Below are 57671 nucleotides of genomic sequence, written 5' to 3' on the forward strand. Positions count from 1 at the left end.
AGCCCCATACAGTAACGCGCGTCGGTGGCGCTCGCCGAATAGGTCAGCAACAGGCGTCGGTTGCGCGCGAGGAGCGCCGGCGCTTCGTTGACCTTGAACCCGCGCGTCTCCCAATCGAGCGTGGGAACGGACAGACGGACAGGCGCGCACGCGAGGGTGAGCGGCGTGGCCAGCGGCGCCAGATAGAGATTGCTGTTGGTGTCGATGCCCGGCTCACGCTGTGCCCAGCAGAGGTAGCGGGTGCCGCGGTGGACGAACGACGTCGAATCCAGCGTGAAACTGTCCCATGGCGTCTGCAGCTGTCCGAGCACTGACCATGTCCCGCGCATCGGGTCGGCACCCGAGCAGACGATCGCGTAGGTCCGGATGCGGAACACATCCTCGCCGCCACCGCTCGGCCCGGCGGCGAAATACATGGTCCAGCGGCCGTCGACCAGATGAAGCTCGGGCGCCCAGATGAACCCCGACAGCGGGCCGGACGGCTGGTGCCGCCAGAGCACGACCTCCTCGGCCGTGCTCAGGCCGGCGAGCGTGCGCGCGCGCCGCAGGACGAGCCGGTCATATTCGGGCACCGACCCGGTCATGTAGTAAAGGCCGTCGGAGTGCCGGAAGATCTGCGCATCGGCGCGCCGGCGGACGAGCGGATTCGAGAGCGTCGGCGAAGGCTGCGGCGCGGTCGCCACCGCAGCGTCCGTGCGAAGCGGCGTCATTGTCAGGGGGGCCGCGGCGAGGCCGGCCACGATCGCCCTGCGGGTCGGTTCGAGAGTCATGGCATCGCTCCTGTATGAATGGGTCATCGTGCAACCGGCCAGCCGTCCGTGGTCCATTCGATCGGTTGAATGCGCAGGGTTGGCATGCCTTTGTTCTTCGCATCATAGGCATGGTAGGCGATGAAGTCCCGACCGCCATCGCGCAGCAGGCCGACGTGTCCGGGGCCGCGCCAGCGGCCGCTCGGATCGAGCTTGGCGTGCAGCACGACCTGGCCGAACCCCTTCATCAGGGGCTTGCCGTCGGCATCGAGATAGGGGCCCTCGACGTCGCGGGATCGGCCGACGATCGTGTAATAGCTGCTCTCCGCCCCCCGGCAGCAGAAGTCGTACGATACGAACAGGTAATGATAGCCGCCGTGGTCGATGAGGAACGGCGCCTCGACGGCATCGGGGGTGGGGCGGCGCACCAGCGAACGCACCTCATGATCCTCGGCGAAAGCCTTGCCCGTCTCGGGATCGAGACGGATCATCTTGATACCCGTCCAGAAACTGCCGAACGTCAGCCACTGGCGACCATCGGCATCGGTATAGGCGTTGGGATCGATCGCGTTGTAATCATTCGCCCGCGAAGATGCGATCACCAGCCCCTGATCCGTCCAGCGATAGTCCGGCGCCGTCGGGTCGAGGGTGGGGTTCGTCGCGAGCCCGATCGCGGAGATGTTGCTGCCGAAAGACGATATTGCGTAATACAGCCGGTATTGCCCGTGCGAGAAGGATACGTCCGGCGCCCAGAGCCCCTTGGCGTTCGGAATCCGTCGTTTCGCCCACTCGGGCAACGCGGCGAAGACGGTGCCTGCCTTCGACCAGGTCAGCAGGTCTTTCGACGTTCGGATCGGGATCTGTCCGCCGTCGTCGGGGCGGGTCGTGCTGAAGACGTAATAGGTGTCTGCGGCCTTGATGATAGCGGGATCGTGGACGCCGGTGATCTCACCCGACACCCGGTCCGCGTAGCCGGATGCGGAGGCGCCTGCGCCGGACTGAGCGCTCCCCGCGGAGCCCGCCACGCCGCCAAACAGCAGCGTCGTGGCGAGAACGATACAGACCCCGCCCCGCCGAAAAACCGACGACGGTGCGCTCGCCGCACTTTGGTAGGACATCGGACGATCTCCCGGTATCTGCCTCATCGGAAGGACGCGCGTCAGAACTTGAAACGGACGCCACCGCCGAACGTACGATCATATTGCCGGGTATCGCGCGGCTCGAACCCCGTCGTTCCGAAATTATCGTGATACGTCTCGTTGAGCAGGTTCGTCGCGTCGACGGTCAGCGTGATGACGTTGTTGACCGCGTAACTTGCCGAGAAATCGAGGAATTTGACCGGTGAGACGACGATCTTGCCGCCGGCAAGAGCCTGCGAATAGCTGTCGATATATTTGCTGCGCCAATTGTACGCGAGGCGTGCGGAAAAGCCGTATTTTTCGTAGATCGCAACGAGGTTGTACGAATATTTCGATACGGGGGTGATTTCCTGCCGCTTGCCGATGTTCAGCGGGTCGTCGACCTGGCCATCTGAATAAGTGAAACTCGCCTGCGCGCCCAAGCCGCCAAGCGGTCCGGGTAGGAAGTCATAGAATTGGGTGTAGGAGACTTCGACACCTTTCAGCCGGCCGTTCTGGGTATTGCGCGGACGCGTGATGAGGAACTGCTGGACCGTCCCGTTGGAGGCGATCGTCGGCTCGAGCGCGGCATACGACTGGATATAGCCGTCGAGCTCCTTGTAGAAACCGGCGATGGTGAAAGACCCCGTGTTGGAGAAATACCATTCGGCGGTGAGGTCGAGGTTCTTGGACTCGACGTTGCGAAGATCGGCGTTGCCCCCGCCGCCCGTTCCGAAGAAGCCCTGATTGCCGGTCTGGCCGTTCTGCGTCAGGCTGATCGCAGGATTGAGCTGCGCGAACTGCGGCCGCAAGATCGCCTTGCCGGCGACGGCCCGCAGGACGATCTGATCCGTCGGCCGGATCTTGAGCGTCAGCGTCGGCAGCAGATCGAGCTGATTGCGCTTGCCGGTGATCGGCGACAGGGTCGTGCCGGTCGCGGAGTTGGTGACCTGGATCGCGTTGAGGTCCGTCGCGGTGTTCACCGCACGCACGCCGATCGTACCTTCGACGGGCATGCTGCCGGCGTCGAAGCCGAACGCCGCCTGCCCGTAATAGGCGAACACCCGCTCGCGCAGCGAGAAGGTTTGCGCCGGATCGAACGGCGGGTCGCCGGCGGGACGGTTCGCGAGCCCGCGCACCGTACCGATGTTCGCCCGGATCCAGTCGCTGGACGCCAGGGCGAAGCGATCGACGCCGAGTCGGCCGCCTAGGATATCATCGGGCGCGTTGGTCGTGGCGCCCGGGTATCCGTTGGCCGAGACGAACGGGATCGGATAACCGCTGGGGTTCGTTCCCGCTGAACTTCCCGTCCGCCGAGCATAGCGCGCGCCGATCGCGAAGTTCTTCAGAAACCCGCCGTCGACGTTGTACAGAAGGTCGCCGTGCCAGGCATATTGTTCGCTTGCGGCGAGGTTGCGGTTGTCGAACAGCGTCAGGAAGTTGAGCTTCGTCCGGTCGGTGACGTCGTAACCGTTGAAATTGACGCGCGGCGTCCGGCCGGCATCGAAATCATAGTCGATGCGTGGCACGACGAAGGCGGTGTCGACGACATATTGCCGGCTGGTGACGTCGCTTTTGTTGTAGGTGAATTCGCCCGACAGCACGGCCGGGCCCGTCGTCCACTTGCCACCCAGGTTCGCCTGATAGCCGTCGGTCGTCTGGTGGAACGTCTGCTTGCTGGTGATGGTGAAATTGTTGCGGGTCGTGATGGTTCGCGCGACCGGCCGGTTGCCGGTTTCCGCCGATGCGGCCGATCCGTCCTGCACCGTATTGACGGTGACATCGCCGGCCTTGGGAAGCCCCACGAAGAAGTCGACGTCATAATCCTGGCGATACCCCGTGTAGAGTCCGTCCGCGTAGAATTCGAGGTTGGGGGAGGGGCGCCACTGCAGCGCGACGTTGACGGACTGGCGGGTGCGGTCGCCATCTGTCACCAGGCCGCCGACCGTGTCCGGGATCAGGGTCGGGTTCGCGGCCGACAGCGGATTGAAGCCGAAGTTGAAGGCCGTCTGATCCTGGTAGCGGCGCTTGTTGTATGATCCGGCGATCAGGATGCCGATCTCGCCGATGCCCGTCTGCCAGCGGTCGCTGACCAAGCCGCTGCCGATGTAGCTCCATTTGTCGCGCTTGTCGGAATATATGCCCCGCGCGCCGCCGGCGATCTGAAGGCCGTCAAAATCGAACGGGCGGCGCAGCCGGATGTCGATGGTTCCGGAAACGCTGCCCTCGATCTGGCTGGGAAGGTTTGTCTTGTAGACGTCGACACCGGCGACGAGTTCGGCGGGAATATCCTGGAGGGCTACGCCGCGCCCGGTTCCCGTGAAGATCTCGCGACCGTTTATGAGCGTTTCGATGTCCGGAAGGCCGCGGACAAGCACCGTGCCCACTTCGCCCGCGGCGCGCGACACCTGAATACCGGTCACGCGTTGCAGGGCGTCCGACACGGTATTGTCCGGCAGCTTGCCGATATCCTCGGCGACGATCGAGTCGACTACCTGGGCGGCGTTGCGCTTGATCTGCTGCGCACCCTTCAGACTCGCACGTACGCCCGTAACGACGATATCCTCCGGTTGCGGTTGGGCATCCTGGGCCGATTGCGGCGCGTCGGACGGATCGTTTGCCGTCGACACCGCCGCGGGCGTTCCGCGGTCCGATGGCTGCACGTTCTGCGCATGTGCAGGCAACGCGATCGCCAAGCCGAGTGCCGTGATCGACGCACCGCCGCGAAATACAGGTCTATTCATCATCCTCCCCTTCGATCCTCGAATGATCCGCCGCCGATTGCGTTCGCATCGGCGGTCTGTGAAACGATAATAACTCAGACTAATGGTCTTGAACATAGGGTGGCGTACTTGGCGAAGAAATTTCTGTCGGGTCGCCGCGTGCGTCGCGGGACAGACTACTGCCGGCCTCCGAATACCGGCATGACCCGTAATCCCGGCGTTCCGCGCCGGAGTGGGCATCGATATTCGGGATGCCGATACGGCGTGTTTAGTACGACTAGAGATGGTGAGTTGCGTTTCCACCGTTCGCAGACCAATAAAACGACGGGAACGGTGAGGAGAGGCGGCAGATGACCGATGGGGCCGGGGATCACGCCGATGCAGCGGTCCGTCGCGGGCGACCCACGGCCGAAGCGCAGGACAAGCGCGGCGGTGCCATGCCTTCGACGAGCAGGCCCGCGACGCGCCGGGACACTGGCCGTCGGCTGCGAGGATCGATCGCCCAGCAACTGGGCGTCGATATCCTTTCGGGCTATTACAAACCGGGCGACATACTCTCCACCGAAATCGCTTTCTCCGAAGCGCTCGACGTATCGCGCACGGCCTATCGGGAGGCCGTGCAGACGCTCATCGCCAAGGGGCTCGTCGAGAGCCGGCCGAAGGTGGGAACGCGGGTCCTTCCCCGTATCCGCTGGAACCTCCTCGATCCGGACGTGCTGGCATGGGCCTTTACCGGCGAACCGGACATGGTTCTGATACGCAGCCTGTTCGAACTGCGTCGGATCATGGAACCTGCCGCCGCCGAAATGTCTGCCCGGCGCCGGACGCAGGCGGATCTGAAACGCATGCGCGAAGCGTTGGCGGCCATGGGGCGCTACACGCTGGCCAGCGAGGCGGGACGCGCGGCGGATCGCGATTTCCATGATGCCATCCTGCAATCGACCGGTAACGATGCCCTGATCGTCCTCAGCGCCAGCATCTGCTCGGCGGTGAACTGGACGACTCTCTACAAGCAGAGGGCGCGCGCCTTGCCCCGCGACCCCATTCCCGACCATCGGCGGGTGCTTAACGCGATTGCCGCGGGCGACGGTGCGATGGCGAACGCCGCGATGCGCGATCTCGTCGATCTCGCTCTGGATGACACGCAGGGCGCCATTGAGAGCACGGTCGCCTCCCGAGAACCGGATGAATGAGGGGGCCGCAGCATTGCCGGGGGGCGTTGCCAAGATGAAGGTTGTCTCGCAGTATCGCTGCGATCGCAGACATTCCTCCGGCGGGAGGACGTCTGTTCGGAAATCCCCACGCGCCGGATCACTTCGGCCACCCAATTGCCTGTCTCCGCCCGCTCCAGCGCAAAACGCGATCCGATCTTGGGGTTTGCTTCGTCTTCCTCATGCCCCGGCTTTCGGCCAGCGGGCTTTGAAGGGTGACGCCCCCCCCTGTTTTTTCATCCCAGCTGAGTGAGAGTTTTCCGGCCCTTTGAAGCCTGTGGGCAAGGAGCTGGGACATGAAGAAGTCGAGGTACACGGAAGAGCAGATCGCCTTTGCGCTGAAGCAGGCGGAGACGGGCACGCCGGTGGCCGAGGCCATCCGCCGTATGGGCATATCGGAGCAGACCTTCTATCGATGGAAGAAGGTGTATGGCGGGCTGGGTGTCGGCGAGCAGCGGCGGGTCAAGCAACAGATGAGGCCGGCTTGGGGCACGCTCAAGTCCGCTCTTGGGTCAACACAGCATTAGCAGCGACGCGGCCTCGCGGCGGGGCTTTAGTTTCGCCGCGCAACCGGGCCAACCATGGGCCGATTAGAGCGTTCGATGCGATGGTCACGCGTGTTCCCGCACGATGGGGCTGGGACATCGACAGCGGGGGCGCGCTCGCGGAACAGGATGGCGTCGACGACATGTTCGATCCCCGTGAGCAAATCTCCAGTACAATCCGCCGTTCGCCATGCGACGAATCCGTCGGGTCGGACAAGGATCGCGCCTTCCGGCCCAATCCCCCGCGCCTTGGCCCAGGCGAGACGCGGGTCGAACCAGTCGCCGTCCAGGTGGCCGATGCGCACAGCATCGATCGCAACGCCCATGGCCTCGCTCGCTCGCTGTGCCGCCTCGACCCACTCCTGGCCAAGCTCACCCGCGATGAGCAGGAAGCGGCCGTGTCCGATCAATGATCTGATCGGGCGGCGACGACCGGCATCATCGTCGATCCAGGCATGTGGCAGTGGTGCGCCCGGCCGCGTCATCGGGACGTAATCGCGCACCGAGTCGGCGAGTGTCGGTTCCGGGGATCCGTCGTCGATGACGGCCCCCGAGGCGTAGCGATAGCCGTATTCAATTGCGAGCTCCGACGCCTCCATGGAGAGTTCCCGGATCGCCCGGCGCGCTGCCTTCTTGTACGGGGCGTCGGCGGGATCGTCCGAGAAGAGGCGGTCGAGCTGGCCCCGGTTCGCGGCCTCGCCCGCCTCAAGCGACAGACCGAACGTCTCCGCCATGGCCAAGTGGGCCGCCGAATTCTGGAGACTGCGTTCGATATTGCGCGCGTCGACGGGCTTACGTTCCGCCTCGTAGCTGTCGAGCAGCTGGTCGCCGGCCTGCCCGTTCAGTACCGCGGCAAGCTTCCAGCACAAGTTGTGCGCGTCTTGGATCGCGCTGTTGAGGCCGAGCCCGCCGGTCGGCGGATGCCGGTGTGCGGCGTCGCCGACGAGGAACACCCGGCCGTCACGGAACCGTTCGGCGAGCACCCCCTCCACCTTCCAACGGGACAATTTGTGGATGTGCATAGGATGGTCGCCGATACCCAGCGCACCGCGCATCTGCGCCTCGACCTCGGCATCGCTCATCGACCACAGCATGTCGCCGGGGTAGCTCAGGTGATAGACCCACTCCTCGCTGTCGGGTCCCCAGCGCGTCGGCCCCATCGGCACCATTGCTGACAGCGTTGCGTGCGCGGGTGACCAGATCCAGCGGATCAGCACCTCGGGATCGCGCGCCCAGTTGGAGAAATCGGCGCTGACATGCACGGTCGCCGTCGTCGCGAGCACGCCCAGCCCCTGCATCGCGATGCCGAGCAGCCGCGAGACCGTCCGACCGCCGTCGGCGGCGATGACATAGCGCGCACGGATGCGATAATCGGTTTCGCTGTCGTGATCGCGAACACTGACTGTGACGCCGTCCGCGTCCTGCTCGATCGCCGTGACTTCGTGATGGAAGCGGATCGCGCCCGGCGCCAGCGCCTCGGCCCGCGCCTTCAGGATCGGCTCCAACCGGATTTGCGGCAGGTTCATCGATCGAAAGGCACTCGCCGCTGCCCAGAGCGGGTTCTCGCCGCCGCAGCCCCAGCTCTCGACCTTGGCGATGCAGCGCCCGTCACGCCCGTCGCCGCCGGCAAATCCCGCATACCAGCCCATCGCCTTCATATTGGCCGCGGGCGTGCTCACCGCCGCGATCGCATCGGCGACGCCCAGCTCATCAAGGATCTCCATCGTCCGCTGGTTGAGCACATGCGCCTTGGGCAGGACTGAGGTAGTCGGATAGGCACTGACGAGACGATGATCGACGCCGAGCGTTGAGAGCAGCATCGTCGCGGCAAGTCCTGCGCCGCCGCCGCCAATGACGAGGACGTCGGTGTGTTGGACATCGGTCACGATTTTGCCTCCATGTCTGCCAGCAACGTCTCGCGCAGCTGCGCCTTCGCGATCTTGCCCAGCGTCGCGCGGGGGAGCGCGTCGACGATCCGGACGAGATGCGGCCGTTTGAATGACGCTAGGTGCGCCGCGCACGCCATCTCGATCCGCGCGGGCAGGTCGTCAGGGATATCGGCGGCTGGCAAAACGAACGCTGCGGGCGCCTCGTCCAGCATCGCATGCGGCATCGCCACTACGGCGACCTCCGCCACGCCGGCCACCCGGGCGATGACGCTCTCGATCTCGGACGCCGCGACATTCTCGCCGCCGACCTTCAACATGTCCTTGCTGCGGTCGGCGAAGAAGAGCGAACCGTCCTCGTCCACGCGCACCCGGTCGCCGGTGATGAACAGGCCGTCGGGGCGGAATGCCCTGGCAGTGGCGGCAGGATCGTCGGCATATCCTAGGAACAACGACACGCCCGGCACGCCACCGACGAACAGGTCACCCGTCTCGCCTGCGCGGACCGGCGCGCCGTGCTGATCGAGGATATAGACGGCGTAGCCGGGTGCAGGCCGCCCCATCGACATCGGCGTATCCTCGCCGTCATGCGTCCCGACGATGCCGTGGGCGATCGTCTCCGTCATGCCCCACCAGCCCATCGTGCGAATGCCGAACCGGGCGTCGCTCAGCGGCGCGCAGACCGCGTTCGCCCACAGGCGATAGGCATGGTCTTCGGGAACGGGCTGGTCGAGGAGCGACCGCACGCAGAACGGAACGAGCGACGTGAAGGTCGCGCCATGCTCGACCGAGATCGGCCAGAACCGCGACGCCGAGAAGCGCGGCATCAGGACGATTGACGCGCCGGCCCAGAGCGCGGCAAGCACCGAATAGACCTGCGCATTGGTGTGGAAGAGCGGCAGGTGGACGAGTTGGACGTCACCGGCGCGCAGCCCCTCGTGCCATGCGCTCGATCGCGCGCCCCAGAGCGCATTGCCGTGCGTCCAGAGCACCGCCTTCGGTCGTGCGGTGGTGCCCGATGTGTACTGAATGCCGAACGGCGCCCAGGGATCGGGGGCACGGGGCGGCAGGATCGATGGGTCGGCGGCAAGGTCCTCGAACCGCTCATCGGCCGGTCGCGCGGTGGCGGCGGGTTCGCCCGCGTCGTGATCGGTCTGTACGATCCAGCCGAGCGACGGCGCAGCTGCGCGCACCATCGCGGCGAAGCGGGGCTGGGTGACGGCCCCCACCGCACGGCTATGCGCCGCGAAATAGGCAAGGTCAGTCGCTGTCGACCGGGCGTTCGTGGTGACGGGAACCACACCGGCATAGGCACTCCCCAGCCACGCGATCAGCCCCTCAGGACAATTCTCCAAGTGAATGAGGATGCGGTCGCCCGGCGCCACCCCGCGACGATGCAGACCGGCAGCAAAGCGCCGCACGGCATGAACGAACTCCGCAAAGCACCAGCGTCGTGCGGGACCCGCGAAGGGCGCCCAGGTCAGGAATGGCCGCTCGGCCTGAAGGCGGCCTTGCCGATCGAGCAGACTGCGGATGTCCATCCCCGTAAAGGGATGTATCGCGGACGGCGGTGTGGATGAACGATCATGCATCGACCGGCTCGCGCATCGCCGCACGCCACGCCGCTACCAGCGGTTCGGGCTCGCCGATGCCGAAGATCTGGCGATCGGGCCGCACCAGGACCGCCTCGGCAGCGTGGGCGTCGAGCCACGTGCCGAGCACATCGGCAAACGGGGCGAGCACCCGGTCGTCGAGCCGTACCGCGGTCAACCCGGCGGCGAACGGCAGCGGGCCTGCGCGGACGATCAGCCACGCGCCTTCGCCAAGCGCGTCGTCCAGCCGGCCACCCGCCGGGCAGAGCGGCTGGGGGAAATAGCGGCCGGCACCCGGGCTGCCGGCGAGGATGATCCCCGTGTTGATCGGTGCGTATTGGGGCGGCCCATCGCCGCCCTGCCCGGCGGCACGCGCGGCCAGCATCGTCGCGTCGCGTGCGGCGGCGGCGTCGGGATCGGTGATGCAGACCGTCTGTCCCATCATCATCGCCATCGCGATGATCGACCGGACGTTGGGCTCGCGTTCTGGTTGATAGGTGTCGAGCAGCGCGTCCGGCGCGGCGGTGTGGAGGATCGCGGCCAGCTTCCAGGCGAGGTTCGCCGCATCGCGGACGCCCGAGCAGAGCCCTTGCCCGGCAAAAGGCGGCATCCGGTGCGCGGCGTCGCCGGCGAGCAGGACGCGGCCGCGCCGCCACGCACGGGCGACCATGGCATTAAACCGGTAGACCGCCTTGCGCTCGATCTCGACCGCGCCCACGACATTCCAGGGCGCGAGCAGCGCCGCTATGCTGCCATCGCCGAGCAGCGTATCGACGTCTTCGCCCGGCTTCACCATGAATTCCCAGCGGTGCCGCCCAGCGCCCATCAGCACGCAGGTGGTCGGCCGCGCCGGATCGCAGATCTGGAGATTGACGTTCGGCAGGCGGGACGGATCGCGCACGATGGTGTCGACCACCATCCATGGCTCGTCGAAGCCGAGATCCTCCATCTCGACGCCGATCGCGGCGCGAACCGGCGAGCGTGCGCCGTCGCAGGCGACGAGATAGCGGGCGCGAATCGTGGCGCTGCCGCTGGGCGTGTCGAAACGGGCATCGACGCCGTCTACGCCCTCGGTAAGCGAGGCAAAGCACCAGCCGTCGCGTACCGGCACGCCGATGCGTGCCGCTTCCGCGCGGAGTGCCGCTTCGATTGAAGGCTGATGGATCATGTTGGCGATCGGCCAGCCGCCGTCACCGATCGCGTCGGATCCTTCGATCCGGAGCAGCACCTGGCCGTCGGCGGTGAGGAAGTCGTAGCGCGCCGTGGTGCGGCAGGCGTGGAGCACCGCGTCGGCAAGCCCAAGCTCCTGGAACACGCGGACGATCTGGTGGTCGATGTGCGCGGCCCGCGGCAACGGATACAGGCCCGCCTCTTTTTCGGCGACAATCACCGACAGGCCACGCCGCGCGAGGAGCAGCGCGAGCGTCAGCCCCGTCGGACCGGCTCCGACGATGACGATATCGCAATCGGGCGCCGCGCTCATGATTCGTTCGCCATCGCGGCCTCGATATGGCCGAGGGTGTCGATCTCGCAGCGGACGACATCGCCCGCCTTCAGAAACCGGCGCGGGTCCATCGCCGCGCCGACGCCGCCCGGCGTGCCGGTGAAGATCAGATCCCCGGGCTCAAGCGTCATCGCGGTCGAGAGATGTTCGATCTGTTGCCACAGGTCGAAGACGAGGTGCCGGGTATTCGACTGCTGGCGCAGCTCGCCGTTGACGAAGCAGCGCAGGTCGAGCGCGTGCGGATCGGGTACCGCGTCGGCGGTCGTCAGCCACGGCCCGATCGGCGCATGCGTGTCGAAGCTCTTGCCGAGCGACCATTGCGGCCCGGCGTGCTGCCACATCCGTTCGGTCACGTCGTTGCCCACGCAATAGCCGAAGACATGGTCGGCCGCGCGCTCGGCCGGGATATGCTTGCCGCGCCGGCCGATTACCGCGACCAGTTCGACCTCGTAATCGGGCGTCGCGGTGCCGCGCGCGATCAGGATCGGGTCATAGGGGCCGTTGATCGAGGTCTGTGCCTTCGTGAACCAGACCTGCCGCTGCGGTGTTTCCATCTTCGATTCCGCGATATGGTCGGCATAGTTGAGCCCGATCGCCCAGATCTTGCCGGGACGCTCTATCGGCGCCGCCAACTTCACCGAGGCAAGCGGCATCGCGTCGTCCGCCGCCGCCGCGCGCGCCTCCAGATCGGGCCGCAGGCGATCCCAGTCGGCGATCAGGTCGATCATCGTGCCGTCATGGCCGGTCGGGATGACGCGATCGTCGACGACGATCCCCGTCCGCAACCCGCCCGCGTGACGATAGGTAGCCAGTCTCATGCCGTCTTCTCCCGTTGGCGGAAGCGAAAGAGGCGTCGGGCGCGCACGTTCAGCGCCATCAGCCGGCCGATCGTGCGCGGGCTCGGCGCCAGCCGCCGCGCGAACATCGGATGCGGGGAGCCCCATTGTACCGACAGCAGATCGTCGACGGTGGCGACGTTCGATCCGTCGTCGGCGGTGAAGCGATCGCCGTCGGTCCAATGTTCTAGCTCGTGGCCCCAGGGATCCTTCCAATAATCGAAGATCTGGCTGCCGAGGATGTGGCGGCCGACGCCCCACGCCGCTTTGTGCTTTCGCGTGCGCAGATGATCGTGGCCCAGCATCAAATCGTTGAGACCCAGCACTTCGAACGCGGCATGGTTGAAGCCCGGCCCGCTCGGCAGTTGCGCGAGGAACAAGGTGTGATGGTCTGACGGTTGGTCGCCGCGGTCGCAGCGCATGAACGCGCCCATCGCGACGCCGCTCGATGCCTCGATCTCGTCGGAGGTGATGAACCCGAAGCGCGCCTTGTACCAATTCTCCGACCTGCGGAAGTCGGCGACATTGAGGACGCAATGGCCGAGGCGGAATATGTGCGACGGGCCGGGCGTGGTGCGCACCGCGCGGCGGGATCGGAGGAAATCGGCGGCCGAGTTGAACGGCCATTCGGGCTCTGGGGGAGGCGGGCTCTCCCACGCCTGACCGGCAACGATCTCGACCAGATTACCGTCGGGATCACGCAGGCTGACGACGTGCCCGCCGCCCGGCGCCTGAAAGGGCTCCACGGTTACGCCCTCGGCCGCGGCGAGGCGGGCCAGATCCTTGATGCTCGCCGCCCGCAGGCCCAGCCCCGCGAACCCGGGCTCGCCCGGCCCGGTCGCATGGAGAAACGGTGCGCCGTTCAGTCCGCGCGCATAGAGGACGCCGGCGTCCTCGAACGTCGACAGGCCGAAGTCCTGGAGGAATGCCGCCATGCACGGCAGATCGGGTGCGGTGAAGCGGACATGGGCGATGTCCTCGACACGGATGAGGGGCTCCACGAGCGATCCTTTCGGTCAGTAGCGGACGCTGAACTGCAACGTGATCGTCGTCGGCCGCTCCGACACGGCATTGTAATTGCCGGCGGGCAGGAACGGCGTCGGGAACACGAAGGCGGCGCTGTTGTCGTTGGCGAGGTTGCGGCCGATCAGCCGCAGCTCCCAGCGCTTATCCACCGCGCCCACCGCGACGCTCGCGTTTATCGGCGTGAACGGCGCGCTGACCGGCACCGCCGGATCATTCTGCGACGTGCGGCTGGAGCGATGGTCGACTGAGGCATCGACGCCGAGCTGCAGCCCGCGGCCGATCGCCGATTGATAGCTGATCCCGGCGCTGCCCTGGAGTTCGGGCGACAGCGGAATGCGCGCGTCGGTCTGCCGGTCTCGGACGTGCGCATAGGTTCCGTTGGCGAACAGCCGCAGGCCCGTGAGCGGCGACCACCAGCTCTCGATCTCGAAGCCGCGGCTGCGCAGATTCTGATTGGTGATGTCGAAGCTGACACCGTTGAAGGTCACCGTTTGGAACCCGTCGACATCGGTATTGAACACCGAAAGATTGAGCAGCCAGCGCCGCCCGGCGTCCTGCAACTTCACGCCCGCTTCGAGCGTTCGGGCGCGCTCGCTCGAATATTCGGCGCGGTCGAGGAGAGTGGTGTTGGACGCAAAGCCGCCGCTCTTCGTCCCCTTGCCATATGAGACGTAAAGCATCGCGTCGCGGGTCAGGTCGAACTGCACGCCGCCCGAATAATCGAGATTGTTCTCGCGCCGGTCGCGGCCAAAGCTGGCGTAGGGCGGGCTTGCGACGATCGAGTAGAAGCCGGGCATCGTCGCGACCCGGCCGAGAACCACCGACTTGTTTTCGTGGGTGTAGCGCAACCCACCTTCCAGCCGCAGCCGGTCGGTGACCCGATAGGTCGATTGACCGAACACCGACTCCGTTTTGGTGCTCTGGTCGAAATCGGTGCGCGACGTCCCCGTCAGGAGCACGCCCGGAACAGGGCCGAACGGATAGTTGGCGGCGATCGTCGTCTGGTTGAAGAGGTGGTTGTCGATGTAGAGCGCACCGATGACGTAATCGAGCGGCCGCGATGCCGGCGACACCAGCCGCACCTCCTGCGAGAATTGCCTGGACCGTTCGAGCACCGACCGCGTCGCCCAGTTTCCGGCTTGCCCATCGGCATCGAAATCGTTGGCGTCGTGATACCGCGAATAGCCGGTGATCGAGGTGAGTGTGTATTCCCCGAGCTTCAGATTGGCGGTCAGGCCATAACGATCGTTCAGCAACCGCTCGGCTTGCTCTCCGCCGGGCACGCCGAAATAGGTTGCGTTGCGCCGGTCGAGCTGCGTGTCGAGCGTGCCCGGAAAGCCGCCAAGCTGCTGCAGCAGCGGCGCGAGCGGCGGTGCCGAAGAGATCGCGATGAACTCGGTCGGGTTACCCCGGACACGCGTGAGGTCGTGTTGCGCCAGCGCGGTGACGTCCAGTGTCGATGTCGGCTTCCAAACAGCGATGCCGCGGATCGCGTCGTCATGGGTCCGCGGGTTCCGATCGTCGTTGATGACGTTGTAGACCCAGCCGCCATCGTAGCTGCTCTGCCCGGACACCCGCACGCGCAGCGTGTCGCTCAGGGGCACGTCGACGCCGCCGCCGAACACCCGCGACCCCAGCTTGAAATCATAGGCGGTGCGCGCATCGATCTCGAAGGTTGATCCCGGCTTGCGTGTGATGAGGTTGATCGCACCGAGGCTCGTGTTCTTGCCGAGTAGCGCCGCTTGCGTGCCGCGGATCACCTCGATCCGTTCGACGTCGAACAGCGATCCTGCGAACTCGCGGGCGCGCGGTGCGTAGATTCCGTCGACGAACAGGCTGACCGAGCTGTCGAATGACGGCGCGCCTGGAGCCGAACCGAGGCCGCGGATCGTGACGCCCGCCTCGGCACCCGCGGGTGGCTTGGCGATGGTGACACCGGGCGCGATCGACGGCAAATCGGCGATCGAGGCGAGGCCGGTCTTGGCGATCGCCTCGGGCGTGACGACGCCGATCGAGATCGGTATGCGCTGCGCTGTCTCGTCGCGGCGGCGCGCGGTGACGACGATGTCGCCCTTGTCTACGGCGGGCGCATCGGCCGCGGCGGGAGTCGAGGCCTGATCCTGCGCCTGAGCAACGCTCGCGGTAAGCGCCGCGGCGCTGCCGGCGAGTAACATCGTCGAAATGCGACGGACCGATGGCGTCACAGCTTCCTCCCCACTGGCTGGCCGGTTCCATGCCGGCTTTAGTTCGCTCCGCCGCGGATGGTGCGGGCGCCGGTCTGGATGCGCTGTTGCGGTCCTTTCGAGAAACGAAGATGCGTGACGGCTTGCATCACGCTGCGTGATGGTTAGCTTTACCTGATCAGGGGAGGACATCCAATGAGCAGGGCGGTTGAAGGTCGGCTACGCACGATCAACCTCAATATGCTGCCTGTGCTGCACGCCGTTTTGAAGCATCGCAATCTCACGCGCGCCGCCGACGAGCTCAATCTCACGCAATCCGCCGTCAGCAACATCCTGAAGCGACTCCGCGACCATTTTGGCGACGAATTGCTGGTGCGGGACGGCCGCGGTTTCCGGCTGACCGACCGCGCACAGCGGCTGCTCGATCCACTCGACACAGCCTTGCGCACCTTGGGCGAAGTGGTTGCGCGTGACCCGTTCGAGCCGGGGACCGCCTCGCGCCATTTCCGGATCGCCACGGCCGATCACCTCGCAGCCACCATGCTTCCACAGATCGCAGTGATGCTGGCGGACGAGGCGCCGAACGTCACGGTTCAGATGGTAACGGCGAGCGGTCGTTCCGCTGAACGGTTGTTGGCCGAGGAAATCGACCTGATCCTCTCACCGGTGCAGATCGTGCGAGCGCTGATGCAAACATCGCAGCGGCTGCGGGCGGGGCTCATGACCGAGGACCTGCTGGTCGAGCCCTTCGTGTGCATCGCACGCGACGACGAAGGATCAAGCGACACGATCGACTATGCCGACCGGCCGCATGCCACGTTCGCGCTCGAGGTCGACTTCGCCGCCAGCCTTGAACAGACGTCGCTCGACGAGCGGGGTGAGGCGCAGTTCAACAGAGTGATGAGCTCCAATTTCACGATCCTGCCGCTCATCGTGGCAACTTCGAACTGCGTAGCGCTCGTGCCGCGCGGCGTCGCCAGGCTGGCCGCCCGATCCCTGCCGCTTCGCATCCTTTCCCCGCCCATACCCGTGCCCGACCTCGAAATGGTCGCGATCTGGAGCCGACGCCGCACGACCGACCCAGCCTTGCTCTGGCTCCGCCGCCTGATGCGCCGCGCCGCGGAGCATACTCGCTAGCTCCGCATGGCAGCGGCTATGAGCGCGCGCGAACTAGATTTACGAATGACTGAAGCTGGAACGGCCGGGATGCAGCCTGGATGTCTAATTGTGGGGCTCTCCCGTCACGGCCCGATGCTGGAGCGAAGATTCCCCGATGTTGGGCTGAGGCTCACCATTTGAGCGCGCTGCTCTCGGAAAAACTTGGCTCGCTCAATGAGCCCGCCCGCTCGCAGACTACACGATCACATGCTCGCCTCTTGGCCGGGCCGTTTACTCGCCGAGCGCGTCGAGGTCGGACAGCGCATTCCTCGGAAGCATCAGCAATTCTGCCGCAAGGTTCTCCGCGAGATGTGCGACGATGCACCGCACACGGAGCGGATTCTGATCTGGCCCCCGTTCGCGGAGCGGACTTGAGCGGTTGCTGAACCCAGAGCGCGATGCTCGCGACGAACGCATTTTGAGTCCCGAACGGGGATGATTGTTGTAGTCCTCGATCCATCCCGCAAGCGCTGTCAACGCGGTGCGCCCATCGGGAGCGGTGAGACGCGGACATAATCACGTTTGATGGGATGCACGAAGGCTTCGAAGATGCCGTTGGACTTTGGGCTACGGACACCCGTGAAACGGGGTTTGAACTCGAGCTGCCCGGCAAATGTCCGTGTTTCGCGAGCGATATAGGCCGAGCCCGACAGCTGCCTATCGGGAGCGCTAGTGGCGCGATGTAAGGGCGCCGGCACTTGACCCCGTCCAGGGCAGCGCCCCTAGTTTTGCCGCTACCCGGACGACGACCGAGAAGGTGCGCGTGGTTTGCGCCAGCGCGGTGGCCAGCGCGAGCGTGCCCCGTGGCTTCGACCAGCCCGGCCGGGAACCTTGGCTGCATCACCGGGGCTCGCTGAGCGGTCCCGTCGGGAGCGTGGCGAACGTCGGCTCGCCGGTTCCCGTCTGGATCCGGACCTGCACGTCGCCCACTGCGTTCCGCACGGCGGGCGTCCCGACGAGTTTGGCGAGACGCTCCCGGGCGCGCCGGATGCCGGGCCACGGGTCAGCGGCAGGTCGGCCAGGCGTTCCGGCGAGCCGGCCGCTCTGGAAGCGAAAGAGCATGATCTGGCTGTCGTTCTGGGCGATCAGCCAGGCGCGGTTACCGGTCGGCGGCATCCAGGGCGCGCACCGGTCGTAGAAAGTCGTGACCCCTTTCCGGGCATGCCACAGCCCGAAGCCGGCCGGAGGGCCTCGCGCGTCGTCGACGTCGAAGCCGACCATGAGCCGGTCGTTGCCATCGGCCGCCGTCAGGTCCCTGATCCGCTCCACACCCTCCAGGGTCGTCTTGAAGTCGGCCCCAATCAGGAGACCGCTCACCTCCCGGTCGTGGAGCCTCCCGGTGAGCGCGACCGTGTGTCGCATCATGTTCGCGCGGGCTTCGGGATCGGAGCTGGCCAGCAGCTCCAGCCTGAACTCCGGGTCGAGCGCCTTGTCCTCGATCATGTCCGCGATTTCGCGCGGCTGCTGGTGCGCCTCGGCCGCTCCCGCCTCCGTGCGCAGCCGCTCGGCTGCGCGTGCGAAGCCGCCGTTCAAGTCGCCGGCTGGCGAACCGTCATGCGCCGTCAGCCCTTCCTCTCCAAGTTCGAAGTGGCGGCTGCCGTCGCGTGAGGCGATGAGGAGTGGCGCTTGCCCATCCGCGGTCCAGAACGCGCAGTCGGGCTCCACGTCAAAGCGGCGCTCGACGTGCCCCGTCAGGCGGAGGACAATAAGCCGCTGCGGCCCGAGCCACACCGCCTGCTCGGGCATTTCGAGGTAAAGCAGGCCGCCGGTCGTCTCGAGTGCCATCGACAGCAGGGCGGCGGTCTGCGCCTCGTCACTGATCGTGCCGCCGCAGATGACGCGGAACGCGTCTGGGCTTGGGCGTGCACCGGGCGTGTCGAGCAGCCGCATCGTCGCCTCCGCGTATCGGAGGTGTGGATCGTTGATCATCTTCATATCTGACCTGCCTTCCTGTCCGGGAGGGATAGCCGCGGGTATGGCATCGCCGCCCCCGGAGCCGTGCCGCCCGACCTCGCCTCAACCGAAACCCGTTGTCCGCCCCGTCGTTGGCGGAGCTGCTCCCAGGGGGACTGTACCTGCGGATCGAGGCCGTTCTGCTCGATCGTCAGCCTGGCGACCGGCGGTCCGAGCATTTCGAGATGTAGCCGCTCTGGAGGATCGCGCATGTGTCACGACCATTGGCGGGCCTTGCCCGCCGTCCTGATCGCCGCCTGCAGGTGGATGGCGTCGGCGAGCAGCCCCGCCTTCTCGTAGCGGTCGGCGGCTGCCTGAAGCCGGGCCGAGTGTTCCTCCCGGACTTGCCGCCGAAGCTCCTCACTTGTGCGGCGGCTCACGGTCTGGAACCGCCTATATGGGACGTCGCGGCAAGGCCGTTCTTGCCATGGCCGTAGCCGGCGCGCCTGGTGATGCCGAGCCGCCGGCGGATGCTCGGCTTCTTCTCGAGCTGCTGGATAGCATGGGCGATCTGAGGGTTGCCGCTGATCGGCCCGATGGCGCAGGCCAAGTCGCAGACGACCCGTACGGTCTCCGCGGACCAGGACAGCTGAGCGAACCGGGGTCCGAACGCGCGACGCAGGATGCCGAGTGACTGCCGCATCATGGTGCGGTGCCTCGCGTGCGGGGCGCGGTGGAGCCGCCCGCCACGGCGGATATCGATGAACATGCGCCAGAACGCCGCGTCCCGGGTCGGCGTCAGCCACATGGTGGGATCGAACCGGGCTCCGGAGCCGCCACCCAGGCGCTGCGGCAGATGGAGATTGGCCATGCGAAGGGCGATTTTGCGGTTGTGGTCGAGGAGGATGTCAGCGCCGGCGAACTTGCGCGAGCCCTCGATGTAGCTCGTCGCGGCGGCAACCAACGCTGCCTGCGCCGCCGGATCGGCGCTCGCGCGGATGGCGGAGGCGAGCGTGACCAGCTGCGGCCGGGTCGAAGTTGGGGCGCGACCCGCAGGGCGCGGGAGGTTTGGTACACGCCTCGTGGGGTAGGTGTCGCGCACACCGTCCAGCGCGATCAGCGGCAACACGGCGTTGGTCTGGCCGTACCAGCGAAACAGATTGTGGTCGCGCAACATGGGGCGCTTCCGCTCGTGCGAGGGGCCTGCCCGATGAGCATCCGACGCGGGTGGCAACGGCGGCAATGCGAACACCTTGGCCATAACCTCGCGCACTTGGGTATGATCGCCGAAGGTGCTGGCCGGCCCCGGGATTGCACCCCGGGCGGCCGCCCAGAGCGGATAGCCGGCGGGCAGGCCGGCGATCTGGCTCGTGGAGCGGTCGAACAGGAGATCGCTCACCGCGCCCGATGAGAAGCAGGCATAGTCCAGCCAGCGGTAAATCTCGTGCAGATCGCCAGGTTTGAACCATGATGACAGCGGCGCTTCCGACCGCAGCGCATCGAGAAAGTCGGGCCGGCCGATGATCGCGCGAGCGCGAGCGAGGTGCCGCATGACGAGATGCGCGCGTTCGAGCTCGGCAAGGATCATGAACCCGTGGACGAGTTCGTGCCGGAACGGGCTACGCTCGACAACCAGCCGCAGTCTCGGCCAATGCCGGCAGGCAAGCGCGAACTCATTGCTGAGCAGCAGCGTCCAAGCCTGGGGACATTCCGCGCGCATCGCTGCGGTTGCGTCGAACAGCCAGGCCGGCGTGAACCGGAACAGGTCCATCAGCGCGTCGTCGCATGCCGGATCCAGTCCGGTGATCTGCTCGACATAGGCGAAATAGTCTGCGATCGTCAGCGGCAGCCGGAAAGGCTGGCGAGCATCGGCGGTGTCGCCGTGCGCCTGGGCGAGCGGCGAGAAGCACAGTTTGACGTACCGCCCCCCGGTCTGCACCGGCCAGCCGTTGACCCCGGGCTCGCCCGGATAGTCGAGGCCCGCCACCAGATACCGCCTGATCCGCCGGGCGAGCAGCGGCGTGATCGAAGCTGGCGCGACGATATCGGCACGGCCGTTCAGCCGGTCCAGCAACCGGTGACGGAGGATCAACGCCTCGATTTCGGTGATGACGATGCTCTTCATCGACCAGTTCTAGGCGGGAGGGGCATTTTCGCCAAACCGCCTATTTCCAGATCAGGATCACGACGCCGAGGATCACGATCTCGACCGTCATGAGCGCGGCCAGGATCGCAAACCCGCCGAGCTTCATGCCGATGAGCTCGCTCAGCTGCTGGCGGTAATCGGGCATGGCCTGCTCGTGGGCGAACGATACCGCGCGCATGAACTGCTGGGAGAGCGCCTTGCCGGCACCATCACCGGTCAGGCGCTTGTACAGCTGGTAGGTCGCCCTGGCGTCCGATGCCGTCTTCTCGAGATCTTCCTTAACAACGCGGATCTCGCCCATAGCGGATCGCATCTCGCCGACATAATAGCCCATCAGCTCCACGTTCTTGGTCAGGACCTTCTCGAACAGATCCCGGTTGCGGGTCAGCGTCTGGTCCACGTGCGTACTGCTCTGCCGGGTGGCGGCCAGGAGGGCCGCGCTACCCGCATCGGCGATCTCGATGATCCGCAGGAAACGATCGAACGCGAACGCGAACACCTTGAGCAGGGCGACCAGGAAGAACACCGTGCTGTCCCTCTCGAGCGCCTCCTCCCGCGAATATTCGAGCACGGCCAGATACTCATCGTCGGTGATGAGCTGCCGCAGCAGCGCGTCGGACGTCTTGCGGCGCTCGCCGCTGCCGGGCGCGCTCACGCGACGGTCCAGGCGAAATCGGCGTCGATGCCGAGCACGTCGCGGATGAGATCGAGCTGGCCGGCCCAGGCGTTGAGCCACTTGCGGACCGAGAGCTGTTCATCGAGCGCCAGAAGCGGCGAGGTCAGCGCCTCGGCGAACGGCACCTTGAGCGCCTCGGCGCGCGCCAGCACCTTCGGGGTGAGCGTCGGCATGTCGAGCACCACGCCGCCCCTTTCCGCCAGCATCGCCTTGGAGCGACCGCTCACGACCTGCCCGAACTTGTCGCAGAACGCGGCCGACTCCCAGAGCACATAGTCATTGGGCTTGTAGCCCAGCATGCTGCGCACGACGACGTAGCTGGCGCGGTCCCCGAACATCGCGATCGCGTCGGGCACCGCGGCGATCGACGCGAGGTGCGGCGTGATCGGAATCATCACGACGAGGTCGCGGCCGGCATCGGCATTGGCTTGGGCGAAGTCGCCGGCATCGAGGTTCTCGGTCAGCGCGCGAAACGTGTTGAGCGAGGCGGCCGGTCCGTCGAGTATAAGGAAGCGATCCTCGATCTGGGTGAGCGGCAGCAGTCGGCCGCGCTGGTCGGGATCGAACAGGTCGATCGCCGGCACGCCATGCTCGAGCGACTGCTCCTCCCGGATGGTGCCGTCGAAATTACGTTCGCCCATCTTGCTGATGGTCGTGCCCGTGGAGCCGTCGAGATCGACCAGCACGGTGGTGAACGCGCCGTCGGCGCTCATCCGCAACAAGGTCGCGGTGGCGATGGTGAGATGGCTGCCGCCGACCCCACCCTTGTTCTTGATGCTGAGGATGGTTCGCCGGAGCCGGCGGTTCGGGGTTGTTACGTTGGCATAATTCATGATTTCGTTCCCGGTTCGGATGCTCACACCCGATTGGGCGGTAGGGTGGTCGGGTTGTTTCGGAAGGTTCGCCCCGGCATCGATGGCGCCGGCGCGGCCGTCGACGACGGGGGCGGCGCACGGGGCGCCGCGTCGGTCGAGACTGAAGCGGGGGGTATCGCCGCAGGCATGTCGTCCGCCGCGGTTGTGACGGCGGCGTCGGGAAGTGGTTCGGGCGGGATGGTGGTTGCTGCCCTGTCGTGTTTGCGCTGCGTCGGGCGCTCTTGCGCCGGCGCAGCCGAGTTCGTCTTACGGGCGGAGAGCGGGCCCATGAGCCCCTCGTCGCGCAGCCGCTTGCGATAGGACCGCAGCGTCGCCGCATCGATGGGATATCCGGCTTCGGCCAGCACCCTGGCGATCATGGGATCGGTCCAGCCGAGCCGGGCGCGGACGTCGATGAAGCTGACGAGCGACCGCATCGCGTCCATCAGGGACGGACGTGCCTGCGGTGGCGAATGCGCGTCTGCCGCCAGCAGTTTCGTCACGTCGGCGGCGAGCTTCGCGCCATCAAGGCTCTTGCGCGGCATCTTGTGCTCCGTGGTTCGACGGAGCCACCCATCGCCGAACAGGCAGCGCGAAACTTGGGACATTCTAAAATTTTCATGTCGCGCTAGGCGCGGCGGTGCGTCGCTATCCGACACCACATTCTGAGTTGCCGCTTCACCTTATGTCGCGTGACGATGCGACGCGTGACGGCCTGTCATGCATTGCTACGTCGTGCCCGCAGTTGCTTTCAGCAGGGTAGGTTTTTGACACAGGATGCGGGTTCGCGTGGCCGCGAACCCGGGTCGATCCGGTTGCTCCGCCTGCTGACGCAGGTCTCGCAACCGTGATCGCGACGATGTCGCGGATATTGGGCGGATCGCTTGGCTTAGGTCGGGGCGCTGCCGATATGGTCGTGCATGATCATCAAGCTCATCGAGACGAAGGCGAAGACGAAGGAGGCAGATCGGCGCGCGCGCTATCTGACGCGCTATCTGGCGACCGCCGACCGCAGGTGGCTCGGCCTCGAGGCGCCAGCCCTCGATCACGGCCTGACCTTGTCGACCTATATGTCGCGCCAACCAGAACCGACGCTCCCAACCGGCGAGCGCGTACTTTTCAAAGGGGCAGCGATCAACGGCACAGCGCAGGCTTGGGACAACGGCGTAACCGAAATCGAGCGGCGGCTGGCAAAGCGATCCGCCAAGATCAAGAAGCCGGTTCGTCATGGGGTACTGTCTCTTCGCGAGGGCGAACGCCTGACAGAAGATCAATGTATTGAAGCCGTCGCGACGCTCGCGGCCGAGCTGCGCTGCGAGCCATCGGCGATCCTCTGGGCCGCGCACGGCGACACCGACAATTTCCACCTCCACATCATGTTCGTGACGGTCGATGCGGAAACGGGCGAAGCCGTCCCGTTCGGTCGCGGACCGAAGGGTCATGCGCAATGGAAGGAGGCGATGCAGCGCGCCATCGCGCGCATCGAATATGAGCAGAAGCTCCAGGCGGAGGCGGGTGGGCGCTACGAGGTCCGCAACGGTCATGTTGTTCGACGCGCCGAGCCATCGGCGGCCGCCCGGAGCGCGGCACCGGCGCCCGCTCGCAAGCGGACGCCGCTTCGCCGCGAGGTGCTGGCGTTCGAGGAACAGTCGGGGTTCATGTCGTTTACTCGGCATGCTCAGGAGGCCGCCGGGCCGATCCTCGATGCAGCCACCTCCTGGCCGGACCTGCATCGCGATCTTGCGGCACACGGCATCGGCATCCGAAGCAAGGACAATGGCGGCGAGCTCTACGCGGGAGCTGATCACGTCAAGCTCAGCAAGATCGACCGGCGGCACAGTTGGACCCAGCTGGTCAAGCCCGATCGGCTCGGACCCTATACTGAGCCGGCCGGGGTGGAACTGGTGCCTTACGACCCTCCCATCCTGGATGCGGCCAAGGCTGCCGCCTGGCTGAAGCGGTGCAATACAGAGCAGGCGATCGGCGCCGCGATCGACCGGCGGGTCGCGGCGCTGATCGCTGCTCGCGAAGCCGCGCTTGCCGAAATGCGGGCGAGCATCGCCGCGCACCGCGACGATCTGGCCGGGTTCGATGCCGACCCGCGGCTACGGCGCGACATCGCAGCCGCATGGCCGCGGCTCGGCGCTGACACCATCGCGTCCCTCGGCGCGGCCTTCGACGCGCGGATCGCCGCAGTGCGCGTCCTCCGCCGCGCGGTTGCGGGCGCCGACGATCTAGACGCCATCGATCTCGACTGCATCGGCGCACTCGACGGCGGTATCGCTGCGCCATGGTATGGGGAACGTGGCGCGCCGCCGGTCGCCGTGATCCAAGGCTACGAGGCTGAGCGCCGGGATGACGTCGTTCGCTACTGGCGCGAGGGCGACACGGCGCGATCCGGACAGCCCGCAATGGTCGATGCCGGCGCCATTATCTGGGTCAACGACGGATCAGATGAGACGATCGCTGCGGCGTTACGGCTTGCCGCGGAACGCTATGGCCGCGTCGCCGTGTTCGGCGACCGGGCTTACCTTGCGCGCTGCGCCGCCGTGGCGGGCGAACTCGGCGTCGAGATGACGACCATCACACCAGCCGAGGCCATTCGGCGGACCAAGACCGTATCGGGGCGTCACGAGACGCGCGTCAAAGCGCTCGCGACAGCGAAGGCGCGTCAGAACGAGGACCTGCGGCAATGGGCACGCGCTTATGCACGGGCAACTCCTGGCAAGGTCGCGGAGCCAGAGGAGAGGCGGAGGGCGCCGCCCATGTTGCGCCACCTCGCTGGGCACGAGACCGTCCCGACGGTGCAGGCGCTACATGCTGAGGTGGGCCAGCAGGCTCGCCCAGATGTACCAAAAGCCGGCAGACAATCCCGCAGGGAGTGGCAGCGAGATGCTGGCGGCATCGAATAACGGAGGTTGTCCCAACCCCGGCCACGTCTGTGACCGGCGTGGAAAAGCGCTCCATGCGCAGCTCTTGAACAGCAGGGCAGGAAGAAGGATGGAGTGAGCCAGAAGGCAGATGGAAAAATGCTCTTGAAGCATTGATCCGAGCCTGACGGCTCCGCGCGTCCGCGGCTGCGGACGCGCGATCTCCGTCCCAAGGACTGCCTCATGACCGATACGATCACCGCCTTGCGTCCGCGCGGGGTCCTGCCGGAACGCGCACGCCCACCGTTCAACGCCCGACCCGTCTGTGCCGCGGGGCGCGACAGCCGCTCCAGCGAAGGGCCGTACGCGACCCACTACACCGCGACCGCGTCTTGGTGCTACATCAACCGGCTCCCCGGAAGCGACAGGTTCGGCAAGGTACCGGATGGCTATCTGGACCGTGGCGACCTGGTGGCTAGCGGTCGCTGTCACCCGCAGAACAAGATCCCGAACGAACTCAGGAGCGGTGACCAGCTGTGGCGCGATGCCGATGATGCCGCCGCCCTGGAAGGCCCGCGCGCCATCTCGGCGACTCACATCGTCGCCGACCTGCCAATGGCCGAACCCGAGCGCTGGACATGGTTGGTCGAAACCTACGCCTACCGGCATCTGGTCGACAAGGGGATGATCGCCGACTGGTCGATCCATGGCCGCAAGGCTGCCGACGGCGCCTGGACCGGCCATCCGCACGTCCACATCCTTGCGACCGCCCGGTTCTGGCGACCCAACGGCCGCGTGGGCTCGCACCAGTGGCAGTGGCTCGCCAATGCCGACCAGATCCGCGCCGCCGAGGACGGCTGGCTGCGGCTGACGGGCTTGCGCCCGGCGCTCGCCGCCTGATCAACCCGAATCCTCTCGGATCATACTGACGCCCGTCGCCGACCCCGGCGGCGGGCGTTTCCTCTACAAGGAACACGAGATGTCCTTCTACGAACTGGACCCGAAGCGCCCCGGCGAGCCGCTTGCGTGCGAACTCGAGCGCTTTGCCGATTACCGCGTGCTGCGCCGCCTGCCGCAGCCCGATGAGCTCTGGTGCCGCTCGATGCCGGTGCCGACGAACGTGATGAAGCTCGCCGTGATCGACGTCGAAACCACCGGGCTGGACCCTGCGCGGCATAAGATCATCGAACTGGCGATCGGCACGATCAGCATCGATATGGCGCAGGGCGACCTGGTCGATGTGTCGCCGCCGCGCTCCTGGCTGGAAGACCCGGCCGAGGACCTGTCGATCGAGATCGAACGGCTGACCCGCATAACCTCAGGGGCATGCTGATCGGGCAGTGGATCCGGGACGTGGAGGTGGAGCAGGTGCTCGATGGCGTTCACGCTGTAGTTGCCCACAACGTCCGGTTCGACAGGGCGTTCGTGACGAAGCGGCTGCCGGTGTTCGCCGACCTGCCCTGGGCCTGCTCCATGCGGGAGGTCGATTGGGCGGAGCATGGGCTCGGCGGGGGGCGCAGCGTCGCGGGGCTGCTGACGCAGGCCGGGTTCTTCCTGCCCGACGCGCATCGTGCAGCGGCCGACGTCTGGGCGACCACCTGCCTGCTGGCGATGACGGCGAGCGATGGTCGCGCCATCGCCGCGCATCTAGTTGAGACCGCGCAGCGTCCGACCCAACGCCTCTGGGCCAACCGGGCGCCGTTCGGATGCAAGGACGTGCTCAAGGCCGCAGGTTATAGCTGGTCACCTGAACGACGCGCATGGTGGATCGAACGTGAGGCCGAGACGGTAGATCACGAGGCCGTGTGGCTGAAAGAGCTAAGCAACGCCGTCCAACCCGACGTAGAGCGGATCGACTGGTACAATCGCCATTAAGCCCACGTCGCGGCGGAACCGATGTATGCGGAACCACGGCGCCAGCGCCTGGCCCTGAACTTTATCGTCGGTTCGAACCGGCGGTTATGATCTTACCCCGTCGTGGGCACGAAGGCGTCCTGCACCTGGCTCGGGCCGCCGTCCTGCGCGTTGCTTGGCAAGGCGGACCCGTTCGGCCGAAAGCTGGGTTAGGGTCTTTACCTTGGCCCAGAAGTGCACACCCTTTTTGCCGTGCTGGTTGACATCGCCGAACGCCGACCGCTTGCAGGCAACAAAAGGTATCATGAGGCGATCGGCACCGGGACCGGGATGCGCATACCGACCATGCCGATGTTCAGCCGCGGGGCGAACTCGTGGGCGGCGGGGCCGTTGCGGGTGAACATGACGACCTCGTTGCCATACTGGTGCCCGCTAGGCAGGCGAAGCGCAGTCTCGAAGTTGAGCGCGCGGAGGATCTGGAGGCCGAGGCCGAAGATCTCCTCCTGAGAAGACTTCATTCGCGGCTCATCCGGTCGAACAGCGACGGGCCGATAAGAAGCATTATTCATGATTGTACGGAGCACGAAATTGTACGGAGCACGAACGCTCGAAGCTACGGCGGCGGCAAGGGCCGGTTCGCTCAGTCAATAGGTTTCCGGTCAAAAGCCGACGCGCCGCTGAGCCGTGGACGGCGGCCGAGCTCCGCTAGGGAGGTCGGCACCCCATGCACGTTCAGTGAGACAGGCAAATACGCCAGCTATTCGAGTGCCCATGTCTGTCCGCCGTGGGGCACCAGCATCTGAGCGGGTTACGGGTCAATCTGCCCGGCGAGATATCGGCGCGCGGATTGTCTGTCTGTTGATAGGATCGCCGCCATAGGGACGTGCTTCGGCCGGCGGTCCGGTGCATGACGATAAGCGCATCGCCGTCGCGTCACCCGGTCGGCGCGGTCACGGCCGCAAGTGCGGCAAGATAGGCGGCATAATCGGCTGGCGGCCCGGAGACGAAGGTGTGGGGCAGGGGGATCAGCGCCGTATTACAGACGAACATCGGCGCCGGCCCGGAACAATAATAGACCGCCGCGACATTCCCGCTGGCATCGCTGAACGCGAACGGCTGGTAATGGACGATCAGGTTTGTCGGGCTGTTCCACTGGATGGGAAGCTGGATGATCGACGTGCCGACGCTGCCTGCTTGCGGATCCTCGTTGGGCCAACCCTGCGATATGCCCGACGGCCACACGGGCTCGACCATATTGCCCCATGCGGCCATGTTGATCGGGTAGGGAAAGGGGGCGGAACTATACCATGAGGGACCGCTGGCATATTTGGGCGCGATGTCGCCCTGACCGGCCGGCACCTCGACGCACCAGAAGTCCGTGAAGTCGGTGGTAAGCGGCTGGGCGATGGTGTCGATCAGGTTCTGGACGTACGGATCGAGCGCTGCGGGGTCGCTGACGGTCGCATAGACCTGCCCCATCTTCTGCAACTGGGCATAAATGTTGGCGGCATGCGTGCCGAGCTGCGGTTCCTGCGAGGTCCCGGACCACGCCGAGATCAGGAACGCCAGTCCCTGCAGCTGGATCGCGATCATCGCCTTCATGTTCGGCATCACCGTCGCGCTCAGCGTTCCGTTCAGCACCTGCGGGAAGTCGGTGAGCACCCGCGCATAGCGCACATGCTTGACGCCGGAGTTCCAGGGGCGCGGGTCGGGCTGGGGCTGTTTCGCGGTCGCCCACTTGGTGATGGCGTTGTTGACCAGATCGGCCTGGTAGGCGATGATCCCCTTCATTTCCCCCGTGCCGAACAACTGGTCGTGGATGTTCAGCATCGCCGCAGAGACGTCGTCGACGCTCTGCGTATCTGTCAGCAGGTCGAATACGGTCTTGATCGCCTGTTGCTGCACGTTCTTGTCGGTTGAGGCCAGCCCGGCGATCGCATCGGCAAACGTCACGTAATTCTGGATCACCAGATTCTTCTGGACGACATAGGCCTGCATCGCGGCCTGCAATTCGGCATCCTGTAGATCGGCCGTCAGGGTCGTCAGCGCCGTTTTCACCTCGGCGATTCCCTGCTGGATGATCGACATGTCCTGATTGATCTGGCTGCTCAAATTGTCGAGCTGGGTGCTGATCGCGTTGAAATAGGCGGTATAGTCGGGCGTGCCTGAGCCCAGGCCGAGAAAGTCCAGGATAGGCCCCCCGATTGCCTCCCCGACAACGGTGTCGAACACCGCCGTGCCGACTTCCGACGCGAGCTTGGTGGCGATTCCGGCCTCTCCGGATGGTGCTGGCGCCGCGGTCATGATGGATCTCCTGGCATAATGTGCAGCGTTGCCGGCAAAAGCACGCCCCCGGCCGCCAGTGATGCGGATCGTCGTTTCCGCACGCAAGCAGTTTGATCGAGCCGGCATCCGATCAACCGCATCTGCCGATCAACCGCATCTGCACGCACTGCTGCAAGGGGCGTGGCGTTCGTGGCATGCGTGGCGGGGCCAATCCCCGGTTTGCCGGGCCGACAGGCGGAGCCTGCGCCGGGTCGCCGGTCGGCACGCCGCTCAGGCGCTGTCGCGCACGATCAGCTTTGGCGTCATCGTCAGCGACGGCACGTCTTCGCCCGCGATACGCGCGAACAGCGCGTCCAGCATCGCCGCCGCACCCGTCGCCAGATCCTGGCGCACCGTGGTCAGGCCGACACGCGCCTGGCTGGCGAAAGGCAGATCGTCGAACCCCGTCACCGCGATATCGCCCGGCACGCGCGATCCGCGTGCCTCCAGCGCCGCCACCGTCGCCATGGCGATGACGTCCGACGCCGCCGCGATGCCGTCGATCGCCGTGCCCGCACGGTCGAGATTGGCGGCGATCTCATCCGCCATGATGTCGGAGGCGAGATGCGTGTCGAGCTGGAGCGGGGAGGGCAGCCCCGCCGCCGCCGCCGCCGCGCACAGGCCGCGATGCCGCTCGATCAGCTCCAGCGAGCGTACTTCGCCCATGAACGCCAGGCGCCGACACCCGCGCGCGATCAGCCGCTCTCCGGCCAGTCGGCCGCCATGGAAATTGTCGACGCCGACCGCGCAATGCGCCTGCCCGGGCAGCGTGCTGCCCCAGACGACGAGCGGGCGATAATGCCGCGCCACTGCCTCGATCACCGCGACCTGGTCCGACTGGCCGATCAGCAGCACCCCGTCGAGCAGGCCGGACAGGACGATATCGTCCAGCCATGCGTCGCTGTCGGGCACGACGCGCGACAGCATGACGTCATAGCCGCGCTCCGTGATGCCGTCCGCCAGATGGCCGAGCAGTGCCATGAAGAACGGATCGGACAGATGCTGGCGACGCTCGTGCCCCAGTGGCACGGCGATACCGATCACACCGGTCCGCTGCGTCCGCAACCGTCGCGCCATCAGGTTCGGGCGGAACCCGTGTTCGGCGGCGATGTCGATGATCCGCTGCCGCGTCTGGTCGTTGACGAGCGGGCTGCCCGCCAGCGCACGCGACACGGTGCCGGGGTTCACCCCGGCCAGCCGCGCGACGTCCTTCAGGGTACGGATGGGACGATTGGCCGCCTCGGTCATCGCCGTTGCATAGGCGCCTTATGCGTCCGACAAAAGCCGGAACCGCGGGAAAGCCGCAGCCCATCCGACAGGCCCGCGCCGGGACCAAAGTTCTTCTCTTGTTCTATTGGAACGAACGGTGTACACGACGTGGTAACCGCGTTGCCCTGGGCTAACGCATGGCTTAAGCGAGGGAGCTTCCCAATGGCCGCCAATCTGAAAGTGATCGACTCCGGCATGGCTAGTGCAAACGCAGACCGTCAGAAGGCGCTCGACGCCGCCCTCGCGCAGATCGACCGCGCCTTCGGCAAGGGCTCGGCGATGAAGCTGGGGCAAAAGGAAGCGATGCAGGTCGAGGCGATTTCTACGGGCTCGCTCGGGCTCGACATTGCGCTTGGCGTCGGCGGCCTGCCGCGCGGTCGCGTGATCGAGGTCTATGGCCCCGAATCGTCCGGCAAGACGACGCTGGCGCTCCACGTCATCGCGGAGGCGCAGAAGAACGGCGGCACCGCCGCCTTCGTCGATGCCGAACACGCGCTCGATCCCGTCTATGCCAAGAAGCTGGGCGTCAACATCGACGAACTGATCGTGTCGCAGCCCGATACGGGCGAACAGGCACTGGAGATCACCGATACGCTGGTGCGCTCGAACGCCATCGACGTGCTCGTCGTCGATTCGGTCGCCGCGCTCGTGCCGCGCGCGGAAATCGAGGGCGAGATGGGCGACAGCCACGTCGGCCTGCAGGCGCGTCTGATGTCGCAGTCGTTGCGCAAGCTCACCGGCTCGATCAGCCGCTCGCGCTGCATGGTGATCTTCATCAACCAGCTGCGCATGAAGATCGGCGTGATGTACGGCAATCCGGAAACGACGACGGGCGGCAACGCGCTCAAATTCTACGCCTCCGTCCGTCTCGACATCCGCCGCACCGGCGCGATCAAGGACCGTGACGAGGTCACTGGCAACGCGACCCGCGTCAAGGTGGTCAAGAACAAGGTCGCGCCGCCGTTCAAGCAGGTCGAATTCGACATCATGTATGGCGAAGGCATCTCGAAGATCGGCGAGATCCTCGATCTTGGCGTCAAGGCGGGCCTCGTCGAAAAGTCGGGCGCGTGGTTCAGCTACGATAGCACGCGCATCGGGCAGGGTCGGGAGAATGCGAAGAATTTCCTGCGCGAGAACCCCGACATGGCCGATCGCCTCGAACGCGCGATCCGTCAGCGGACCGAAAAGGTCGCGGAGGAAATGATGACCGGCCCGGATGCGGACGACGATCTTTGATGGTCACGCGCCGCCTCGGTGATGGACATGGGGCTCGCCGGCGACGGCGGGCCCCTTTTGCTTAGGGAGCGTTTTTTCGACGATGACGTGCCGTCCACTTCGTCCACTTCCGGGTCCACTTCCGACGCCATATCGCCCATCGCGCTGGCCGGGGCGCGGCAATGGCGGGTCGCTCGGATACATGGGCGTGGCCATCGGGCTGCCGCGTGGGGAGCGATCAAACACTGCGACTTTTGCGAACTTCGGGAAACAAATCGTTGGGCTCGCCGCGACCGGGGCTCGCGTGACGACGCCCGTCCGTGCAACAGGCCGGACCGGCGGGGCCGGCGCCGCGCCCCATACTATCCAGCCAGGATGTCCACGATGACCGATCATTTCGACTGGACCGGCCGCGTCGGCGATGTCTGGGCGCAGGAATGGCAGCGCACCGACCGCGCCTTCGCCGGGCTTGCCCCACGTCTCGACGCCGCGATCCTCGCCGCCGCGCCCGCCGGTCCTTTCACCGCGCTCGACATCGGCTGCGGCGCGGGCGCGACCGCTGCCGCGCTCGCCGGCGCGCGCCTCGATGCGCGCGTCACCGGCGTCGACCTCTCCGCCGCGCTGCTCGACGTTGCGCGTACCCGCCACGCCGCTTTGCCCAATCTCGCTTTCCGCCACGGGGATGCGATCACGACGGCGGGCGCGCTCGCCCCCCTCGATCTTGCCGTCTCGCGCCACGGCGTCATGTTCTTCGACGATCCCGTCGCTGCCTTCGCGCGGCTTCGCCAAGCGATGGCGCCGGGCGGGGCGGTGGTGTTCAGCTGTTTCGCGCCCGTTGCCGACAATCCGTGGGCATGCCTGCTCGCCCCGCCCGCGCCCCCTGCGCCGCACTACACGCCGGGGCCGTTCGCATTCGGCGATCCGGATCGCGTCGCCGCGATCCTCGCGGCCGCAGGCTGGGCGGGGGTCACCCCGACGCGCGTCGCCTTCGCCTATCGCGTCGGGGCGAGCGACGACCCGGTCGCCGACGCCATCGGCTTCCTCACCCGGATCGGCCCCGCCGCCCGGCTGCTCCACGACAGCGCGCCGGCGGATCGCGCGGCGCTGCTTGCGCGCCTCGCCGATCGCTTGGCGGCGCAACGAAACGGGTCCACGATCGATTTTCCCGCAGCGGCCTGGCTCTGGACCGCGCGGGCCACGGGAGAGCTGCCATGATCGTCGTCCACCATCTGGAAAATTCGCGCTCGCAGCGCGTGCTGTGGCTGCTCGAGGAACTGGGGCTGCCCTATCGGGTCAAGCGCTACGAGCGGAACCGGCAGACGATGCTCGCCCCGCCCGAGCTCAAGCGCATCCATCCGCTCGGCAAGTCGCCGGTGATCGAGGATCTCGATGCCGACGGCGGCCGCGTGATCGCGGAAACGGGGGCGATCGTCGAATATCTGGTCGAACGGGCCGACGGTCGGCTCGGCCCGCCCGCGCATCGCGATTCGGCGCTGCGCTGGCGCTTCTGGCTGCATTATGCCGAAGGCTCGATGATGCCACCGCTGTTCGCCAAGCTGGTGCTCAGCCGCGTTCCCCTATTGGGCAAGCCGGCGATGAAGCGCATCCAGCCGATGATCGACGTCCATCTCGATTACGTCGAGGGGGAGCTGGCGCAGCGGCCGTGGTTTGCCGGCGACGTCTTCACCGCGGCGGACGTGATGATGAGCTTTCCGATCGAGGCGGCGCGTAGCCGTGCCGGCCTCGACACCGCGCGTCCCGCGACGATCGCCTGGCTCGACAAGATCCACGCCCGCCCGGCCTATCAGGCCGCGCTGGAGAGGGGCGGGCCCTACGCCTACGCCTGAGGCCGGCCTTATCCGCCGATCTCGCGGAAGCTGTCCACCGCCGGGCGCGGCGGGGCTGGCACGGCGGGGTCCGCGATCGCGACGGGCTCGGCCGAGTCCAGCCCTCCCTCCCATTTCGCGATCACCGCGCTCGCCACCGCATTGCCGACGACGTTGGTCGCGGTGCGCCCCATGTCGAGGAAATGGTCGATCGCCAGGATCAGCAGCAGGCCCGATTCGGGGATCTTGAACACCGGCAGCACCGCGGCGATCACCACCAGGCTGGCGCGCGGCACGCCGGCGATCCCCTTGGACGAGATCATCAGGAACAGCAGCATCGCGACCTGCGTCCCCAGCGGAATAGCGATGCCGTAGGCCTGTGCGATGAACAGCGACGCGAACGTCATGTAGATCATCGATCCGTCGAGGTTGAACGAATAGCCCAGCGGCAGCACGAAGCTCGCGATGCGTGGCGGCACGCCGAACCGGTCCAGCGCCTCGAGCATCCGCGGATAGGCGGCCTCGGACGATGCGGTGGTGAAGGCGACGAGCAACGGCTCGCGGATATGGCGGACGAGCGAACGGATACGCCCGCCGATGAACAGGAAGCCGATGCCCAGCAGCACCGCCCACAGGATAACGAGCGCCAGGTAAAAGCTACCCATGAAGAAGGCGAGCTGCCCGATCACCCCCGCGCCGCGCTCAGCCAGCGTCGCGGTCACGGCGCAGAAGACGGCGATGGGTGCAAAGCGCATCACGTAATCGGTGATCCGCAACATCACCGCGACCAGCCCGTCGATGCCGCGGACCAGCGGCTGCGCCTCGTCGCCCACCGCGGTGATCGCGACGCCCACGAAGACGGAGAAGACGACGATCTGCAGGATTTCGTTCGTCGCCATCGCCTCGATCATCGAGGCGGGGACGATGTGGGTGATGAACTTGTCGAGGCTGAAGGCCGCGGTCGCGACGCCCGCATCCGCGGTGACCGGCGGCAGCGGCAGGTTGATGCCGACGCCGGGGTGCAGCAGGTTGACGAGGATCAGGCCGAGACCGAGCGACAGCAGGCTCGCCGCCAGGAACCATCCGATCGCCCGCGCGCCGACGCGGCCCAGCGCCGACGTGTCCCCCATCTGCGCGATGCCGGACACCAGGGTCGCAAAGACGAGCGGCGCGATGATCATCTTGATCAGCCGCAGAAAGATGGTGGTGCCGATCGAGAAATAGCCCGCGACCGCCTTCAGCCGCGCCGCCGCCTGGGGCGTCCCGTCGTCGATCCAGCCGTTGAGGACGAGGCCGACGACGACCCCGAGCAACAGCCCGATCAGAATGTACAAGGTCAGCCGCTTGGCCATCGAAATACTCTCCCCAATCGGGCGCTAGAGAGGGGATTGCGGCCGCCGGGTCAAGCGCCCTATCGGTAAGCCTCGATGACCTTCGCGCCCACCCGCCGCTCGCTCCTCGCCGCCGCCGCGGCAGTTCCGCTCGCCTCCGCGGCGATCCTGCGTGCCGCCGAACCCGATCTGTCGGACCTGCGCGACATCACGGCGGATGCGGCACCGATCGGGCCGGCCGAACGGGCAGGGCGCCTCGCCCGGGCGCAGGCGCTGATGCGCGAACACGGCATCGGCGCGATCGTCATCGAGCCGGGCTCCAGCCTCGTCTATTTCACCGGCGTGCGTTGGGGCCGCAGCGAACGGCTGACCGCAGGCATCATCCCCGTCGAGGGCGAACCGTGCATCGTCACGCCCTTCTTCGAGGAACCCTCGGTCCGCGAATCGCTCGCGGTGCCGGCGGACGTGCGCGTCTGGCAGGAGGACGAGGACCCGCTGCGCATTGTAGCCGGCTACCTCCGCGACCGGCGCCTCGACCAGCGGCCCGTCGGGATCGAGGAAACGGTGCGCTTCTTCGCCTCGGACGGCCTCGCCCGCGCGCTCGGCCATGCCTCGCTGGTGTCGGCCAACCCGATCGTACGCGGCTGCCGGATGCTGAAGACACCCGCGGAGATCGCGCTGATGCAGCGGGCCACCGACGTGACGATCGCCGCCTATCGCTGGCTGCATCCCCGCGTCGAGCCCGGCATGACCGGTGCGGCGATCGGTGCGCTGATGAACGCTGCGACGCGCAAGCTGGGCGGCAGCCCCGAATTCGCGCTCGCGCTGATCGGCCCCGCCGCCGCTCTGCCGCATGGCAGCCGCGAGGAGCATCGCGTGACGCCGGGCGAGATCCTGCTGATGGATTGCGGCTGCACCGTGCAGGGGTATCAGTCTGACGTCTCGCGCACCTGGGTGCCGCGCGGCGGCGCGAGCAAGGCGCAGCGCGACGTCTGGGCGCTCGTCGCGCGCGGCCAGCAGACCGCGCTCGCCGCCGCCCGGATCGGCGCGCCCGCGGGCAGCGTCGACGACGCGGTTCGCGCGCTCTACGAACGCGCCGGCTACGGCCCCGGCTATCGCCTGCCCGGCCTGTCGCACCGCACCGGCCACGGCATCGGCATGGACGGCCACGAACCCGTCAACCTCGTCCACGGCGAAACGACCCCGCTCGCCGCCGGCATGTGCTTCTCCAACGAACCCGGCCTTTACTTGCCGGGCAAGTTCGGCGTCCGGCTGGAGGATTGCTTCCACATGACCGCGCAGGGGCCACAGTGTTTCTCGACGCCGCCCCGCTCGATCGACGAGCCGGTGTGATGCCGCGCCCGCTTGAGGCGCCGCCCAGTCTCGCCTAAGTCGCTTCTCCTATGACCTCGACCAACGACATCCGCCGCGGCTTCCTCGACTTTTTCGGCAGGGCGGGGCACCAGATCGTGCCATCCGCGCCGCTGGTGCCACAGAACGACCCGACGCTGATGTTCGTCAACGCCGGTATGGTGCCGTTCAAGAACGTCTTCACCGGGCTCGAAAGCCGGCCGTATCGCACCGCGACCTCGTCGCAGAAGTGCGTGCGCGCGGGCGGCAAGCACAACGACCTCGACAATGTCGGCTATACCGCACGCCACCATACCTTTTTCGAGATGCTCGGTAATTTCTCGTTCGGCGACTATTTCAAGGAACAGGCGATCCTCAATGCCTGGACGCTGCTGACGCACGACTGGGGCATTCCGGCCGACAAGCTGACCGCCACCGTCTACCACACCGACGACGAAGCGTTCGACCTGTGGAAGAAGATCGCGGGCCTTCCCGATCACCGCATCATCCGCATCCCGACCAAGGACAATTTCTGGGCGATGGGCGACAGCGGCCCGTGCGGACCCTGTTCGGAAATCTTCTACGATCACGGCGAACATATCTACGGGGGCCCGCCGGGAAGCCCGGAAGAAGACGGCGACCGTTTCGTCGAGATATGGAACCTCGTGTTCATGCAATATGAGCAGGAGACGAACGAGATCGTCGGCGAATTGCCCAAGAAGTCGATCGACACCGGCATGGGGCTGGAGCGCGTCGCGGCGGTGCTGCAGGGCGTGCATGACAATTACGACACGGATACGTTCAAGGCGCTGATCGCCGCGTCGGAATCGCTCACTGCGACGCACGCGCAGGGCGCGCAGATGGCGTCGCACCGCGTCATCGCCGATCACCTGCGCTCGGCGGGCTTCCTCGTCGCGGACGGCGTGCTGCCCGCCAACGAGGGCCGCGGCTACGTGCTGCGCCGGATCATGCGCCGCGCGATGCGGCATGCGCACCTGCTCGGCGCGAAGGAGCCGTTGATGCACCGGCTGGTGCCCGCGCTCGTCGCGGAAATGGGCGCCGCCTATCCCGAACTGGTCCGGGCGCAGCCGCTGATCGAGGCGACGCTGCGCCAGGAAGAGACGCAGTTCCGCAAGACGCTCGACAAGGGGCTGAAGCTGCTCGACGAGGCGACCGCGGGCATGGGTGAGGGCGCGACGCTGGCCGGCGAAACCGCGTTCAAGCTCTACGATACGTACGGCTTCCCCTACGACCTAACCGAGGACGCGCTGCGCACGCAGGGCCTCAACGTCGATCGCGCCGGCTTCGATGCGGCGATGGCGGAGCAGAAGCGCGCCGCGCGCGCCGCGTGGAAGGGGTCGGGCGCGAAGGCATCCGACGATCTGTGGTTCGACATCGCCGAGGAAAGCGGCTCGACCGAATTCACCGGCTATAGCGCCGACACGGGCGAGGGCGCGGTGCTCGCGCTGGTCAAGGACGGCGCCCGCGTCGACCAAGCGAGCGCGGGCGACACCGTCGCGATCATCGTAAACCAGACGCCCTTCTATGCCGAGAGCGGCGGCCAGGTCGGCGACACCGGCACGATCAGCACCGACGCCGGTCTGCATGCGGTCGTCACGGACACGTCGAAACAGCTCGGCCGCCTGTTCGTCCACCATGCCCAAGTGCAGGCGGGCACGATCAGGGTCGGCGACGCGGTGAAGCTGCAGATCGATACAACGCGCCGCGCGCAGATCCGCGCCAACCACTCCGCGACGCACCTGCTGCACGAGGCGCTGCGCCAGCGGCTCGGCGGCCATGTTGCGCAGAAGGGCTCGCTCGTTGCGCCGGAACGGTTGCGCTTCGACGTCTCGCATCCCGTTGCGATGACCGCGGACGAGCTCGCCGATGCGGAGGCGCGCGTCAACGCGCAGATCCGCGGCAACGGCGCGGTCACGACGCGGCTGATGACCCCGGACGAAGCGATCGCGGAAGGCGCGATGGCGCTGTTCGGCGAGAAATATGGCGACGAAGTACGCGTCGTGTCGATGGGCACGGATGACGGCGGCAAGACCTATTCGCTCGAATTGTGCGGCGGCACGCACGTCGACGCGCTCGGCGATATCGGCCTGTTCAAGGTGGTGGGCGAGGGCGCAGTGTCGTCCGGCGTCCGCCGCGTCGAGGCGCTGACCGGCGAGGCGGCGCGAGCCTATCTCAACGGCCGCGACGAGAAATTGCGCGAAGCGGCGGCAACGCTGAAGACGACGCCCGACGACGTGCCCGCACGCGTCGCAGCGCTGGTCGAGGAGCGTCGCCGGCTGGAGCGCGAACTGGCCGAGGCGAAGAAAGCGCTGGCGATGGGCGGTGGTGGTGGCCATGCGGTCGGGCCGGAGCAAATCGGCGACGTCGCGTTCATCGGGCAGGTCCTCGATGGGTTCGAGGCAAAGGGCCTGCGCGGCGCGGTCGACGATGCCAAGCAGCGGCTGGGCGGGTCGGGCGTCGCGGCGATGGTCGCGGTCAACGATGGCCGTGCATCGGTCGCGGTCGGCGTCACCGAAGACCTCACTGGCCGCCACAACGCGGTCGAGCTGCTGCGCGCCGCGGTGGCGGTGCTCGGCGGTCAGGGCGGCGGCGGCCGGCCCGACATGGCGCAGGGTGGTGGTCCTGACGGGAGCAAGGCGGCAGAAGCGCTCGACGCCATCCGGGCCGTACTGGCGGACTGAGGAGCGCCCCCACGTCTCCCCGCCCGGCGCGTTTCGGGGCAGGAGGCTTGGCTGCGCGACTACCATCCCGTTCGCCCCGAGCTTGTCGAAGGGTTCTTCTTCGTCTGATGCTTACGCGCGTCGAAAGCCGCCTGCCATCACAACGAGACAGGGCCCCGGCTCTCGCCGAGGCCCTGCCGTCAAACCAAGCTCCGCTTACTTGGCGGCAGCGCTGGCGTTGCCCGCCGTCGCAGCGGCGATCTGTTCGGCGGTGAGGCCGACGATCACCTGACCCTGCGCATTGGCGCTGAAGCCGTTGATCGGCAGCTTGACGTCACCCTTGGTCGTGGTGACCGTCACGAACTGTGCATCAGCCGCCTTGACGGTCCCGACCGGCGTGCCGTTGAGGCCCGCGACCGCGGTGCCGGGAACCAACTTCGCCTTGAGCGCGGCCTGCGCCTGCGCCTGCGACGAGGCGACCGCGGCGTCGAGGTCGGCCTTGGTCATCGCCATCGCGAACCCCTTGTCGGTCTTGCCGATCGACGAAGGCGGCACGGGAACCTGCGCGGTGCCGGTGTTGAGGATGATCGCCTGCGGCGTCACCTGCGCGACGGTGCCAAGCGACACGCCGGCGGAATCATAGATCGTGGCGCCCACCGTCGGAGTGGTCGCGGTGGCGGTCGCTGTGCCATTGGCCTGCGCCACCGGGGCGGCGGGGGCGGCCTGCTGGGCCTGAGCCGCGGCGGGCACCAGCATCGCGGCGCCGATCGTCAGGGCTAGGGTACGCATCGACATGTCTCCATTGTTGCAGTGTCGTTGTGACGCTGAAACGATGGGGTGTGCGACCGGGTTCCGCCCGTCCGATGCGGTTAACGGAGTGTCCTTTCCGATCAACCGCTTACCGGCAGCCGAACCTGCCCGTCGTCGTCCCGCTCCAATGGGCCGTACGCAACCACAGTGTTCAGGGCGAGCACGCCGTAGAGGTGCGGGAACAACTGGCCGCCGCGGGACTCCTCCCATTTCACCGGATCGTCCTGCGCGGTCAGGTCGACCGCCGCGACATACAGGTCGCTCTGCCCGGCAAAATGCTTGTCGACCGTCTCGGTCAGCTGCGCGGCGGTCGAAAGGTGAATGTACCCATCCGCCACGTCGATCGGCGCGCCCGCGAACTGCCCGTCACGCTCCAGCGCCGCCATCTGGTCGGCGGTCAGCACCTTGTACGCGACCTGTGGACGCTCGCTCATGCCCCGTCCTCGCCGTCATCGTCATTCTCGTCGACGCGCTCGCCCATCGTCGCCGGGCCCGTGCCGTCGTCGAGCATGATCGCATCGGCGCGGTCGGGCGCGGTGTTCTCGGCGCGCTCTTCCGCTACCAGCGCCTCGGCGGCGTTCTCCGGCTCTTCCTCCTCGTCGATCCGTGCGGCGGAGACGACATGCTCGTCGTTCGCGACGTTGAACAGCGTCACGCCCTGCGTGTTGCGGCCGGTCACGCGGACATCGCCGACCGACATGCGGATCAGCTTCGCTTGGTCGGTGACGAGCATCAGCTGCTCGCCGTTATGTGCGGGGAAGCTTGCGACGACCGGGCCGTTGCGCCCGGCGGACACGATGTTGGTGATGCCCTGACCGCCGCGGCCCGTCCGGCGATATTCGTATGCGGACGTCCGCTTGCCATAACCATTGGCGGTCACGGTCAGGATGAACTCCTCCGCCGCCTCGAACGCCGCCATCCGCTCGGGCGACAGCGTCATCTCGCGCTCGCCTTCCTTCCATGGCGCCGCTTTGAGGTAGGCGTCGCGTTCCTCGGTCGTCGCCGCGAACCCGCCCAGGATAGACAGGCTGATGACCTCGTCCCCCTCGGCCAGGCTGATGCCGCGCACGCCCGTGGAGGTGCGCGACTGGAATTCGCGCACGTCGGTGGCGGCGAAGCGGATCGCCTTACCCTGCCGGGTCGCGAGCAGTACGTCGTCGTCCTCGGTCAGCAGCGCGACGCCGATCAGGCGATCGTCCGATCCCTCATCGAAGCGCATCGCGAGCTTGCCATTGGAGGGCACGTTGGCGAAGGCATCCATCGCGTTGCGGCGCACCGTGCCGTTGGCGGTCGCGAACATGACGTGCAGATCGCCCCAGCGCGCCTCGTCCTCGGGCAGCGGCAGGACGGTGGAGATCGTCTCGCCCGCTGCGAGCGGCAGCAGGTTGACCATCGGCCGCCCGCGCGTCGCCGGCCCGCCCTCGGGCAGGCGCCAGACCTTCTTGCGATAGACCTTGCCGTGGTTGGAGAAGAACAGCACCGGCGTGTGGGTGCTCGTCACGAACAGGCTGGTGATCGCATCCTCGTCCTTCGTCGCCATGCCGGCGCGGCCCTTGCCACCGCGCTTCTGCGCACGGAAGGTGTCGAGCGGGGTTCGCTTGATATAGCCCTGCACCGTCACGGTGACGACCATGTCCTCGCGCTCGATCAGGTCCTCGTCGTCGATGCCATCGGCCGCCGCGGCGATCTCGGTGCGGCGCGGCGTCGCGAAGGCGGCGCGCGCGTCGACCAGTTCCTCGCGCATCACCGCGTAAAGGCGCGCACGATCGGCGAGGATCGCGAGCAGTTCGGTGATCGAGTCGGCCAGACCCTTCAGCTCCTCGCCGATCTCGTCGCGGCCGAGCGCGGTCAGGCGATGCAGCCGGAGGTCGAGGATCGCGCGCACCTGGATTTCGGTCAGGCGATACGTGTCGCCGGTCGCCTGCGTATCGACCGCCTCGACCAGCTTCAGATAGGGGGCGATCTCCGCCACCGGCCATTCACGCGCGAGCAGCGCGGCGCGCGCCTCCGCGGGGCTTGCCGAGCCGCGGATGATGCGCACCACCTCGTCCAGGTTGGTGACCGCGATGACGAGGCCGAGCAAGATGTGGGCGCGATCGCGCGCCTTGGCGAGTTCGAACTTGGAGCGCCGCGTGATGACCTGCTCGCGGAACTGGACGAAGGACTGGATGATGTCCTTGAGGTTCAGCGTCTCCGGCCGGCCACCGCGGATCGCCAGCATGTTGGCGGGGAAGCTGCCTTGCGCCGGCGTGTGCCGCCACAATTGGTTCAGCACGACTTCGGGGGTCGCATCGCGCTTCAGGTCGATGACGATGCGCACGCCCTCGCGGTTCGATTCGTCGCGGATGTCGCTGACGCCCTCGATCCGTTTGTCCTTCGCAGCTTCGGCGATCTTCTCGACCAGCGCGTTCTTGCCCTGCTGGAACGGAATCTCGGTGAGGACGATCGAGCGGCGGTCGCCGCGCCCTTCCTCGACGATGTGGCGCGAGCGCACGATGATCGATCCGCGGCCGGTATTGTACGCCGACCGCGCGCCGGCCCGGCCGAGGATGATCGCCCCGGTCGGGAAGTCCGGACCCGGCACGATCTCCATCAGTTCCTCGATCGTGATCGCGCCATTGTCGATATAGGCCAGGCAAGCGTCGACGACTTCGCCCAGATTGTGCGGCGGGATATTGGTCGCCATGCCGACCGCGATGCCGCCTGCGCCGTTGACCAGCAGGTTGGGGAAGCGCGCCGGCAGCACCTGCGGCTCGCGTTCGCTGCCGTCGTAGTTCGGCTGGAAATCGACCGTATCCTTGTCGAGATCCTCCATCAGGTAATTGGCCGACCGCGCGAGGCGCGCTTCGGTGTAGCGCATCGCGGCGGGCGGATCGGGGTCCATCGAACCGAAATTGCCCTGGCCGTCGATCAGCGGCAGCCGCATCGACCAGTCCTGCGTCATGCGCGCCAGCGCGTCGTAGATCGCGGTGTCGCCGTGCGGGTGATATTTACCGATAACGTCGCCGACGATGCGCGCGGACTTGCGGTAGGGGCGGTTGAAGAAGAAGCCGCTTTCCTGCGCGGAGAACAGGATACGCCGGTGCACCGGCTTCAGGCCGTCGCGCACGTCGGGGAGCGCGCGCGCGACGATGACGCTCATCGCATAGTCGAGGTAGCTCGACTTCATCTCGTCGACGATGGAGATCGTCGAAATGCCCTCGGGATGGGCGGGGGGTTCGGCGAGGACGGTCTCGTCGGCCAAGGATCATGCTTTCCGAAGATGGGGGTGAAACGAAACCCTATCTAGGCCGCTGTCGCAGGAATGTCACGCGCGCACGCCCGCGCGCGGTACTATAAAGCCGCCGGGCGCGACGACGCCCGGCGGCCGGTTTCACGCCCCGGGGGCGGGGCGGTCGGTTACTTGCAGGCCTTCTTGTTGGCGTTGCCGGCCTTGCTGCAATTGTAGGTCACGGTCTTGCCGGTCGACGTCTTGGCGGTCACCATCCGGCCGTTTGCCGCGGCCTTGCGGGTGACGGTGGTCTTCGTCGTCGCCTTGGCCGTCGGCGCGCCGATGGCGGGCTTGGTGGTGGTCGTCGTCTTCTGGACGACGGCGGTCTTCTTGGCCTGCGTCGTCGCCTGCGCGCTCGCGACGGTGGGGCCCGCGACCAGCGCCGCGGCGGAAAGGATGAGGACGGACAGCGACTTGGTCATGATTCTCTCCTGTCATGGACCGATCGTCCTGCATGCGGACGTCGTGCGACACGGGATGCGCTCTGGTACCTGTCAATCGCATGGCAACAACATGACATGTGTGTCATGTTGTCGAGCGCGCTCAGGGGGCGATCTCCTTGCCCTCGTAATCGAACAATTTGCCGCTGTCGGGCACCTTCAGCCCGTCGAGCACGTCGAGCAGCTGCGACGCGGCGCGATCGGGGGTGAACAGCGTGCCGGGGCGGACGTTGCCCTGAAACGGCTTCGACAGCGCGGTGTCGACCGTGCCGGGGTGCAGTCCGACGACGATCGCGCGGTCGTTGCGGCGCTTCTCCTCGATCGCCAGCGTCCGCACCAGCTGGTTCGCTGCCGCCTTCGCCATGCGATAGCCATACCAGCCGCCCAGCCGGTTGTCGGAGATGCTCCCGACCCGCGCTGACAGGATGGCGAACAGGCTACGCCCCTGCCTGGGCATCAGCGGCAGGACATGTTTGGCGACGAGCGCAGGGCCGATCGCATTGACTGCGATCGTCCGCGCCAGCCAGGTGGGATCGAGGTCGCGATACGTCTTTTCCGGCCCGTGTTCACCATCGTGGAGCAGGCCGCTGGCGACGATCACCAGCGACGGGGCGGGCCCGGCGGCGATCCGTGCCGCGGCGGCGGCGATGCTCGCCTCATCCTCGATATTGATAAACGCATCTCCCGCGCCGCTGCGCGACAGGGCGTGGACGACGTCGTACGTATCCTCGTCGCACAGCGCCGCGACCAGCGCCGCGCCGATCCCGCCCGACGCGCCGATGACGACCGCGGCGCTCACCGGCGGAACGTCCACTGGTCGTCAGTGCTGGCGTCGGCGTCGAAGGCGTATCCGTCGCTGTCGAAGCCCTTCATCGCGTCGATCGCGGTCACGCGATGCTCGATCATCCAGCGTGCCATCATCCCGCGCGCCTTCTTGGCGTGAAAGCTGATGAACCGCTCGCCGTCGCGAAAGTCGACGCCGACGACGCGGACGTCTGCCGGAAGCTTGCCCGCAACCGCAGCGAAATATTCCTGGCTGGCAAGGTTCAGCACCGTATCGCCGCCCTCCTTCTTCAGGTCCTCGACCAGCGCGTCGGCGATCCGGTCGCCCCACCAGTCGGTCAGTTTCGTCTTTCGCGGCGCCCAGCGCGTGCCCATTTCCAGCCGATAGGGGCGCATCCGGTCGAGCGGGCGCAGCAAACCGTAAAGGCCCGACAGCAGCCGCAGATGCTCCTGCGCGAAGGGCAGCGCTGCATCGGGCAGCGTCCTTGCCTCCAGCCCCGTGTAGACGTCGCCCGCGAAGGCGAACAGCGCGGGACGTTCCGGCGCATCGGCGAAGTCGCGGAAGCGATCCGCGTTGAGCTTCGCCAGCGCGGGCGAGATGTGCATCAGCGCCTGCAGCTTCTTCTGCGTCAGGTGCGACGCCGCTTTGGCGAGCGTCGCCGCTTCGTCGCCGAAGCGAGGCCGCGTCGCGGCGATGTCGGGCAGGGGGCTGTCGTAGTCCAGCGTCTTCGCCGGCGAGAGGAGCGCGATCATGCGCTTGCGGTTAGCGGCCGCCGTGGCCCCGTTCAATCACCGTTAACGCGCTCATCGTGATTGGAAATGTCGTATGCGGCGGGCGGGCGTCGCCGGCTTGAACGGCATCGTCGGGACCTTTACAGCCGCCACACACGTTTCCCGGAGGCATCGCCCCCAAATGGAGAGAGTTTGCATGAAGACCCTTTCGAAGCTGGCGCTGGCCGCCGTGCTGGCCACCGGCGTGAGCGGGATCGCCCTGACCGCGCCCGCCGCGGCCAAGGAGAAGAAGGAGCAGGCCGCGCAAGGCCCGCAGTTCAAGCTCAGCAAGCCCGTCCTCGCCGTCGCCGCGCAGGCGCAGACCGCGATCCAGCAGCGCAACGTCGCCGAGGCCGAGCCGCTCGTCGCGCAGATTGAAACCGCCGCGACCACGGACGACGACAAATATATCGCCGCCGCGCTCCGCTATGACCTCGAGAACACCAAGCTCGTCGTCGCGCAGCAGGCGAACCCGAACGCGCCGGTCAACGAAACCTCGCTCGCCAAGCCGCTCGACGCGCTGATCGCAGCGAAGAGCACGCCGGCGGCCGATCGCGGCAAGTATCTGTTCCGCCGCGGCGCGCTTGCCGCCAACGGTGGCCAGGCGCAGGTCGCGGTCCAGTATTTCACGCAGGCTAAGCAGGCCGGCTACACCAGCCCCGACCTTGACCTTCAGCTCGCCAAGCTGAAGGTGCAGAGCGGCGACGTCGCGGGCGGCCTGACCGACCTCAGCGCCGTTATCGACGCGCAGAAGGCCGCCGGCCAGACCCCGCCGGAAGCCTATTATCGCTACGCGATCGCGACTGCGAACGGCAAGGGCATGCGGACGCAGACGATCGACTGGATGAAGAAGTATCTGGTCGCCTATCCGACGCCTAAGGTGTGGCGTGATGTCATCCTTCAGTACGCCTTCGCGCAGAACGCGCCGGTCAAGGCCGACAAGCTGCAGCAGATCGACCTGTTCCGCCTGATGCGTGCCAGCAATTCGCTGGTCGACCAGGCTGCGTACGAGGAATATGCGCAGGCGGTCTACGATCGCGGCAACCCGTATGAATCGGCGGCGGTGCTCAAGGAAGGCATGGCGTCGGGCAAGATCCCAGCGACCAGCACCTTCTCGAAGCGCCTGCTGGGCGACGCGACCACCGCGATCAAGAACGAAGGCTCGCTCGCGACCAGCGAGAAGCAGGCGAGCGCGTCGGCCAACGGCAAGCTGTCGGCGCAGACCGCGGACGCGTACCTCGGCCAGGGCAATTACGCCAAGGCGATCGAGCTGTACCGTCAGGCGCTCACTAAGGGCGGCGTCGACAAGGACGAGGTCAACACCCACCTCGGCATCGCGCTTGCGCGGTCGGGCGACAAGGCGGGCGCGCAAGCCGCCTTCGCCGCGGTTACGACCGAACCGCGCGCCGGCATAGCCAGCCTGTGGACGACGTGGCTGCAGACGGGCAGCAGCGCGGCCGCCCCGGCGGCCTGATCCGCGTTCTTCGAGGTACGGAGAGGGGCGGTCCCATACGGGCCGCCCCTTTTCGTTGCGGCACCGGCAGTGCACGGAACACGGCATGACACGCGAAGACCTCGGCCCCGATCGGCACATTGCGCTGGCAAGTGCCCCGGCCGGCGCGCGGCCCGCGCTCGCCGGGTTGTTTGCGCTCGACCGCAGGCTGGGCGACATCGTCCGCGCCGCGCGCGACCCCATGATCGGCCAGATGCGGCTGACTTGGTGGTACGAGGCGCTCGGCCGGCTTGACGCCGCGCCCGCACCGGCGGAACCCATCCTCCGCGCCCTCGCAGCGGACGTTCTGCCGAACGGGATTGCCGGCGCCGCTCTTGCCGCGATGATAGAGGGCTGGGAGGTGCTGCTCGACCACGCGCCCGATGCAGACGCGCTCGACGCTTATGCGAAAGGGCGTGGCGAAACGCTGTTCTCACTCGGATGCAGGATACTCGGCGCAGACATGGGGCCGCAGCAGCGTTTTGCAGGACGTGGCTGGGCGCTTGCGGATCTCGCCATGCACAGCAGCAATCCCGCTGTCGCACAGAATGCGGCGCAGCACGCCACTGCTGCCTTGGATACCGCCTTCGTCGTCCCCTGGCCCCCGGCAGCCCGCCCGCTGGGAAGCCTGGCGTTGCTCGTGCGGCTCGACGGGGCGCCCGGCGGACCGCTGGGCAAGACCGCGCGGCTCACACGCTTCCGCCTTTTCGGTCGATAATCGATCCATCTCGCGTTGTCTCGAACCGGGTGGCTGCTAGGCTGACCGGAAAGCTGGGGGGCAAAGCGGATGTGGCGGTATCTGATCGGCGGTGCGGCGGTGGCGGCGCTCGGTGGGGCGGGCGTGATGATGATCCGCGGCAATGCCGCGCCGCAGCCGCTGCTCCCCGCTGCACCCGCCGCCCGTGCCGCTGCGGCGGCCGGTCCGGCGCCGCAGGAAGAGGCGGCGGTGCCCGAGGCGACGCCCGCGACGCGCGAGCAGAAGCGCTTCAACCGCTACGACAAGGATCGCGACGACAAGGTGACGCGCGACGAATATCTCGCCGCGCGGCGCAAGGCCTTTGCCAAGCTCGACACCAACGGCGATGGTCACCTGTCTTTCGACGAATGGGCGATCAAGGCGACGACCAAGTTCGCGGCCGCCGATCGCGATCACTCCGGCGCGATGACGCGCGAGGAGTTTGCAACAACCGCGGTCAAGCGGAAGGCGCCAGCACGGGCAAAATGCCCGCCTGCCGATCGGGCATCGCCATCGGAAGAGAGCTGACCCAGCCGTCGAACGCCGTACGTGCGCGGGCGGTGTACATCTTCTTGCGATCCGCCTTCTTCGTGCGCCCCTCGATCGGCGGCATCAAGCCGAAGTTGACGTTCATCGGCTGATAGCTGTCCGCCTCCGCGCCGCCGGTGATATGGCCGAGCAGCGCGCCCAGCGCGGTTTCCACCGGCGGCGGGGCCAGCGTCTGCCCGCGCAGCTCCGCCGCGGCGAACCGCCCTGCGAGCAGCCCGATCGCCGCGCTTTCGATATAGCCCTCGCACCCGGTGATCTGCCCGGCAAAGCGCAGGTTCGGCCGGGTCTTCAGCCGCAGCGTTTCGTCGAGCAGCACCGGCGAGCGGATGAACGTGTTGCGATGCAGCCCGCCCAGCCGCGCGAACTCGGCATTCTGCAAGCCCGGGATCGTGCGGAACAATCGCACCTGTTCGGCATGCTTCAGCTTGGTCTGGAAACCGACGATGTTCCACAACGTGCCCTGCCGGTTGTCCTGGCGCAGCTGGACCACCGCATAGGGCCATCGCCCGGTGCGCGGATCGTCGAGGCCGACGGGCTTCATCGGGCCGTAGCGCAACGTGTCGATCCCGCGCTCCGCCATCACCTCGATCGGCATACAGCCGTCGAAATAGGGCGTGTCCTTCTCCCATTCCTTGAATTCGGTCTTCTCGCCGGCGATCAATGCCGCGTGAAAGGCCAGATACTGATCCTTGTCCATCGGGCAATTGATATAATCCGCCTCCCCCTTGTCCCACCGCGACGCCTTCCAGGCGACGTCCATGTCGATCGTGTCGAAATGCACGATGGGCGCCAGCGCGTCGAAAAAGGCGAGCGCCTCCGTGCCCGTTGCCCCGCCGATTGCCGCCGCTAGCGACGCCGCGGTCAACGGCCCGGTTGCGAGGATCGTTGGCCCCTCGGGCAGCGCATCCACCCGTTCGCGCACCAGGGTCACGTTGGGATGGTCGGCGAGCGCCTGCGTCACGCCTGCCGAATATCCGTCGCGATCCACCGCCAGCGCCGATCCGGCCGGTACGCGGTGGGCATCCGCCTGCTGCATGATCAGCGAGCCCAGCTGACGCATCTCCTGATGCAGCAATCCTACCGCATTCGCGTCCGCATCGTCGGACCGGAAGCTGTTCGAGCAGACGAGTTCGGCGAGGTCTTCGGTCTGGTGCGCGGGCGTGCGCTCGCCGCTGCCGCGCATTTCGGACAGGCGCACGCGGAAACCCGCCTCGGCGAGCTGCCAGGCGGCTTCCGACCCGGCAAGGCCGCCGCCGACGATGTGGATGTCATGGGTCATGGGAAACAGGAACGCCGTATCGAAAGGGAAACGCGCCCCTTAGCGGCTAGGTGCGCGGATGCCTATATCGCGGGCATGACGACGATCTATACCATCGGCTACGAAGGCGCGACGATGCCCGATTTTCTTGCGGCGCTGACGCAGGCGGGCGTCCGCCGCGTTATCGACGTCCGCGCGCTGCCTTCCTCGCGCCGCCCGGGCTTCTCCAAAACGCCGCTCGCCGCCAGCCTGAAAGAGGCTGGGATCGACTATGTTCACCTGAAAGCGCTCGGCACGCCGAAGCGCGGCCGCGATGCGGCGAAGAAGGGCGACGTCGCGACGTTGCGCGAAGTCTATGAGACGCAGCTTGGATTGCCGGAGGCAGAGGCTGCGGCGGCGGTGATGCTCGACCTTGTCGCCGATACGCCCAGCGCCTTGCTGTGTTACGAACGCGAGCCCGGCCATTGCCACCGCACGCTCCTCCTCACCGCGGTCGCAGGCGGCGCGACCGTCGTCGACCTTTACGCCTGACCCGGCGGCAGGTCGCCCATCCGTCGAACACGCCGGATGCGCGGCTCGCGATCCATCGCGGCCGCCTCGCGGATCGACTGGCGCAGTTCGTCGCGCTTTTCGTGGATGGAGGCGATGACGGGCCCCATCGCGACGCCCAGATCGACCAGCACCGCCTCGGACAGCTGCAGCGAGCTCTCCAGCGTCTCCGGTACCGCATCGGTCACCCCAGCGCGATATAGCTCTGCGGCATGCTCGGGGTCGCGCGCGCGCGCAATGATCGGCAGGTCGGGCGCGATCGCGCGCATCCGCCGCGTCAGCCGCGCGGTCAGCACCGGATCGTCCATCGTCAGGATCAGCGCGCGGGCGTTGGCGATGCCCAGCCGCTCGACCAGCTCCGCGCGGGCGATATCGCCGAACACGATCGGATAGCCCGCTGCGCGCGCCTCCTTCATCGCATCGATATCCGCCTCGACCGCAACGAACGTCTGGCCATGGACCGTCAGCAGGTCGGCGACCATGCGCCCGACCCGGCCGAAGCCGATGATGATCGCGCCGCCCGCTTCCGGCTCCGGCGCCTGCGGCTCGCCGCGCCGGTCGATGCGCCGCGCGAACACCTGTCCGGCGCGCGCCAGCAATGGCGTGATCGTCAGGCCGATCGCGGTTACCGTCTGCCAGAACGCGGCGGTCTGCGCGGTGATAAGCTGCGCCTGCGTCGCGGTGGCGAGCACGATCAGCGTGGTTTCGGACGGACTGCCCATCAACAGCCCGGTTTCCACCGCCAGCCCGCGCCGCGCCTGCGCGACGCGCAGCAGCAGATACGTCACCACCGCCTTGATCACCACGACGCCGGCAACCGCGGCGACCAGCGCGGGCCAGTTGGCGAGAATCTGGCGCAGGTCGACGCTCATCCCGACGGTGATCAGGAACACGCCGAGCGCGAGGCCCTTGAACGGCGCGGTCACCACCTCGACCTCGGTATGATATTCGGTCTCGGCGATCAGCAGACCGGCAAGCAGCGCGCCGACGATCGGCGACAAGCCTGCGGCGGTCGTCGCGACGCTTGCGACGATGACGACGAGCAAGGCGGCGGCGAGGAACAGTTCCGGGCTCTTTGTCCGCGCGGCCTGCGCGAACAGGCGTGGCAGGAAGAAGCGCCCGCCGATGTAGATGGCGGCGACCGTCGCGAGCCCACGCCCCGCGACGCCCGCGATCCCCACCCAGCCTTCGTCGCTGGCGGTCGGCGCCATCGCGCCCAGCGCGAAGATGATCGGCACCAGCGCCAGATCCTCGAACAACAGCATCGCGAATGCGCCGCGTCCGACCGGGCTGGTCGTGCCGACCAGCGGCAGCACCAGCGCCGTTGACGATAGCGCGAGCGCCAGGCCGAGCCCTGCCGCGCCCGCCCAGGGCTGGCCGAGAAGATGCAGCCCGATGCCGATCAGCAACGCAGAGCCGAGGAGCTCCGCAGGGCCCGTTCCGAACACCTGCCTGCGCAATCCCCACAACCGACGGAACGACAGCTCCAGTCCGATCGAGAACAGCAGCATGACGATGCCGAATTCCGCAAAGGGTTCGATCGAATGCGGGTTGGAGATGGTGACGTAGTAAAGCCACGGCAGCTGCGGCACGAGGCTGCCGAGCCCCGCCGGGCCGACGAGCATGCCGACCAGGATGAAGCCGATGACCGGGCTGACCTTGAACCGGGCGAAGGCCGGGATCACCAGCCCCGCCGCGCCCAGGATCACCAGCGTGTCGGAAAACCCAGCATTGTCGAGACCGATCGCCATGACAACACGTGTAGGCAATCGACCGCCGCCTTGTCGCCCTCAATCCGCCCCGTCGTTCAAAAGATCGGCGGTGGCCCGCTCGATCCGCGCGGCATAACATCCCCGCACGGCGTAATGAGCGTGGAGATAGGCGACGGCGGGGTCCGCGAACAGCCGTTCGATCGCTGCTTGTAGAACGGCGCCGTCGCTCAGCGCGGCGTCCGTCATCTCACCGCGCCCGTCGAACGCGCGCAGAGAGATCGGCCGGCGCCGCAATGCCTCGGGGATCGCGTCGACCATGTCGGCGCGGTGTGACGACGTCTCGCCGACGAAGATCGCGTGGCTCGCCCGGTATGCCGTGTCTGCGGGCTGATGCGTATAGTTGATCAGGATCGCGGTTTCGCCGACCGCCAGATCGCGGAGGGCGATGCGATCGGGGTAGCCGGGCATCGCATCGACGATGCAACGGCGGGCGCCACACGCCACCAGCTCGTTCTGAGACAGGCGGAACAGCGGACGAAATGGTGCCGGGTCGAGCCCCAGGATGCGAAAAGCCACGCCTATCTCCTTCATGCAGGAGGGCGGGGATGAGCGGTTATCGTGCGAAAGACGTCCCGCGGCTTGCGATTGAACACGCGCTGGCAAGAAAAAGGGCGCGGCCTGTGCGGCCACGCCCTTCTTCGTCCAAGATCGAACCGGCGATCAGGCCCAGCTGGCCATCTTCGTTTCCAGGTTCGACCGCACCGCCTCGAAGAACTGCTCGGTGGTCATCCACGGCTGGTCCGGGCCGATCAGGATTGCGAGATCCTTGGTCATCTGGCCGTTCTCGACGCACTCGATACAGACTCGCTCCAGCGTCTCGGCGAAGCGGACGACGTCGGGCGTGTCGTCGAACTTGCCACGATACTTCAGGCCGCCGGTCCAGGCAAAGATCGACGCGATCGGGTTGGTCGACGTCGCCTTGCCCTGCTGGTGCTGGCGATAGTGGCGCGTGACGGTGCCGTGCGCGGCTTCCGCTTCGACGGTCTTGCCGTCCGGGGTAAGCAGCACGGAGGTCATCAGACCGAGGCTGCCGAAGCCTTGCGCGACCTGATCCGACTGGACGTCGCCGTCATAGTTCTTGCACGCCCAGACGAACTCGCCGTTCCACTTCAGCGCCGATGCGACCATGTCGTCGATCAGGCGGTGTTCGTAGACGATGCCCGCTTCCTTGAACTTGTCCTTGAACTCGGCCTCGAACACCTCGGCGAACAGGTCCTTGAAGCGGCCGTCATAGGCCTTGAGGATCGTGTTCTTGGTCGACAGGTACACCGGCCACTTGAGGTTGAGGCCATAATGCATCGACGCGCGCGCGAAATCGCGGATCGAATCGTCGAGGTTGTACATCCCCATCGCGACGCCCGACGAGGGGAACTGGAACACCTCTTCGTCGATCAGCGTGCCGTCCTCGCCCTCGAACACCAGGCGCAGCTTGCCCGGGCCGGGGACGCGGAAATCGGTCGCCTTGTACTGGTCGCCGAACGCATGACGGCCGACGACGATCGGGTGGGTCCAGCCCGGGATCAGGCGGGGGACGTTCTTGATGACGATCGGTTCGCGGAAGACGACGCCGCCCAGGATGTTGCGGATCGTGCCGTTCGGCGACTTCCACATCTTCTTCAGGCCGAATTCCTCGACGCGCTGCTCGTCGGGGGTGATCGTCGCGCACTTCACGGCGACGCCATACTTCTGCGTCGCGCGCGCCGCGTCGACCGTCACCTTGTCCTCGGTCGCGTCGCGATGCTCGATACCCAGGTCGTAATAGTCGAGTTCGATATCGAGGTACGGCTTGATCAAGCGCTCGCGGATCCATTCCCAGATGATCCGCGTCATTTCGTCGCCGTCGATCTCCACGACGGGCGTGTTCACCTTGATCTTCGCCATGCTTCGCGCTTCCTGCTGAGGGGGATTTGCGGTCCGTCTAGGCAGAAGCGGGCAGGGGATCAACCGGCGATACGCCTTCCGATCGCCATCCTCCACGCCGTGCCCGGATCGCGGCGGTTCGACGGAATGCGTGGTCAAACCGAAGCAAGATTGTGTTGCACGAAGGTCACGGTTACACCCGCATGCTATGTCTTCGCTTGAAAAGCCTCCCCATACGCCGCTGCCGACGACAACGGTGAAGTGGCGCTTCCCCGCGGTTCATCCAGAAGGGCACAAGTACGCCGCCATCGCCTTCGGCATCACCTTGCTCGCGACGATCGTCACCAAAGTGCTGTTCTGGCCGCTGCTCGGTGTCGTCATCTGGGTACTCACCTTCTTCCGGGATCCGGTCCGCACGACCCCAGCGGGCGACGGGCTGATCATCGCGCCGGCAGACGGACTGGTGACGATGATCCAGAAGGTGCCCGTGCCGCGCGAGCTGATCGCCGAACTGGGCGAGGCGCCGCTGACGCGCGTGTCGATCTTCATGTCGGTGTTCGATGTGCATATCAACCGCACGCCGATCGCGGGCACGATCCGCCAGGTCGTCTACATTTCCGGCAAGTTCCTGAATGCCGATCTCGACAAGGCGTCGGACGAGAACGAACGCCAGCACATCGTCGTCGAGGGTCGTGATGGCCGCCGCATCGGCTTTACGCAGATCGCCGGCCTCGTCGCGCGACGTATCGTTCCCTTCGTTAAACCCGGCGACATGGTCGCGACGGGCCAGCGGATCGGCTTGATCCGTTTCGGCAGCCGCGTCGATGTCTTCCTGCCCGACGACATCGTCCCGCAGGTCACGCTCGGTCAGCGATCGATCGCGGGCGAGACGGTGATCGGCCGGGTCGGCGGCATGCCGGTCAACGGGATCAGCCAGTGATCGACCGCGACGGGCCTGCGCGCCCGCGGCGTCCGATCCGCAGTCTGCGCCGTGTGCCCGGCGGCATGCCGCTCCGCGCAGTCGCCCCCAATGCGGTGACGGCGCTCGCGCTTTGCTCCGGTCTCAGCGGCGTCCGCTTCGCGATCGGCGGCGAATGGCAGAGCGCGGTGACGATGATCATGATCGCGGGCGTTCTCGACGGCATCGACGGCCGTATCGCCCGGTTGCTGCGCGGGGAAAGCCGCTTCGGTGCCGAGCTCGATTCGCTGTCGGACGCGATTTCGTTCGGCGTCGCGCCCGCCCTGATCATGTATCTCTGGTCGCTCGCTGCGGTGCCCAGGGTCGGGTGGATCTGTGCCCTCGTTTTCGCGGTCTTCTGCGCGCTACGGCTCGCCCGCTTCAACGCGCGGATCGACGTCGATGAACAGCCGCACAAATCGGCAGGCTTTTTAACGGGAATTCCTGCGCCCGCCGGCGCAGCGCTCGCCATGCTGCCACTCTACTTCTGGTTCTGGACCGACGAGCCGATCTTCGCCTCGCCCAAACTCGTCGGGCCGTGGATCGCGTTCATCGCGATCCTGATGGTGTCGAGCGTCGCGACCTTTTCGTGGAGCTCGTTCCGCCTGCGCCGGACGATCCGGTTCGAGGCGCTGGCCGGCGTGGTGTTCCTCGGCGCAGCGCTCGTATCGATGCCCTGGCACACGCTCTGCGTGCTGTGCCTCGGTTATCTGCTCAGTGTGCCGTTCAGCATCGCCAGCTACGCGCGGATCAAGCGGCTGCGCGCGAGCGGTGGGCGATCGTCGGCGCCGATGTCGACGCCCAGCGCCTGATGGCGATCCGACGTTCCACCGATGCGATGTGCGCGAGCGGCGTGAACGCGGGTTCGACATGCCCATCCATCATCCGCACGATGCGTTGCCATTTTGGCGCGATTGTCGCGACGATAACGCCGAACGACAGGGCCAACGCACCTGCAAAAATCAGAACGCTCACGATAGCAACCATGTTCGCCTCCCTGGCGCGCATTATCCTGTGGATAAGTACGCTCAACTGTCGTTCATACGGCAGGTTCCGACCGGCCGGGAAAATATCGCGATTTTTCAGCGGCTTTGCCGATAATCGCCGAATGTTCCGTCGAATGGCCCCTGTGTGATCGTTTTATGTTCTATTGATGTTCCCTTTGTCAAGCGTTGCGCTTTGTCCGGCGTTCGGTTAAGGGCCGCCCCCTCAACCCCGCATGGGAAGCAACATAGCCCGGTGCGTCGGCCTGGTCCGTACGTCATCCGCTTCCCAGAGGCTTAACCGGAAGGATCTATCCCTATGGCGGCTCCCGTCGTCACCATGCAGCAGCTCATTGAAACCGGCGCGCACTTCGGCCACCAGACGCATCGCTGGAATCCGAAGATGAAGCCGTATCTGTTCGGCGATCGCAACGGCGTTCACATCATCGATCTGTCGCAGACCGTGCCGCTCTTCGCGCGTGCGCTCGAATTCGTCTCGTCGACCGTCGCCGCGGGCGGCAAGGTGCTGTTCGTAGGCACCAAGCGCCAAGCGCAGGAAGCCGTCGCGGATTCGGCACGCCGCTCTGGCCAGCATTTCGTCAACCACCGCTGGCTGGGCGGCATGCTCACCAACTGGAAGACGATCAGCAACTCGATCAAGCGCCTCAAGAGCCTTGAGGAGCAGCTGTCGGGCGACACGCACGGCCTGACCAAGAAGGAAGTGCTGCAGCTGACGCGCGAGCGCGACAAGCTCGAGCTGTCGCTGGGCGGTATCCGCGATATGGGCGGCGTGCCCGACGTGATGTTCGTCATCGACGCCAACAAGGAAGAGCTGGCGATCAAGGAAGCCAACACGCTCGGCATCCCGGTCGTCGCGATCCTCGATTCGAACGTCTCGCCCGACGGCATCGCCTTCCCGGTTCCGGCGAACGACGACGCGAGCCGCGCGATCCGTCTGTATTGCGAAGCGATCGCGATCGCCGCGACCCGCGGCAACGTCGAGCAGCAGCAGCGCCGCGGCGTTGACCTGGGCGCGATGGAAGAAGCGCCGGTCGAGGAAGCCGTCGCCGTCCAGCCGGCCACCGAGGCTGCTGACGCTGCTGTCGAGGCCGAGCGTCAGATCGACGCGTAAGCCTTAGGACGTCACGGAACTTTCATGCGGGCGGGGCAGGGCGCGGGGCGCTCCGCCCCGCCCGCAACCACATTCGAACCAAGAGGATAGCAATATGGCCGATATTACCGCCGCGATGGTCAAGGACCTGCGCGAAAAGAGCGGCGCGGGCATGATGGACTGCAAGAAGGCGCTGAACGAGGCGAACGGCGACATGGACGCCGCGCTCGACTGGCTGCGCACCAAGGGCCTTGCCGCCGCGCAGAAGAAGTCGAGCCGCACTGCGGCCGAGGGCCTGGTCGGCGTCGCCGTTGCGGGGACCAAGGGCGCCGTCGTCGAGGTCAACTCCGAAACCGACTTCGTCGCGAAGAACGACCAGTTCCAGCAGTTCGTCCGCGACGTGACGCAGATCGCGCTCGCCAGCGCGAATGGCGGCGACGTCGAGGCGCTGAAGGGCGAGACGATGCCGTCGGGCGGCACCGTCGCCGACGTGCTGACCAACAACGTCGCGACGATCGGCGAGCATCAGTCGCTGCGCCGTGCAAAGCGCCTCGAGGTGTCGAAGGGCGCCGTCGTCAGCTACGTCCACAACCAGCAGTCGCCGGGCCTCGGCAAGATCGGCGTGCTCGTCGCGCTCGAATCGGAAGCGAATGACGACGCGCTGCAGGCGCTCGGCAAGCAGCTGGCGATGCACATCGCCGCCGCCTTCCCCAAGGCGCTGAACGAGGAAGACCTGGACGAGGCCGAGATCGAGCGCGAGCGCGCGATCGCGACCGAGAAGGCGGCCGAGAGCGGCAAGCCCGCCGACATCATCGCCAAGATGGTCGAAGGCTCGATCGCCAAGTTCCGCAAGGAGCATGCGCTGGTCAGCCAGCTGTTCGTCATGGACGGCAAGACCAAGATCAGCGACGTCGTTGCCAAGGCGGGCAAGGACGCCGGGGCCGAGATCAAGCTGGTCGACTATGTCCGTTTCCAGTTGGGTGAGGGGATTGAGAAGGAAGAGAGCGATTTCGCCGCCGAAGTCGCCGCCGCTTCGGGCGTACCGCAGAAGCAGTAAGCGGCCCTCTTCCCGACAAACTCCGCCAATCAGAAAGGGGCGTCGCGCATCGAGCGCGGCGCCCCTTTTTTGCGGCGTGGGCAGCTTGGACCGATTTGCAAATGATGCGGTGCAATATGCCCGCCATAAATACGTCACCGTAACGACCAACGCCCACCCTACCGGTCCGTCCCGAACCTGCATTGGGGGATATGGACGTGACCAAATTTGCGTTGCTCGCGAGCGCGGCGATGATCGGATGGACGGGGACCGCGGCGGCGCAGGTGGCGCCAATGGCCAATGCGGCGGCGACCGCGGATCAGGCGCAATCGTCCATCGTCGCGGACGATAGCGCGGCGCAGCAGGATGCGGGCGACATCGTCGTCCTCGGCTTCGGCGAAAGCCGTCAGGTGCAGACGGTGTCGGCGATCGACATGGAACGGCTGACCCCGGGCACCTCGCCGCTGAAGG

At 66.7% G+C, this 57671-nt stretch carries 49 protein-coding genes and 3 pseudogenes (2 of these 52 running past the window's edge); 21 read left to right on the plus strand and 31 right to left on the minus strand.

Annotated features, from left to right (window positions below; translation table 11 throughout):
- The 3 genes in view from DM480_RS13510 to DM480_RS13520 are tightly spaced (at most 41 nt apart) and all read right to left on the minus strand, a layout consistent with a single transcriptional unit that may run on beyond the window.
- On the minus strand, window positions 1-770 hold the 5' portion of the coding sequence (locus DM480_RS13510) for a glycoside hydrolase family 43 protein (protein ID WP_115379809.1). 637 nt of this gene lie to the left of the window's left edge; 770 of the gene's 1407 nt are visible here — the first part of the coding sequence; the start codon lies at window positions 768-770; its stop codon lies beyond the left edge, outside the window.
- A 23-nt stretch (window positions 771-793) separates the two neighbouring features.
- The gene (locus DM480_RS13515; RefSeq protein ID WP_115379811.1) at window positions 794-1867 is read right to left on the minus strand and encodes an arabinan endo-1,5-alpha-L-arabinosidase; all 1074 of its coding nucleotides are present in this window, start codon (window positions 1865-1867) and stop codon (window positions 794-796) included.
- A gap of 41 nt (window positions 1868-1908) precedes the next feature.
- Entirely contained in the window at window positions 1909-4563 is a 2655-nt protein-coding gene (locus DM480_RS13520) for a TonB-dependent receptor (protein ID WP_157968801.1), read from the minus strand.
- A 464-nt stretch (window positions 4564-5027) separates the two neighbouring features.
- Between DM480_RS13520 and DM480_RS13525 the strand changes: the two genes are divergently transcribed.
- Together DM480_RS13525 and DM480_RS13530 are read left to right on the plus strand one after the other, a co-directional pair.
- Window positions 5028-5783 carry a FadR/GntR family transcriptional regulator gene (locus DM480_RS13525; RefSeq protein ID WP_115381355.1) on the plus strand — a complete coding sequence of 252 codons (756 nt, stop codon included), beginning with the start codon at window positions 5028-5030 and terminating at the stop codon, window positions 5781-5783.
- Window positions 5784-6097: 314 nt separating this feature from the next.
- Window positions 6098-6271 (plus strand): annotated as a pseudogene (locus tag DM480_RS13530) (transposase); the annotation flags it as partial.
- A gap of 83 nt (window positions 6272-6354) precedes the next feature.
- On the opposite strand, the gene DM480_RS13535 reads toward DM480_RS13530, so the two are convergent.
- Genes DM480_RS13535 through DM480_RS13560 form a run of 6 tightly spaced genes read right to left on the minus strand, consistent with a single transcriptional unit; the run spans window position 6355 to window position 15394 of the window.
- Complete coding sequence (locus DM480_RS13535; RefSeq protein ID WP_198665838.1) at window positions 6355-8232, minus strand: FAD-dependent monooxygenase; 1878 nt, start codon at window positions 8230-8232, stop codon at window positions 6355-6357.
- Window positions 8229-9773, minus strand: coding sequence for an AMP-binding protein (locus DM480_RS13540; RefSeq protein ID WP_198665839.1), 1545 nt, complete (start codon window positions 9771-9773; stop codon window positions 8229-8231). The genes DM480_RS13535 and DM480_RS13540 overlap by 4 nt, the downstream gene beginning before the upstream one ends.
- A 43-nt stretch (window positions 9774-9816) precedes the next feature.
- On the minus strand, window positions 9817-11307 hold the full coding sequence (locus DM480_RS13545) for a bifunctional 3-(3-hydroxy-phenyl)propionate/3-hydroxycinnamic acid hydroxylase (protein ID WP_115379815.1): 1491 nt from the start codon (window positions 11305-11307) through the stop codon (window positions 9817-9819).
- A complete protein-coding gene (locus DM480_RS13550) occupies window positions 11304-12146 on the minus strand; it encodes a fumarylacetoacetate hydrolase family protein (protein WP_115379817.1) in 843 nt (280 codons plus the stop codon). The genes DM480_RS13545 and DM480_RS13550 overlap by 4 nt, the downstream gene beginning before the upstream one ends.
- Window positions 12143-13165, minus strand: a complete 1023-nt coding sequence (locus DM480_RS13555) for a VOC family protein (RefSeq protein ID WP_232834008.1) — start codon at window positions 13163-13165, stop codon at window positions 12143-12145. The genes DM480_RS13550 and DM480_RS13555 overlap by 4 nt, the downstream gene beginning before the upstream one ends.
- Before the next feature lie 15 nt (window positions 13166-13180).
- The gene (locus tag DM480_RS13560) at window positions 13181-15394 is read right to left on the minus strand and encodes a TonB-dependent receptor (protein ID WP_198665840.1); all 2214 of its coding nucleotides are present in this window, start codon (window positions 15392-15394) and stop codon (window positions 13181-13183) included.
- Window positions 15395-15568: 174 nt separating this feature from the next.
- Between DM480_RS13560 and DM480_RS13565 the strand changes: the two genes are divergently transcribed.
- Window positions 15569-16510: a LysR family transcriptional regulator gene (locus DM480_RS13565; protein ID WP_115379821.1), complete on the plus strand. Its 942-nt coding sequence runs from the start codon at window positions 15569-15571 to the stop codon at window positions 16508-16510.
- A 395-nt stretch (window positions 16511-16905) separates the two neighbouring features.
- On the opposite strand, the pseudogene DM480_RS13570 reads toward DM480_RS13565, so the two are convergent.
- The 7 genes and pseudogenes from DM480_RS13570 to DM480_RS13595 all read right to left on the minus strand — a co-directional run.
- A pseudogene (locus tag DM480_RS13570) lies at window positions 16906-17181 on the minus strand (integrase core domain-containing protein); the annotation flags it as partial.
- 190 nt (window positions 17182-17371) lie between these two features.
- Window positions 17372-18466 carry a hypothetical protein gene (locus tag DM480_RS13575; RefSeq protein ID WP_115379823.1) on the minus strand — a complete coding sequence of 365 codons (1095 nt, stop codon included), beginning with the start codon at window positions 18464-18466 and terminating at the stop codon, window positions 17372-17374.
- 233 nt (window positions 18467-18699) lie between these two features.
- Complete coding sequence (locus DM480_RS18135) at window positions 18700-18864, minus strand: hypothetical protein (protein WP_157968802.1); 165 nt, start codon at window positions 18862-18864, stop codon at window positions 18700-18702.
- Window positions 18861-20549 carry a hypothetical protein gene (locus DM480_RS13580; RefSeq protein ID WP_115379825.1) on the minus strand — a complete coding sequence of 563 codons (1689 nt, stop codon included), beginning with the start codon at window positions 20547-20549 and terminating at the stop codon, window positions 18861-18863. Before DM480_RS13580 ends, DM480_RS18135 begins: the two co-directional genes overlap by 4 nt.
- Before the next feature lie 40 nt (window positions 20550-20589).
- Window positions 20590-21225, minus strand: a complete 636-nt coding sequence (locus tag DM480_RS13585; protein WP_115379828.1) for a hypothetical protein — start codon at window positions 21223-21225, stop codon at window positions 20590-20592.
- Window positions 21222-21959, minus strand: coding sequence for a hypothetical protein (locus DM480_RS13590; RefSeq protein ID WP_125471541.1), 738 nt, complete (start codon window positions 21957-21959; stop codon window positions 21222-21224). The genes DM480_RS13585 and DM480_RS13590 overlap by 4 nt, the downstream gene beginning before the upstream one ends.
- A gap of 143 nt (window positions 21960-22102) precedes the next feature.
- Entirely contained in the window at window positions 22103-22645 is a 543-nt protein-coding gene (locus tag DM480_RS13595; protein WP_115379832.1) for a hypothetical protein, read from the minus strand.
- A 375-nt stretch (window positions 22646-23020) separates the two neighbouring features.
- On the opposite strand from DM480_RS13595, the gene DM480_RS13600 reads away from it, so the two are divergent.
- The 4 genes from DM480_RS13600 to DM480_RS13615 all read left to right on the plus strand — a co-directional run bounded on the left by DM480_RS13600 (window position 23021) and on the right by DM480_RS13615 (window position 26845).
- The gene (locus DM480_RS13600) at window positions 23021-25012 is read left to right on the plus strand and encodes a relaxase/mobilization nuclease domain-containing protein (protein WP_115379834.1); all 1992 of its coding nucleotides are present in this window, start codon (window positions 23021-23023) and stop codon (window positions 25010-25012) included.
- A 201-nt stretch (window positions 25013-25213) separates the two neighbouring features.
- Window positions 25214-25870, plus strand: coding sequence for a MobA/MobL family protein (locus tag DM480_RS13605; protein ID WP_115379836.1), 657 nt, complete (start codon window positions 25214-25216; stop codon window positions 25868-25870).
- A 79-nt stretch (window positions 25871-25949) separates the two neighbouring features.
- On the plus strand, window positions 25950-26303 hold the full coding sequence (locus DM480_RS13610; RefSeq protein WP_115379838.1) for an exonuclease domain-containing protein: 354 nt from the start codon (window positions 25950-25952) through the stop codon (window positions 26301-26303).
- Window positions 26297-26845, plus strand: a complete 549-nt coding sequence (locus tag DM480_RS13615; protein WP_115379840.1) for a hypothetical protein — start codon at window positions 26297-26299, stop codon at window positions 26843-26845. Before DM480_RS13610 ends, DM480_RS13615 begins: the two co-directional genes overlap by 7 nt.
- A gap of 84 nt (window positions 26846-26929) precedes the next feature.
- Here the strand turns inward: DM480_RS13615 and DM480_RS13620 are convergent.
- From DM480_RS13620 to DM480_RS13630, 3 genes and pseudogenes are all read right to left on the minus strand, one after another.
- Window positions 26930-27377, minus strand: a pseudogene (locus DM480_RS13620) (aldehyde dehydrogenase family protein); the annotation flags it as partial.
- Window positions 27378-27757: 380 nt separating this feature from the next.
- A complete protein-coding gene (locus DM480_RS13625) occupies window positions 27758-29128 on the minus strand; it encodes a hypothetical protein (protein WP_115379842.1) in 1371 nt (456 codons plus the stop codon).
- A 252-nt stretch (window positions 29129-29380) separates the two neighbouring features.
- Window positions 29381-30397, minus strand: coding sequence for a LacI family DNA-binding transcriptional regulator (locus tag DM480_RS13630; RefSeq protein ID WP_115379844.1), 1017 nt, complete (start codon window positions 30395-30397; stop codon window positions 29381-29383).
- A 183-nt stretch (window positions 30398-30580) separates the two neighbouring features.
- Here DM480_RS13630 and recA point away from each other — a divergent pair, with 183 nt between their 5' ends.
- The 3 genes from recA (at window position 30581) to DM480_RS13645 (ending at window position 33480) form a co-directional block, all read left to right on the plus strand.
- Complete coding sequence (recA, locus tag DM480_RS13635; RefSeq protein ID WP_115379847.1) at window positions 30581-31654, plus strand: recombinase RecA; 1074 nt, start codon at window positions 30581-30583, stop codon at window positions 31652-31654.
- A gap of 363 nt (window positions 31655-32017) precedes the next feature.
- Complete coding sequence (locus DM480_RS13640; protein ID WP_115381363.1) at window positions 32018-32848, plus strand: class I SAM-dependent methyltransferase; 831 nt, start codon at window positions 32018-32020, stop codon at window positions 32846-32848.
- Complete coding sequence (locus DM480_RS13645) at window positions 32845-33480, plus strand: glutathione S-transferase family protein (protein ID WP_115379849.1); 636 nt, start codon at window positions 32845-32847, stop codon at window positions 33478-33480. The genes DM480_RS13640 and DM480_RS13645 overlap by 4 nt, the downstream gene beginning before the upstream one ends.
- Before the next feature lie 8 nt (window positions 33481-33488).
- Here the strand turns inward: DM480_RS13645 and DM480_RS13650 are convergent, their stop codons facing one another.
- Complete coding sequence (locus tag DM480_RS13650) at window positions 33489-34811, minus strand: dicarboxylate/amino acid:cation symporter (protein ID WP_115379851.1); 1323 nt, start codon at window positions 34809-34811, stop codon at window positions 33489-33491.
- 75 nt (window positions 34812-34886) lie between these two features.
- Between DM480_RS13650 and DM480_RS13655 the strand changes: the two genes are divergently transcribed.
- Window positions 34887-36143 carry a M24 family metallopeptidase gene (locus tag DM480_RS13655; protein WP_115379853.1) on the plus strand — a complete coding sequence of 419 codons (1257 nt, stop codon included), beginning with the start codon at window positions 34887-34889 and terminating at the stop codon, window positions 36141-36143.
- Between the two features lie 50 nt (window positions 36144-36193).
- A complete protein-coding gene (gene alaS, locus DM480_RS13660; RefSeq protein ID WP_115379855.1) occupies window positions 36194-38842 on the plus strand; it encodes an alanine--tRNA ligase in 2649 nt (882 codons plus the stop codon).
- A gap of 195 nt (window positions 38843-39037) precedes the next feature.
- On the opposite strand, the gene DM480_RS13665 is transcribed toward alaS, so the two are convergent.
- The 6 genes from DM480_RS13665 to yaaA all read right to left on the minus strand — a co-directional run bounded on the left by DM480_RS13665 (window position 39038) and on the right by yaaA (window position 44878).
- Window positions 39038-39610, minus strand: coding sequence for a hypothetical protein (locus DM480_RS13665; RefSeq protein ID WP_115381365.1), 573 nt, complete (start codon window positions 39608-39610; stop codon window positions 39038-39040).
- A gap of 101 nt (window positions 39611-39711) precedes the next feature.
- Window positions 39712-40065, minus strand: coding sequence for a DUF952 domain-containing protein (locus tag DM480_RS13670; RefSeq protein WP_115379857.1), 354 nt, complete (start codon window positions 40063-40065; stop codon window positions 39712-39714).
- Entirely contained in the window at window positions 40062-42875 is a 2814-nt protein-coding gene (gene gyrA, locus DM480_RS13675; protein ID WP_115379859.1) for a DNA gyrase subunit A, read from the minus strand. The genes DM480_RS13670 and gyrA overlap by 4 nt, the downstream gene beginning before the upstream one ends.
- 155 nt (window positions 42876-43030) lie before the next feature.
- On the minus strand, window positions 43031-43324 hold the full coding sequence (locus DM480_RS13680; RefSeq protein ID WP_115379861.1) for a hypothetical protein: 294 nt from the start codon (window positions 43322-43324) through the stop codon (window positions 43031-43033).
- A 121-nt stretch (window positions 43325-43445) separates the two neighbouring features.
- Window positions 43446-44141: an SDR family NAD(P)-dependent oxidoreductase gene (locus DM480_RS13685; RefSeq protein WP_115381367.1), complete on the minus strand. Its 696-nt coding sequence runs from the start codon at window positions 44139-44141 to the stop codon at window positions 43446-43448.
- The gene (gene yaaA, locus DM480_RS13690; protein WP_115379863.1) at window positions 44138-44878 is read right to left on the minus strand and encodes a peroxide stress protein YaaA; all 741 of its coding nucleotides are present in this window, start codon (window positions 44876-44878) and stop codon (window positions 44138-44140) included. The genes DM480_RS13685 and yaaA overlap by 4 nt, the downstream gene beginning before the upstream one ends.
- A 175-nt stretch (window positions 44879-45053) precedes the next feature.
- Between yaaA and DM480_RS13695 the strand changes: the two genes are divergently transcribed.
- The 3 genes from DM480_RS13695 to DM480_RS13705 all read left to right on the plus strand — a co-directional run bounded on the left by DM480_RS13695 (window position 45054) and on the right by DM480_RS13705 (window position 47652).
- The gene (locus DM480_RS13695) at window positions 45054-46370 is read left to right on the plus strand and encodes a hypothetical protein (protein ID WP_115379865.1); all 1317 of its coding nucleotides are present in this window, start codon (window positions 45054-45056) and stop codon (window positions 46368-46370) included.
- An 85-nt stretch (window positions 46371-46455) separates the two neighbouring features.
- Complete coding sequence (locus DM480_RS13700) at window positions 46456-47106, plus strand: squalene/phytoene synthase family protein (protein ID WP_115379867.1); 651 nt, start codon at window positions 46456-46458, stop codon at window positions 47104-47106.
- A gap of 69 nt (window positions 47107-47175) precedes the next feature.
- Complete coding sequence (locus DM480_RS13705; protein ID WP_115379869.1) at window positions 47176-47652, plus strand: EF-hand domain-containing protein; 477 nt, start codon at window positions 47176-47178, stop codon at window positions 47650-47652.
- Here DM480_RS13705 and trmFO read toward each other — a convergent pair.
- Complete coding sequence (gene trmFO, locus DM480_RS13710; RefSeq protein ID WP_115379871.1) at window positions 47582-48952, minus strand: methylenetetrahydrofolate--tRNA-(uracil(54)-C(5))-methyltransferase (FADH(2)-oxidizing) TrmFO; 1371 nt, start codon at window positions 48950-48952, stop codon at window positions 47582-47584. The two genes, DM480_RS13705 and trmFO, sit on opposite strands and share 71 nt — an antisense overlap.
- 75 nt (window positions 48953-49027) lie before the next feature.
- Here trmFO and DM480_RS13715 point away from each other — a divergent pair, with 75 nt between their 5' ends.
- Window positions 49028-49462: a DUF488 domain-containing protein gene (locus DM480_RS13715; RefSeq protein ID WP_115379873.1), complete on the plus strand. Its 435-nt coding sequence runs from the start codon at window positions 49028-49030 to the stop codon at window positions 49460-49462.
- On the opposite strand, the gene DM480_RS13720 is transcribed toward DM480_RS13715, so the two are convergent.
- Genes DM480_RS13720 through DM480_RS13730 form a run of 3 tightly spaced genes read right to left on the minus strand, consistent with a single transcriptional unit; the run spans window position 49453 to window position 53133 of the window.
- Window positions 49453-51231, minus strand: a complete 1779-nt coding sequence (locus DM480_RS13720) for a cation:proton antiporter domain-containing protein (RefSeq protein ID WP_115379875.1) — start codon at window positions 51229-51231, stop codon at window positions 49453-49455. The genes DM480_RS13715 and DM480_RS13720 overlap by 10 nt on opposite strands.
- Window positions 51232-51270: 39 nt before the next feature.
- Window positions 51271-51882 (minus strand): DUF1203 domain-containing protein, encoded by a 612-nt coding sequence (locus tag DM480_RS13725; protein ID WP_232834010.1) that lies wholly within the window; start codon window positions 51880-51882, stop codon window positions 51271-51273.
- 30 nt (window positions 51883-51912) lie between these two features.
- Window positions 51913-53133, minus strand: coding sequence for an NADP-dependent isocitrate dehydrogenase (locus tag DM480_RS13730; protein ID WP_115379877.1), 1221 nt, complete (start codon window positions 53131-53133; stop codon window positions 51913-51915).
- A 187-nt stretch (window positions 53134-53320) separates the two neighbouring features.
- On the opposite strand from DM480_RS13730, the gene DM480_RS13735 reads away from it, so the two are divergent.
- Both DM480_RS13735 and DM480_RS13740 read left to right on the plus strand, forming a co-directional pair.
- Window positions 53321-54052, plus strand: a complete 732-nt coding sequence (locus tag DM480_RS13735; protein ID WP_115379879.1) for a phosphatidylserine decarboxylase — start codon at window positions 53321-53323, stop codon at window positions 54050-54052.
- A 65-nt stretch (window positions 54053-54117) separates the two neighbouring features.
- Complete coding sequence (locus DM480_RS13740; protein ID WP_115381371.1) at window positions 54118-54882, plus strand: CDP-alcohol phosphatidyltransferase family protein; 765 nt, start codon at window positions 54118-54120, stop codon at window positions 54880-54882.
- On the opposite strand, the gene DM480_RS13745 is transcribed toward DM480_RS13740, so the two are convergent.
- Entirely contained in the window at window positions 54821-55057 is a 237-nt protein-coding gene (locus DM480_RS13745; protein ID WP_115379881.1) for a hypothetical protein, read from the minus strand. The two genes, DM480_RS13740 and DM480_RS13745, sit on opposite strands and share 62 nt — an antisense overlap.
- Window positions 55058-55372: 315 nt before the next feature.
- On the opposite strand from DM480_RS13745, the gene rpsB reads away from it, so the two are divergent.
- From rpsB to DM480_RS13760, 3 genes are all read left to right on the plus strand, one after another.
- A complete protein-coding gene (gene rpsB, locus DM480_RS13750) occupies window positions 55373-56185 on the plus strand; it encodes a 30S ribosomal protein S2 (protein ID WP_115379883.1) in 813 nt (270 codons plus the stop codon).
- Window positions 56186-56279: 94 nt separating this feature from the next.
- Window positions 56280-57221, plus strand: coding sequence for a translation elongation factor Ts (gene tsf / locus DM480_RS13755; protein ID WP_115379886.1), 942 nt, complete (start codon window positions 56280-56282; stop codon window positions 57219-57221).
- A 191-nt stretch (window positions 57222-57412) separates the two neighbouring features.
- Window positions 57413-57671 carry the 5' end (the start) of a TonB-dependent receptor gene (locus tag DM480_RS13760; protein ID WP_232834011.1) on the plus strand. The gene runs 2174 nt beyond the window's last position, so 259 of the gene's 2433 nt are visible here — the first part of the coding sequence; the start codon lies at window positions 57413-57415; its stop codon lies off the right edge, out of view.

Source organism: Sphingomonas sp. FARSPH (assembly GCF_003355005.1).
In the GTDB taxonomy this organism is placed as follows: domain Bacteria; phylum Pseudomonadota; class Alphaproteobacteria; order Sphingomonadales; family Sphingomonadaceae; genus Sphingomonas.

Excerpts from the sequence above, each read along its gene's own strand:
- DM480_RS13515 (WP_115379811.1), bottom strand. The coding sequence starts at position 1,867 with ATGTCCTACCAAAGTGCGGCGAGCGCACCGTCGTCGGTTTTTCGGCGG.
- DM480_RS13525 (WP_115381355.1), top strand. The coding sequence starts at position 5,028 with ATGCCTTCGACGAGCAGGCCCGCGACGCGCCGGGACACTGGCCGTCGG.
- DM480_RS13540 (WP_198665839.1), bottom strand. The coding sequence starts at position 9,773 with ATGGACATCCGCAGTCTGCTCGATCGGCAAGGCCGCCTTCAGGCCGAG.
- DM480_RS13545 (WP_115379815.1), bottom strand. The coding sequence starts at position 11,307 with ATGAGCGCGGCGCCCGATTGCGATATCGTCATCGTCGGAGCCGGTCCG.
- DM480_RS13550 (WP_115379817.1), bottom strand. The coding sequence starts at position 12,146 with ATGAGACTGGCTACCTATCGTCACGCGGGCGGGTTGCGGACGGGGATC.
- DM480_RS13565 (WP_115379821.1), top strand. The coding sequence starts at position 15,569 with ATGAGCAGGGCGGTTGAAGGTCGGCTACGCACGATCAACCTCAATATG.
- DM480_RS13575 (WP_115379823.1), bottom strand. The coding sequence starts at position 18,466 with ATGAAGATGATCAACGATCCACACCTCCGATACGCGGAGGCGACGATG.
- DM480_RS13580 (WP_115379825.1), bottom strand. The coding sequence starts at position 20,549 with ATGAAGAGCATCGTCATCACCGAAATCGAGGCGTTGATCCTCCGTCAC.
- DM480_RS13590 (WP_125471541.1), bottom strand. The coding sequence starts at position 21,959 with ATGAGCGCCGACGGCGCGTTCACCACCGTGCTGGTCGATCTCGACGGC.
- DM480_RS13595 (WP_115379832.1), bottom strand. The coding sequence starts at position 22,645 with ATGCCGCGCAAGAGCCTTGATGGCGCGAAGCTCGCCGCCGACGTGACG.
- DM480_RS13600 (WP_115379834.1), top strand. The coding sequence starts at position 23,021 with ATGATCATCAAGCTCATCGAGACGAAGGCGAAGACGAAGGAGGCAGAT.
- DM480_RS13605 (WP_115379836.1), top strand. The coding sequence starts at position 25,214 with ATGACCGATACGATCACCGCCTTGCGTCCGCGCGGGGTCCTGCCGGAA.
- DM480_RS13610 (WP_115379838.1), top strand. The coding sequence starts at position 25,950 with ATGTCCTTCTACGAACTGGACCCGAAGCGCCCCGGCGAGCCGCTTGCG.
- DM480_RS13615 (WP_115379840.1), top strand. The coding sequence starts at position 26,297 with ATGCTGATCGGGCAGTGGATCCGGGACGTGGAGGTGGAGCAGGTGCTC.
- DM480_RS13625 (WP_115379842.1), bottom strand. The coding sequence starts at position 29,128 with ATGACCGCGGCGCCAGCACCATCCGGAGAGGCCGGAATCGCCACCAAG.
- DM480_RS13630 (WP_115379844.1), bottom strand. The coding sequence starts at position 30,397 with ATGACCGAGGCGGCCAATCGTCCCATCCGTACCCTGAAGGACGTCGCG.
- recA (WP_115379847.1), top strand. The coding sequence starts at position 30,581 with ATGGCCGCCAATCTGAAAGTGATCGACTCCGGCATGGCTAGTGCAAAC.
- DM480_RS13640 (WP_115381363.1), top strand. The coding sequence starts at position 32,018 with ATGACCGATCATTTCGACTGGACCGGCCGCGTCGGCGATGTCTGGGCG.
- DM480_RS13645 (WP_115379849.1), top strand. The coding sequence starts at position 32,845 with ATGATCGTCGTCCACCATCTGGAAAATTCGCGCTCGCAGCGCGTGCTG.
- DM480_RS13650 (WP_115379851.1), bottom strand. The coding sequence starts at position 34,811 with ATGGCCAAGCGGCTGACCTTGTACATTCTGATCGGGCTGTTGCTCGGG.
- DM480_RS13655 (WP_115379853.1), top strand. The coding sequence starts at position 34,887 with ATGACCTTCGCGCCCACCCGCCGCTCGCTCCTCGCCGCCGCCGCGGCA.
- alaS (WP_115379855.1), top strand. The coding sequence starts at position 36,194 with ATGACCTCGACCAACGACATCCGCCGCGGCTTCCTCGACTTTTTCGGC.
- DM480_RS13665 (WP_115381365.1), bottom strand. The coding sequence starts at position 39,610 with ATGCGTACCCTAGCCCTGACGATCGGCGCCGCGATGCTGGTGCCCGCC.
- DM480_RS13670 (WP_115379857.1), bottom strand. The coding sequence starts at position 40,065 with ATGAGCGAGCGTCCACAGGTCGCGTACAAGGTGCTGACCGCCGACCAG.
- DM480_RS13680 (WP_115379861.1), bottom strand. The coding sequence starts at position 43,324 with ATGACCAAGTCGCTGTCCGTCCTCATCCTTTCCGCCGCGGCGCTGGTC.
- yaaA (WP_115379863.1), bottom strand. The coding sequence starts at position 44,878 with ATGATCGCGCTCCTCTCGCCGGCGAAGACGCTGGACTACGACAGCCCC.
- DM480_RS13695 (WP_115379865.1), top strand. The coding sequence starts at position 45,054 with ATGAAGACCCTTTCGAAGCTGGCGCTGGCCGCCGTGCTGGCCACCGGC.
- DM480_RS13700 (WP_115379867.1), top strand. The coding sequence starts at position 46,456 with ATGACACGCGAAGACCTCGGCCCCGATCGGCACATTGCGCTGGCAAGT.
- DM480_RS13705 (WP_115379869.1), top strand. The coding sequence starts at position 47,176 with ATGTGGCGGTATCTGATCGGCGGTGCGGCGGTGGCGGCGCTCGGTGGG.
- trmFO (WP_115379871.1), bottom strand. The coding sequence starts at position 48,952 with ATGACCCATGACATCCACATCGTCGGCGGCGGCCTTGCCGGGTCGGAA.
- DM480_RS13715 (WP_115379873.1), top strand. The coding sequence starts at position 49,028 with ATGACGACGATCTATACCATCGGCTACGAAGGCGCGACGATGCCCGAT.
- DM480_RS13720 (WP_115379875.1), bottom strand. The coding sequence starts at position 51,231 with ATGGCGATCGGTCTCGACAATGCTGGGTTTTCCGACACGCTGGTGATC.
- DM480_RS13730 (WP_115379877.1), bottom strand. The coding sequence starts at position 53,133 with ATGGCGAAGATCAAGGTGAACACGCCCGTCGTGGAGATCGACGGCGAC.
- DM480_RS13735 (WP_115379879.1), top strand. The coding sequence starts at position 53,321 with ATGTCTTCGCTTGAAAAGCCTCCCCATACGCCGCTGCCGACGACAACG.
- DM480_RS13740 (WP_115381371.1), top strand. The coding sequence starts at position 54,118 with ATGCCGCTCCGCGCAGTCGCCCCCAATGCGGTGACGGCGCTCGCGCTT.
- DM480_RS13745 (WP_115379881.1), bottom strand. The coding sequence starts at position 55,057 with ATGGTTGCTATCGTGAGCGTTCTGATTTTTGCAGGTGCGTTGGCCCTG.
- rpsB (WP_115379883.1), top strand. The coding sequence starts at position 55,373 with ATGGCGGCTCCCGTCGTCACCATGCAGCAGCTCATTGAAACCGGCGCG.
- tsf (WP_115379886.1), top strand. The coding sequence starts at position 56,280 with ATGGCCGATATTACCGCCGCGATGGTCAAGGACCTGCGCGAAAAGAGC.